This window comes from Microbispora sp. NPDC004025 (assembly GCF_053604425.1).
On the sequence record NZ_JBSGHN010000007.1, the window covers coordinates 56,342 to 112,403 of the forward strand.

50 protein-coding genes, 2 tRNA genes and 1 pseudogene (2 of these 53 cut by a window edge) are annotated in these 56,062 nt (G+C 70.7%); 25 read left to right on the plus strand and 28 right to left on the minus strand.

Going from position 1 to position 56,062, the window contains the following annotated elements:
* Positions 1–1,049, minus strand: partial view of an ATP-binding protein gene (locus tag ACWEQG_RS19430; protein ID WP_452286416.1) — the 5' end (the start) only. The gene continues 1,201 nt to the left of window position 1, outside the view; the window shows 1,049 of its 2,250 coding nt (coding positions 1–1,049); its start codon is at positions 1,047–1,049; its stop codon lies off the left edge, out of view.
* Positions 1,050–1,216: 167 nt separating this feature from the next.
* On the opposite strand from ACWEQG_RS19430, the gene ACWEQG_RS19435 reads away from it, so the two are divergent.
* Positions 1,217–1,672, plus strand: a complete 456-nt coding sequence (locus tag ACWEQG_RS19435) for a carboxymuconolactone decarboxylase family protein (protein WP_363462430.1) — start codon at positions 1,217–1,219, stop codon at positions 1,670–1,672.
* A gap of 56 nt (positions 1,673–1,728) precedes the next feature.
* A complete protein-coding gene (locus ACWEQG_RS19440; protein WP_452286418.1) occupies positions 1,729–2,172 on the plus strand; it encodes an iron chaperone in 444 nt (147 codons plus the stop codon).
* A 73-nt stretch (positions 2,173–2,245) separates the two neighbouring features.
* On the opposite strand, the gene ACWEQG_RS19445 is transcribed toward ACWEQG_RS19440, so the two are convergent.
* Positions 2,246–3,298 (minus strand): serine hydrolase domain-containing protein, encoded by a 1,053-nt coding sequence (locus ACWEQG_RS19445; RefSeq protein WP_452286420.1) that lies wholly within the window; start codon positions 3,296–3,298, stop codon positions 2,246–2,248.
* A 111-nt stretch (positions 3,299–3,409) separates the two neighbouring features.
* Between ACWEQG_RS19445 and ACWEQG_RS19450 the strand changes: the two genes are divergently transcribed.
* Positions 3,410–4,207, plus strand: a complete 798-nt coding sequence (locus tag ACWEQG_RS19450; RefSeq protein ID WP_452286422.1) for an endonuclease/exonuclease/phosphatase family protein — start codon at positions 3,410–3,412, stop codon at positions 4,205–4,207.
* Positions 4,208–4,484: 277 nt separating this feature from the next.
* Here ACWEQG_RS19450 and ACWEQG_RS19455 read toward each other — a convergent pair whose 3' ends face one another.
* Positions 4,485–5,987: an aldehyde dehydrogenase family protein gene (locus ACWEQG_RS19455; protein ID WP_452286424.1), complete on the minus strand. Its 1,503-nt coding sequence runs from the start codon at positions 5,985–5,987 to the stop codon at positions 4,485–4,487.
* Positions 5,988–6,140: 153 nt separating this feature from the next.
* Here ACWEQG_RS19455 and ACWEQG_RS19460 point away from each other — a divergent pair, with 153 nt between their 5' ends.
* Complete coding sequence (locus ACWEQG_RS19460; RefSeq protein WP_452286426.1) at positions 6,141–6,758, plus strand: TetR/AcrR family transcriptional regulator; 618 nt, start codon at positions 6,141–6,143, stop codon at positions 6,756–6,758.
* A gap of 10 nt (positions 6,759–6,768) precedes the next feature.
* On the opposite strand, the gene ACWEQG_RS19465 is transcribed toward ACWEQG_RS19460, so the two are convergent.
* Complete coding sequence (locus tag ACWEQG_RS19465; protein ID WP_452286428.1) at positions 6,769–7,332, minus strand: TetR/AcrR family transcriptional regulator; 564 nt, start codon at positions 7,330–7,332, stop codon at positions 6,769–6,771.
* A gap of 149 nt (positions 7,333–7,481) precedes the next feature.
* On the opposite strand from ACWEQG_RS19465, the gene ACWEQG_RS19470 reads away from it, so the two are divergent.
* Positions 7,482–8,393 carry an alpha/beta hydrolase gene (locus ACWEQG_RS19470; RefSeq protein ID WP_452286430.1) on the plus strand — a complete coding sequence of 304 codons (912 nt, stop codon included), beginning with the start codon at positions 7,482–7,484 and terminating at the stop codon, positions 8,391–8,393.
* A gap of 442 nt (positions 8,394–8,835) precedes the next feature.
* On the opposite strand, the gene ACWEQG_RS19475 is transcribed toward ACWEQG_RS19470, so the two are convergent.
* From ACWEQG_RS19475 to ACWEQG_RS19485, 3 genes are all read right to left on the minus strand, one after another.
* The gene (locus tag ACWEQG_RS19475) at positions 8,836–9,282 is read right to left on the minus strand and encodes an HAD family hydrolase (RefSeq protein WP_452286432.1); all 447 of its coding nucleotides are present in this window, start codon (positions 9,280–9,282) and stop codon (positions 8,836–8,838) included.
* A gap of 113 nt (positions 9,283–9,395) precedes the next feature.
* Positions 9,396–10,004 carry a hypothetical protein gene (locus ACWEQG_RS19480; RefSeq protein ID WP_452286434.1) on the minus strand — a complete coding sequence of 203 codons (609 nt, stop codon included), beginning with the start codon at positions 10,002–10,004 and terminating at the stop codon, positions 9,396–9,398.
* 209 nt (positions 10,005–10,213) lie between these two features.
* Positions 10,214–10,750 carry an RICIN domain-containing protein gene (locus ACWEQG_RS19485; protein ID WP_452286436.1) on the minus strand — a complete coding sequence of 179 codons (537 nt, stop codon included), beginning with the start codon at positions 10,748–10,750 and terminating at the stop codon, positions 10,214–10,216.
* Positions 10,751–10,988: 238 nt separating this feature from the next.
* Here ACWEQG_RS19485 and ACWEQG_RS19490 point away from each other — a divergent pair, with 238 nt between their 5' ends.
* The gene (locus ACWEQG_RS19490) at positions 10,989–11,429 is read left to right on the plus strand and encodes a site-specific integrase (RefSeq protein ID WP_452286438.1); all 441 of its coding nucleotides are present in this window, start codon (positions 10,989–10,991) and stop codon (positions 11,427–11,429) included.
* 187 nt (positions 11,430–11,616) lie between these two features.
* On the opposite strand, the gene ACWEQG_RS19495 is transcribed toward ACWEQG_RS19490, so the two are convergent.
* Positions 11,617–11,693: transfer RNA gene (locus ACWEQG_RS19495), tRNA-Thr, on the minus strand.
* Between the two features lie 424 nt (positions 11,694–12,117).
* On the opposite strand from ACWEQG_RS19495, the gene ACWEQG_RS19500 reads away from it, so the two are divergent.
* Complete coding sequence (locus ACWEQG_RS19500) at positions 12,118–13,647, plus strand: alpha/beta hydrolase (RefSeq protein WP_452286440.1); 1,530 nt, start codon at positions 12,118–12,120, stop codon at positions 13,645–13,647.
* 6 nt (positions 13,648–13,653) lie between these two features.
* Here the strand turns inward: ACWEQG_RS19500 and ACWEQG_RS19505 are convergent, their stop codons facing one another.
* A complete protein-coding gene (locus ACWEQG_RS19505; RefSeq protein WP_452286442.1) occupies positions 13,654–14,598 on the minus strand; it encodes a Gfo/Idh/MocA family protein in 945 nt (314 codons plus the stop codon).
* 244 nt (positions 14,599–14,842) lie between these two features.
* Between ACWEQG_RS19505 and ACWEQG_RS19510 the strand changes: the two genes are divergently transcribed.
* Together ACWEQG_RS19510 and ACWEQG_RS19515 are read left to right on the plus strand one after the other, a co-directional pair.
* Positions 14,843–14,998 carry a hypothetical protein gene (locus tag ACWEQG_RS19510; protein WP_452286444.1) on the plus strand — a complete coding sequence of 52 codons (156 nt, stop codon included), beginning with the start codon at positions 14,843–14,845 and terminating at the stop codon, positions 14,996–14,998.
* Between the two features lie 291 nt (positions 14,999–15,289).
* Entirely contained in the window at positions 15,290–17,080 is a 1,791-nt protein-coding gene (locus tag ACWEQG_RS19515; RefSeq protein WP_452286446.1) for a family 43 glycosylhydrolase, read from the plus strand.
* 324 nt (positions 17,081–17,404) lie between these two features.
* Here the strand turns inward: ACWEQG_RS19515 and ACWEQG_RS19520 are convergent, their stop codons facing one another.
* The 6 genes from ACWEQG_RS19520 to ACWEQG_RS19545 form a co-directional block, all read right to left on the minus strand.
* Positions 17,405–18,256, minus strand: a complete 852-nt coding sequence (locus tag ACWEQG_RS19520) for a PSP1 domain-containing protein (protein WP_452286785.1) — start codon at positions 18,254–18,256, stop codon at positions 17,405–17,407.
* Positions 18,257–18,395: 139 nt separating this feature from the next.
* Positions 18,396–19,994, minus strand: a complete 1,599-nt coding sequence (locus tag ACWEQG_RS19525; protein WP_452286447.1) for a hypothetical protein — start codon at positions 19,992–19,994, stop codon at positions 18,396–18,398.
* Positions 19,991–20,503 carry a SigE family RNA polymerase sigma factor gene (locus tag ACWEQG_RS19530; RefSeq protein WP_452286449.1) on the minus strand — a complete coding sequence of 171 codons (513 nt, stop codon included), beginning with the start codon at positions 20,501–20,503 and terminating at the stop codon, positions 19,991–19,993. The genes ACWEQG_RS19525 and ACWEQG_RS19530 overlap by 4 nt, the downstream gene beginning before the upstream one ends.
* Before the next feature lie 85 nt (positions 20,504–20,588).
* Positions 20,589–21,767: a DNA polymerase III subunit delta' gene (locus ACWEQG_RS19535; RefSeq protein WP_452286451.1), complete on the minus strand. Its 1,179-nt coding sequence runs from the start codon at positions 21,765–21,767 to the stop codon at positions 20,589–20,591.
* A gap of 4 nt (positions 21,768–21,771) precedes the next feature.
* Complete coding sequence (tmk, locus tag ACWEQG_RS19540) at positions 21,772–23,841, minus strand: dTMP kinase (RefSeq protein ID WP_452286453.1); 2,070 nt, start codon at positions 23,839–23,841, stop codon at positions 21,772–21,774.
* A gap of 150 nt (positions 23,842–23,991) precedes the next feature.
* Positions 23,992–25,293 (minus strand): metallophosphoesterase, encoded by a 1,302-nt coding sequence (locus ACWEQG_RS19545; protein ID WP_452286455.1) that lies wholly within the window; start codon positions 25,291–25,293, stop codon positions 23,992–23,994.
* 284 nt (positions 25,294–25,577) lie between these two features.
* On the opposite strand from ACWEQG_RS19545, the gene ACWEQG_RS19550 reads away from it, so the two are divergent.
* Positions 25,578–26,738 (plus strand): cellulose binding domain-containing protein, encoded by a 1,161-nt coding sequence (locus ACWEQG_RS19550; protein ID WP_452286457.1) that lies wholly within the window; start codon positions 25,578–25,580, stop codon positions 26,736–26,738.
* Between the two features lie 60 nt (positions 26,739–26,798).
* Here ACWEQG_RS19550 and topA read toward each other — a convergent pair whose 3' ends face one another.
* Positions 26,799–29,477 (minus strand): type I DNA topoisomerase, encoded by a 2,679-nt coding sequence (topA, locus tag ACWEQG_RS19555; protein WP_452286459.1) that lies wholly within the window; start codon positions 29,475–29,477, stop codon positions 26,799–26,801.
* Between the two features lie 262 nt (positions 29,478–29,739).
* Between topA and ACWEQG_RS19560 the strand changes: the two genes are divergently transcribed.
* Complete coding sequence (locus ACWEQG_RS19560) at positions 29,740–29,931, plus strand: DUF5703 family protein (protein WP_211592314.1); 192 nt, start codon at positions 29,740–29,742, stop codon at positions 29,929–29,931.
* Between the two features lie 337 nt (positions 29,932–30,268).
* Here the strand turns inward: ACWEQG_RS19560 and ACWEQG_RS19565 are convergent, their stop codons facing one another.
* The 3 genes from ACWEQG_RS19565 to ACWEQG_RS19575 all read right to left on the minus strand — a co-directional run bounded on the left by ACWEQG_RS19565 (position 30,269) and on the right by ACWEQG_RS19575 (position 34,657).
* Positions 30,269–32,419 (minus strand): chaplin family protein, encoded by a 2,151-nt coding sequence (locus ACWEQG_RS19565; RefSeq protein WP_452286461.1) that lies wholly within the window; start codon positions 32,417–32,419, stop codon positions 30,269–30,271.
* Between the two features lie 204 nt (positions 32,420–32,623).
* Positions 32,624–33,250 carry a hypothetical protein gene (locus ACWEQG_RS19570; RefSeq protein WP_363462411.1) on the minus strand — a complete coding sequence of 209 codons (627 nt, stop codon included), beginning with the start codon at positions 33,248–33,250 and terminating at the stop codon, positions 32,624–32,626.
* A 111-nt stretch (positions 33,251–33,361) separates the two neighbouring features.
* Positions 33,362–34,657, minus strand: coding sequence for a M20/M25/M40 family metallo-hydrolase (locus tag ACWEQG_RS19575; RefSeq protein WP_363462410.1), 1,296 nt, complete (start codon positions 34,655–34,657; stop codon positions 33,362–33,364).
* Between the two features lie 212 nt (positions 34,658–34,869).
* Here ACWEQG_RS19575 and ACWEQG_RS19580 point away from each other — a divergent pair.
* Positions 34,870–34,955: transfer RNA gene (locus ACWEQG_RS19580), tRNA-Leu, on the plus strand.
* A 343-nt stretch (positions 34,956–35,298) separates the two neighbouring features.
* Here ACWEQG_RS19580 and ACWEQG_RS19585 read toward each other — a convergent pair.
* Positions 35,299–36,144: an SDR family NAD(P)-dependent oxidoreductase gene (locus tag ACWEQG_RS19585; RefSeq protein ID WP_452286463.1), complete on the minus strand. Its 846-nt coding sequence runs from the start codon at positions 36,142–36,144 to the stop codon at positions 35,299–35,301.
* Between the two features lie 125 nt (positions 36,145–36,269).
* On the opposite strand from ACWEQG_RS19585, the gene ACWEQG_RS19590 reads away from it, so the two are divergent.
* Positions 36,270–37,205 carry an RNA polymerase sigma-70 factor gene (locus ACWEQG_RS19590; protein WP_363463826.1) on the plus strand — a complete coding sequence of 312 codons (936 nt, stop codon included), beginning with the start codon at positions 36,270–36,272 and terminating at the stop codon, positions 37,203–37,205.
* 106 nt (positions 37,206–37,311) lie between these two features.
* Here the strand turns inward: ACWEQG_RS19590 and ACWEQG_RS19595 are convergent.
* Positions 37,312–37,398, minus strand: a pseudogene (locus ACWEQG_RS19595) (IS5/IS1182 family transposase); the annotation flags it as partial.
* 398 nt (positions 37,399–37,796) lie between these two features.
* Here ACWEQG_RS19595 and ACWEQG_RS19600 point away from each other — a divergent pair.
* A complete protein-coding gene (locus ACWEQG_RS19600; RefSeq protein WP_452286465.1) occupies positions 37,797–39,053 on the plus strand; it encodes a hypothetical protein in 1,257 nt (418 codons plus the stop codon).
* Between the two features lie 119 nt (positions 39,054–39,172).
* On the opposite strand, the gene ACWEQG_RS19605 is transcribed toward ACWEQG_RS19600, so the two are convergent.
* Both ACWEQG_RS19605 and ACWEQG_RS19610 read right to left on the minus strand, forming a co-directional pair.
* Entirely contained in the window at positions 39,173–41,656 is a 2,484-nt protein-coding gene (locus ACWEQG_RS19605) for a SpoIIE family protein phosphatase (RefSeq protein WP_452286467.1), read from the minus strand.
* Between the two features lie 190 nt (positions 41,657–41,846).
* Complete coding sequence (locus ACWEQG_RS19610) at positions 41,847–42,539, minus strand: aspartate/glutamate racemase family protein (protein WP_452286469.1); 693 nt, start codon at positions 42,537–42,539, stop codon at positions 41,847–41,849.
* 247 nt (positions 42,540–42,786) lie between these two features.
* On the opposite strand from ACWEQG_RS19610, the gene ACWEQG_RS19615 reads away from it, so the two are divergent.
* Positions 42,787–43,794 carry an Lrp/AsnC family transcriptional regulator gene (locus ACWEQG_RS19615; RefSeq protein ID WP_452286471.1) on the plus strand — a complete coding sequence of 336 codons (1,008 nt, stop codon included), beginning with the start codon at positions 42,787–42,789 and terminating at the stop codon, positions 43,792–43,794.
* Positions 43,795–43,819: 25 nt separating this feature from the next.
* Here the strand turns inward: ACWEQG_RS19615 and ACWEQG_RS19620 are convergent, their stop codons facing one another.
* The gene (locus ACWEQG_RS19620; RefSeq protein ID WP_452286473.1) at positions 43,820–45,043 is read right to left on the minus strand and encodes an amidase; all 1,224 of its coding nucleotides are present in this window, start codon (positions 45,041–45,043) and stop codon (positions 43,820–43,822) included.
* A 178-nt stretch (positions 45,044–45,221) separates the two neighbouring features.
* Positions 45,222–46,097 carry a LysR family transcriptional regulator gene (locus tag ACWEQG_RS19625; protein WP_452286475.1) on the minus strand — a complete coding sequence of 292 codons (876 nt, stop codon included), beginning with the start codon at positions 46,095–46,097 and terminating at the stop codon, positions 45,222–45,224.
* Positions 46,098–46,208: 111 nt separating this feature from the next.
* Between ACWEQG_RS19625 and ACWEQG_RS19630 the strand changes: the two genes are divergently transcribed.
* Genes ACWEQG_RS19630 through ACWEQG_RS19645 form a run of 4 tightly spaced genes read left to right on the plus strand, consistent with a single transcriptional unit; the run spans position 46,209 to position 50,466 of the window.
* A complete protein-coding gene (locus tag ACWEQG_RS19630) occupies positions 46,209–47,777 on the plus strand; it encodes an amidohydrolase (RefSeq protein WP_452286477.1) in 1,569 nt (522 codons plus the stop codon).
* A 13-nt stretch (positions 47,778–47,790) separates the two neighbouring features.
* The gene (locus tag ACWEQG_RS19635; protein ID WP_452286479.1) at positions 47,791–48,747 is read left to right on the plus strand and encodes an ABC transporter substrate-binding protein; all 957 of its coding nucleotides are present in this window, start codon (positions 47,791–47,793) and stop codon (positions 48,745–48,747) included.
* Position 48,748: 1 nt separating this feature from the next.
* Positions 48,749–49,657, plus strand: coding sequence for an amino acid ABC transporter permease (locus ACWEQG_RS19640; protein WP_452286481.1), 909 nt, complete (start codon positions 48,749–48,751; stop codon positions 49,655–49,657).
* 53 nt (positions 49,658–49,710) lie between these two features.
* Positions 49,711–50,466: an amino acid ABC transporter ATP-binding protein gene (locus ACWEQG_RS19645; protein WP_452286787.1), complete on the plus strand. Its 756-nt coding sequence runs from the start codon at positions 49,711–49,713 to the stop codon at positions 50,464–50,466.
* A 79-nt stretch (positions 50,467–50,545) separates the two neighbouring features.
* Here ACWEQG_RS19645 and ACWEQG_RS19650 read toward each other — a convergent pair whose 3' ends face one another.
* Positions 50,546–51,040 carry a DUF1707 domain-containing protein gene (locus ACWEQG_RS19650; protein ID WP_452286483.1) on the minus strand — a complete coding sequence of 165 codons (495 nt, stop codon included), beginning with the start codon at positions 51,038–51,040 and terminating at the stop codon, positions 50,546–50,548.
* Between the two features lie 167 nt (positions 51,041–51,207).
* On the opposite strand from ACWEQG_RS19650, the gene ACWEQG_RS19655 reads away from it, so the two are divergent.
* Positions 51,208–51,900, plus strand: a complete 693-nt coding sequence (locus ACWEQG_RS19655; protein ID WP_452286485.1) for a TetR/AcrR family transcriptional regulator — start codon at positions 51,208–51,210, stop codon at positions 51,898–51,900.
* 54 nt (positions 51,901–51,954) lie between these two features.
* Entirely contained in the window at positions 51,955–52,371 is a 417-nt protein-coding gene (locus ACWEQG_RS19660; RefSeq protein ID WP_452286487.1) for a hypothetical protein, read from the plus strand.
* Between the two features lie 133 nt (positions 52,372–52,504).
* Here ACWEQG_RS19660 and ACWEQG_RS19665 read toward each other — a convergent pair whose 3' ends face one another.
* Positions 52,505–52,870, minus strand: coding sequence for a VOC family protein (locus tag ACWEQG_RS19665; protein WP_452286489.1), 366 nt, complete (start codon positions 52,868–52,870; stop codon positions 52,505–52,507).
* Between the two features lie 55 nt (positions 52,871–52,925).
* Between ACWEQG_RS19665 and ACWEQG_RS19670 the strand changes: the two genes are divergently transcribed.
* The 4 genes from ACWEQG_RS19670 to ACWEQG_RS19685 all read left to right on the plus strand — a co-directional run bounded on the left by ACWEQG_RS19670 (position 52,926) and on the right by ACWEQG_RS19685 (position 55,167).
* Complete coding sequence (locus tag ACWEQG_RS19670; protein WP_452286491.1) at positions 52,926–53,372, plus strand: MarR family winged helix-turn-helix transcriptional regulator; 447 nt, start codon at positions 52,926–52,928, stop codon at positions 53,370–53,372.
* A 232-nt stretch (positions 53,373–53,604) separates the two neighbouring features.
* Complete coding sequence (locus tag ACWEQG_RS19675) at positions 53,605–53,832, plus strand: hypothetical protein (RefSeq protein ID WP_363462405.1); 228 nt, start codon at positions 53,605–53,607, stop codon at positions 53,830–53,832.
* Positions 53,833–54,143: 311 nt separating this feature from the next.
* On the plus strand, positions 54,144–54,554 hold the full coding sequence (locus tag ACWEQG_RS19680) for a MerR family transcriptional regulator (RefSeq protein ID WP_363462404.1): 411 nt from the start codon (positions 54,144–54,146) through the stop codon (positions 54,552–54,554).
* Between the two features lie 133 nt (positions 54,555–54,687).
* Positions 54,688–55,167 (plus strand): ATP-binding protein, encoded by a 480-nt coding sequence (locus tag ACWEQG_RS19685; RefSeq protein WP_452286493.1) that lies wholly within the window; start codon positions 54,688–54,690, stop codon positions 55,165–55,167.
* Between the two features lie 15 nt (positions 55,168–55,182).
* Here the strand turns inward: ACWEQG_RS19685 and ACWEQG_RS19690 are convergent, their stop codons facing one another.
* Positions 55,183–56,062, minus strand: partial view of an AraC family transcriptional regulator gene (locus ACWEQG_RS19690; protein ID WP_452286495.1) — the 3' portion only. The gene runs 104 nt beyond the window's last position; only the last 880 of its 984 coding nucleotides appear in the window; its start codon lies off the right edge, out of view; it ends in the stop codon at positions 55,183–55,185.

Genomic DNA, 56,062 nt, shown 5'->3' on the forward strand with positions numbered 1-56,062 from the left:
ATATCGGTGAGCGCGCCCGCCACCGCCGCGTCGAAGTCGGCGCCCGGCAGCACGCCCAGCAACCGGAACATGCGGCGCTCGGCGGCGTCGAGCTGATGCAGCGACATGCCGAAGACGGAGTCGAAGCGGCCGGGGGTGGCGTGCAGCCGCTCTGCCAGCACCGCCACGGTCCAGCCCGGGCGGTGGCGGAGCCGCGCGCCCGCCATCCGCAGCGCCAGCGGGAGCCCGCCGCACTGCCGCAGCACCTGGCCGACCGCGTCCTCTTCGGTGAGCGCGAGCCCGGCCGCCCGGGCGAACAGATGCACCGCGTCGCCGTCGGCCAGCGGCTCCAGGGACACCGGCGGCACTCCGTCCAGGCTGACCAGCCGGTGGCGGCTGGTGACCAGGACCGCGGACTTCCCCGCGCCGGGCAGCAGCGGGCGCACCTGCTCCGCGTCGACCGCGTTGTCGAGCACGACCAGAACCCGTCGGCGGGACAGCTCCGACCGCCAGAGCGCCGCGCGTTCGGCGGTGCCGGCCGGGGGGTGCGTGACGTCCAGCGCGTCCAGCAGCCGGCCCAGCGCGGCGTGCGGTTCCAGTGGCTCCTGACCCGGGGTGAAGCCCTGCAGGTCGAGATAGAGCCCGCCGTCCGGATACGAAGGAGCGAGCCTGTGGGCCACGTGGACGGCCAGGCTCGTCTTGCCCACGCCCGCCATGCCGTCGACCGCGGCCGCGCCGGTGGTGCGCAGCAGCTCTTCGACCAGCGCGGACTCCGCTTGCCTGCCGGTGAAGTCGAACAGGTCGCCCGGCAGGTCGTTGCGGCGCCGGACGGGCGCCGCGCCGGCTTCGGTCGCCTCGGCCCACAGCGCGCGCAGCGGCCGGGGATCGCGTCCCACGGCCCGGCACAGCGCCACGACGGCCTCCCACGGCGGCACGAGCTGTCCGGTCAGGTATCTGGACAGAGACGAGCTGCTCAGACCCGTCTGGCGGGCGAGGGCGCGCAGGCTGAGCCCGCTCAGCTCCTTGATCCGGGCGAGCTGGGCCACCAGTCGTTCCTGGGGGCTGGACACGTGGAACACCGTACCCGTCCCGGCCCACGCAGACGGATCAGCGGTACGTCCGCGCTGCTCAGCCGGGTTCTGCCTGTCCCACGGTGTCCCACGGACCAGGCGGGCGCGGACACGCCGATGGTCACATGGTCCTCGTCGGAAGAAACACCCGCGACGAAGGAGAAGCGATGTCGACCGAGCGCATGCCGAACCCGGCGGCTCTGATCCCCGAGGCGATGGAGGCCCTGATGGCGGTCAACAGGGCCGTCGCGGGCGCCGGAGTGGACGGCAGGCTGCTGGCGTTGAGCCACCTGCGGGCCAGCCAGATCAACGGCTGTGGTCCGTGTGTCGCCGGGGGCGTCCACCAGGCCCAGCGGCACGGCGTGACCGCGGACCAGGTGCACGCCGTCGCCGCGTGGCGGGAGACGCCGTGGTTCAGCGACGAGGAGCGCGCCGTGCTGGCCCTGACCGAGGCCGTGACCCGGCTCGCCGACCGGCCGGACCCGGTGCCGGACCAGGTGTGGGACGTGGCCGCCAAGCACTTCGACCAGAAGGAGCTCGCCGCGCTGCTGCTCAACATCGCGCTCGCCAACGCCTTCAACCGGCTCAACGTGCCGACCCGCCAGCAGGCCGGCAAGTGGTGACACCGGTCCCGTCCAGCACCGCCCCCAGCCACACTCAGCAGAGAGAGGAAGTCCTCATGTCGACCACGCAGAAGACCACCACCACCAAGGGCGCTTTCACCGAGCAGGAGCGCGACGCGATGAAGGAGCGCGCCAAGGAGCTGAAGAGCGCCCGGCGGGGCACCAAGGCCGACACGGAGAGCGAGGTGCTCGCGAAGATCGCCGAGATGCCGGAGCCCGACCGGGTGATCGCCGAGCGGTTGCACGCCGTGATCAAGGCCAGCGTGCCCGCCCTCACGCCCAAGCTCTGGTACGGGATGCCGGCGTACTCCCACAACGGCAAGATGATCTGCTTCTTCCAGGCCGCGGCGAAGTTCAAGGCCCGCTACGCGACGCTCGGCTTCAGCGACGCGGCCAACCTCGACGACGGCGCCATGTGGCCGGCCTCGTACGCCCTGGCCGAGCTGACCGCCGACGTCGAGGAGAGGATCGGGGCGCTCCTGCGGCAGGCGGTGAGCTGAGGACCGGCGCCTCCTCAGCGGACCGCCGGCGGTCTCTGCCCGGCCATCGCGGTGCAGGGCCGCCGGTCCCGGCCTAGTCGGGAATCGGGCCGAGCCCGAGAACGGCACGCAGCGCGTTCTCCAGGTCGGTGGCGCGGTCGAAATCGCCCGCGTGGCCGGTGAGGAAGGCGAAGGTGTAGCCCGCGGCTCCGGCGTAGTTGCCGCCCAGGCCGCCCATGCCGTAGTCGTCGCCGTCGATGCCGAAGCCCAGCCCCCAGGTCGCCTGCGTCCCGAGGACCGCGTCCGTCCCCGAGCATTGGGCGGTGGTGGCCTCGGCGAGCAGGCCGGCCGACAGCAGCCGCGGCAACGCGGCGTAGAACCCGGCGGCCGCACGGGCGGTGCCATGGCCGTTGACGGCGGGGATCTCCGCGGCCCGCCAGGCGGCGGAGTTGACCACAGCCGGGTCCTGCGCGCCGGGCGGGTTGCCGACGGCCCGCCGGTAGAGGTCGGGCCTGCCGTCCAGCGCGGCAGCCCGGTAGGCCGGGGTCAAGCCGGTCAGCTCGACGGCCCGCGCCTGCCGCCCGGGGCCGAGGCCGATGTGGAAGTCCAGCTCGTGCGGGCCGCAAATCTCCTCGGCGAGGAAGCGGCCGAGCGTCCGCCCGTCGGTGCGCCGGACCAGCTCGCCGAGCAGGTGCCCGTAGAACAGCGCCGACTCGCCGTGCGCGGTGCCCGGCTCCCACGACGGCTCCTGCGCGGCGAGAAGCGCGCACATCCGGTCCCAGTCGTAGAAGGTCTCGGTGGGCACCGGCCGGTCCAGCGCCACCACGCCCGCCTGGTGCGACAGGACATGCCGTACGGTCGCCGGCGCGGTGAACTCCGGCCAGTAGCGCCGCATCGGGGCGTCCAGCTCCAGCACGCCCCGATCCACGAGGAGCAGCACACAGACCGCCGCGAACGGTTTGGTCACGCTGTACGGCATCACGACGCTGTCGCGGGACCAGCCGGGCCCGCCCCACAGGTCGACGATCCAGCGGCCGTCCAGTTGGGCGGCCACCGCCGCCCCCGCTCCGCCGGCCTGCCGCTCCAGCACATCGGCGAACACGTCCCGTACCTGCTCGAAACCCGGTTCGACCGTTCCGTGGATCACGGCCACCCACCCTAGGAAGGCAGGTCGGCCGGAGGCAATCGGGATTCGGCGCCGGCCGGCCTCCAGGCGCGGTTTGGGTATGGATGACGGGTCTGGTCTAGGTTCTTCAGCGTGCGGATCATCTCTCTCAACGCCTGGGGCGGCGCGATGTTCGACGAACTCGCCGCCTGGCTCGACAGCTGTGACGCCGACATCCTGTGTCTGCAGGAGGTGACACACACCCCGACCACCCATGGTTGGACCCGATTCGACGACGCCGAGCGATCACTGCCGCAGCGGGCGGACCTCCTGTCCGATGTCCGTTCACGCCTTCCCCGCCACCATGGCCTGTTCACCGCGAGCGACTCCGGGCCGGTCCAGGACCACGCAGGCGGTTCACATCGGCAGGATTTCGGGCTCGCCACCTTTGTCGGGGAGACGCTGCCCATCGTCGGCATGCGATCCGCGTTCGTCCACGGCGGCTACGTCGAACATCACGACGGATGGCCGGCCGACGGCCGCCCGCGCGCCGCTCTGGCCGTGCGCGTCTTCGACCGCACGGCACAGCGGTTCGTCACCGTCGTCAACCTTCACGGCCTGCGGGACGCACATGGGAAGACCGACACCCCCGCTCGCCGCGCGCAGGCCGAAAGGCTCGCCGGCCTCGTCACCAGCGTGCGCGAGAACGGCGACCTCACCGTGGTGTGCGGCGACTTCAACGTGCTGCCCGACAGCGAGACGTTCCGGATCCTCGCCAAGCTCGACCTCACCGACCTGGTCCGGGACGCCGACACCAGAACCTCCCGCTACCCGAAGCCCGTACGGCATGCGAGCTACATGCTCGTCTCCGAACCCACCGCCGTCCGCCGATTCGAGATCATGACCGCACCCGAAGTGTCCGATCACCGTGCCCTGATGCTCGACCTCTAGCGCTGATCAGATCCGGGCTCAGGCGCCGGCCGGGCGGCGGGCCGGAGGCCGTCCATCAGGAGGTCCAGCAGGCGACCGGCCTTGGCTTCATGCTCGCGCCGGGGGCCACGGTGAAGATGCCGATGAGGGAGGCGGCGATGTCTTCGGCGGTGACGTCGGAGCGGAGGTCGCCCGCCGCGCGACCGGCGTCGGGAATCGTGGTGATGGCCGCCAGGAGCTCGGTCCGGGTGTGTCGCGCTCGAGGATGGCCAGGCCGCTCAGGCGTGAGGTGGCATGGTCACAGCGCGATGCGGACGGTCTTGACCTGGGTGTAGGCGTCGAGTCCTTCCAGGCCGCCTTCGCGGCCCAGGCCGGACTGCTTGTAACCGCCGAAGGGGAGGTTGCCGGTGCTCATCTCGGCCCAGGTGTTGATCCAGACGGTGCCGGCCTCGATGGCTGCGGCCATGCGGTGCGCGGTGGTGAGGTTGGTGGTCCACACGGAGGCGGCCAGTCCGTAGTCGGTGTCGTTGGCCTGGGCGAGGGCGTCGTCGATGTCGGTGAAGGTGGTGATCACGCCGACGGGGCCGAAGATCTCCTCGCGGACGACGCGCATGTCGGGGCGGACGTCGTCGAGGAGGGTGGGGGCGAAGAAGTATCCGTGATCACCGAAGCGCCCGCCGCCGGTCACCACGTTCGCGCCCTCCTCGCGGGCGATGTCGAGGTAGGAGCTGACGCGGTCGAACTGCGCCTTGGTGGCCAGCGGTCCCACCAGCGTGCCCGGGGTCAGCGGGTCGCCCGGGGTGAATGCCTCCATCGTCTTCAGCAACTTCTCGACGAACTCCTCACGGATGCTCTCCTCGACGAACACCCGTGATCCGGCGACGCAGGCCTGTCCCGCGTTACCCAGGAAGCCGGCCGCCACGCCGCGGACCGCGACGTCAAGGTCGGCGTCGGCGAAGACGACCGACGGCGACTTGCCGCCCAGTTCGAGCGTTACGCGCTTGAGCGTGTCTGTGGCCTGGCGCTGGACCAGCTTGCCGGTCGCGGTCGACCCGGTGAAGGCGATCTTCGCGACACCGGGGTGCGCGACCAGCGCCTGGCCCGCCTCGGCGCCCAGGCCGGTGACGACGTTCACCACACCGGCCGGCAGGTCGGTGCCGGCCAGCAGCTCGGCCAGGCGCAGCGTGCTCAGCGAGGCGGTCTCGGCCGGCTTGAGCACGACGGTGTTACCGGCGGCCAGGGCCGGGGCGAGCTTGCCGGGCAGTTGGCCCATCGGACCATTCCAGCCCCAGATGATGCCGACGACACCGAGGGGCTCCTTGCGGGTGTAGGCCATGCGGTCCTTGCCCGCGGGAACACTCACGCCGGACAGCTTGGTAGGCCAGCCCGCGTAGTAGCGGAAGACCTCACTCGCCTCGGCCAGCATGTGTGCGGTCAGCATGCGGGGTGCGCCCATGTTGACCGAGTCGATGGTGGCCAGTTCGTCGGCGTGCTCCTCGATGACGTCGGCGATCTGGTTCAGGATCCGGCCGCGCCGGTCGGGGCTCATGTCCGCCCAGGCGGGATCGGCGAACGCCGCGCGCGCGGCGTGGACCGCGGCGTCGACGTCGGCTGCCTCGCCGCGCGGCACACTGGCCAGCGCCTCCTCGGTGGCCGGGTCGGTGTTCGGCAGCGTTCGTCCGGAGACTGCGGCGACCTGTCGGCCTCCGATCCACATCATCCGCTCCCCGGCCCGTACGAACGCGGGGATGTCACGGCGGGCGGTGTCGGCGACGGGCGGGACGCTCACAGTTGCAGTCATGGTTGTTCCTCTCCTGGTGTCCTGATCAGCGGACGTCCTAAACGGATTACCTGTCCACCTAACGTAACGGACAGGCTCTCCGTTTTGCAAGAGCAAGTGAGAAGGGTATCCGGTACGCTGAGATTCTGGACGCCGAAGGAAGGAGCATCCGCCGTGAGCGCCGAGTCCGCCCCTGCCCGACGTGCCGACGCGGAGCGCAACCGGTCGAAGATCATCGCGGTCGCCCGCGAGGCCTTCGCCGAACCCGGTGCCGCACCGTCGATGGCCGAGATCGCCCGACGTGCCGGCGTCGGCATGGCCACGCTCTACCGCAACTTCCCCGGCAGACTCGAACTGGTTGAGGAACTCTTCCGTCACACCGTCGACGACATGTGCCAAGCCGCCGAATCCGTCAGTGGCGACACGCCTGGCGAGGCCTTCTTCGCCTGGCTCATGCGCTTCCACGCCATCGGCGCCCGCAAAGGGCCCCTCGCCTCCGTCCTCCTCTCCGAATCCGCCAATGGCACCCCCATCCTCCGCGCCAGCCGCTCCCGCACAATCGCGGCCGGCGAACCCCTTTTCCGCGCCGCGCAACGCAGCGGAGAAGTACGCGACGACGTCTCTCTCGGACAGATCCTCGACGGCCTCGTCGCACTCGCCGGCATCGATAACGGCCCGGACTTCCCCGGCGCCCTGATCCGCATCCTGCTCGACGGTCTGCATCCGAATCCGCACACCACGGGCGGATCGCCGACTGCCGATAAAGGCATGGACAGCCCCACGACCTCGTGAATGCCCGAGGCTAGCGAGCCGTGGTGAGGGTGCGAAGGTCGTCGAAAGCCTGGTGGAGCAAGGCGTCCAGGCCGGGTGCCGGGTCCGAGATCCACGCGCCGAAGGCCTGGCGGAACGCGACCATGCCGGTCTGGGCCGCCAGGGCCGCGGTGCGGTCGGGGACGCCGCGGCGGCGCAGCGCCTCAGTGAGGTCGGCGGCCAGGGAGGCCACCTTCGTCAGCTCCCGTTCCCGCAGGGCGGGGGTGGTGTCGATGACCCGCTGCCGGGGCTCGGAGAACGCGCGGTTGTTCTCCAGCAGCGAGGTCGCCGAGCGGAGGGCCCACAGCAACGCCGGCAGTGGCGGCAACGTGGCCGGCGCCTCGGCGACGCCGCTGATCAGGGTCACGCGCAGGGCGTCCTCGCCGTCGAACAGCACCTCGCGCTTGTCCGGGAAGTGCCGGAAATAGGTGCGCTCGGTGACGCCTGCGCGGGCTGCGATCTCGGCCGTCGTGGTCCGATCGAAGCCGTTCTCCCGGTAGAGGTCGAGGGCCGCCTGCTGGAGGCGGCGGCGCGCCTGCTCGCTGCTTCGTGGCACCCCGCCATCATAGGGGATATGTCAGTCACTGTCGTTACGTGGTAGTGTCAGTCACTGACATTAACAAGCGCAGCAGGAAGGTGCGCACCATGACCCGTGCCCGCATATCAATGGATCCCGAGCTGGCTACCGCCCTCGCGGCCGTACCCATGACGCCCCATGGGGCCTTCGATCTGACCGACATCGCAGGGACCCGCGAAGCCGTCCGCGCCTTCGCCGAGTCGATCGCAGCGAATCTGCCCGACGACCCGATGGTCTCCGTGGCCGAGCTGAACGCCACCCGCCCCAACGGCCCGGACGTCCCGGTCCGGCTGCTGCGGCCCGCGAACGCCGGCGGCCCCCTGCCGGTCATGCTGTGGTTCCACGGCGGCGGGCAGGTCCTCGGGTACGCCGCCCAGGACGACCCGTGGCTCAAGCAGCTGTGCTCGACACTGGGTTGTGCGGTCGCCGCCGTCGACTACCGGCTCGCCCCGGAGGCACCGTCGCCCGGGGCCGCCGAGGACGGGTTCATCGCGTACCGATGGATCCTCGGTGAGGCCGGCCGCCTCGGCCTGGACCCGGCTCGCGTCGGTCTCGCCGGGCAGAGCGGCGGCGGCGGAATCGCCGCGGCGACGGCCCTGCTCATCCGCGACCGCGGGGAGGCGACGCCGCTGTTCCAGTCGCTGGCCTACCCCATGCTCGACGACCGCAACGAGACGGCGTCCAGCCGCGAGATCGTCGACATCGGCATCTGGGACCGGTCCACCAACCTGCTCGCCTGGCAGTTGATCCTCGGCGACCGCGCCGGAACCGACGACGTGTCCGCCTACTCCGCGCCGGCCCGGGCCGGCGACCTCCACGGCCTGCCGCCGACGTTCATCGCCGTCGGCGACCTGGACTGCTTCCGCGACGAGGACATCGACTACGCGCTGCGCCTGCTCGCTCACGGCGTCCCGGTCGAGCTGCACCTCTATTCGGGGGCGTACCACGCCTTCGACCTGTTCGCGCCGCAGTCGCGGCTCGCGGCGACCTACCAGCAGACCTGGCTGAACTTCCTGACGCGGCGATTCGGGAGCGCGTGACGAGATGGCAAGTACGACGGCAGCCGAGTGGTGATCACCGGCGGCAGCAGCGGGGTCGGGCCGGCCACACCTCGGTCGCCAACGTTATGGCCCTGCCGCAGCTCAGCGTGTACGCGGCCGGCAAGGCGGCCCTGCGCTCCATGACCCGCAGCATCGCCCCAGCGCCTCGATGCCGAAGCCACGGTCAGATCCAGAGCCCTGTTGGCAAGGGTGTTAGCAAAAGGCCCTCCCGGGTGGTCCGGGAGGGCCTTTAAGGTGGAGCCGCCTAAGGGAATCGAACCCTTGACCCCTTCATTACGAGGGAAAGGCAGGTCCCTGGTGGATGACTTGCCGTCCTGCTCGGGCGGTAGGTGCGGACCGGTGCAGTGTGATCGTGCACGGGGACGTTGCTGTACGGCGCTGCTGTACAGCAATCACCATGAGCTGTGGCGGAACCCGTCTGTCAGGCCTCGCTGTGCAGGATCTCCATCGCCTGGAGCACGCCGGTGACGACATGGTCTGCGTCGTGTTCCTGATCCGGCCGTTTCCCCCGGTCGACCCAGATCGTACGGAGGCCGGCGGCCCGTCCCCCGCCGATGTCCTTGACTGGATGGTCGCCGACCATCCATCCCTCACCGGCCAGGCTCATACCGCACCGTCGGGCGGCGATCTCGAACAGACCGGCATCCGGTGATCCGGCACGAGTAGCTGGCCGAGCCCGTTCTCGGTACGGCTTGCTCACCGTAGAGATCCACGAACAGTCAGCCAGGACTAGCTTGTGATCTTGCCTAGCACGTACCCAAGCGCCAAGAAGAGCAGACCTCCGATGATCTGAATTGCCCAATCGTCCCGTGTTCGCCGCCAAAAAGGACGGACGCTCACTGCTGTAGACGTTCTCCAGGAGCACCACGGGGGCCTCAGATCCATAGCGCCTCGGATCAGGGCTGACGCTGCTGTTGTTAGGACCGTGTCTTGTTTGGCGGTTGATCGTTTGATCGGGCGTGCCGACGTTCGTGGATCGGGTTAGAGTCCGCCGCGTTTGGAGGGGAAGGCGGTCAGTCGTGCCACGACGGTGTCGGGGTCCTCCGGGTTGACCAGGTCGACTGGCTTGGCCAGCTGGAAGCTGTCGCCCCTGGTTGGGTACTGGGTGAGTTTCGCGGTGAGGATCATGGGGTCCTTGGTGGTCAGCGTGACCGGCTCGCTGTCTGGCTGCGTGATGGTGGCGCAGAAGGGCAGGACGTCTCGTTCCTCATACCGTGGCGGGAATTTCTGCGTGAGCCGCAAGGTGCTGGCCGCTTCGACATCGATGTCGCACTGCTCGAAGACGACTGAGGTGTCGGAGTCGACTTCGCCAGCGACCCGGAACCCGACGGTGCGCATCCGCACGCTGTTGATCGGGTCGTCGGGGTTGGGCTCGACGCGCTGTTTGATGCCGCCTTTGAAGTCGAGGGTGTAGGTGGTGTTGTGAAACTTCAGCGTGCTGTTGATCGCGAGCATCGAAGAGGGGATCTCCGCGCCGATGGGCGGCAGCCCTGTTTGGGCCGTCGCAGGTGGTGCGGCGGCCATTGCGGTCGCTGCGGCGGACAGGGAAACGACGCCAGCGGCGAGAGCCTGGCGTAGGGGGGCGAGCATCAGATTCCTCCATGTGGTTGTGATGGGGGTGCGGTTGCTTGAGCCGGGGGTCGGTTGTCGGCACGGCTCGGGTGGCCAGAGCGACGCCGTCCCCGGCGGTGCGGGGCGGCTGGGGGGCGGCGTCGTGCCCGGAGAGCGGGTGCTAACACTCATCGACGCCGACCGAGTAACGCCGGCCGGGTGTCAGTGCGCTGTCACGCTTTCGGCGGTCAGGCGAGCCGCCATTCCATGTAGGGCTCGTTGAAGCAGGTCCACTGGTCGACCTTGGCTCCGTCGGCCGTGCCGGCGCCGTAGACCTCCAGGCACTTGCCGCTGTGACGGTTGACGATGTTGAAGTAGCCGTTGGGCTTCTGGTCCAGGCGCCATTCCATATAGGGCTGGTTGGCGTGGCAGGTCCACTGGTCGACTTTGGCTCCGTCAGCCGTGCCGGCGCCGTAGACCTCCAGGCATTTGCCGCTGTGGACGGCCCTTATGGTGTAGTAACCGCCGCTGGTCGCTATGAGCTGCCAGTCCATGTAGGTCCCGGTGTTGCAGGTCCACTGGTCGACCTTGTCTCCGTCGCCCGTCTTGGCGCCGTAGACCTCCAGGCACTTGCCGCTGTGGCGGGCGACCAGGTTGGCGATGAACTTCGCCTGGAGCCGGGTTTCCCCGTCGGCGCTGGCAGCGGTGGCCGGCGCGAGGGTGAGCGAGCTGGTGAGCAGACAGGCGGCCACCGCCAGCGTCCGACGGGTCAGCGTGAGTGCCATGGAGCCTCCTGAACTCGTGTAGTTGCAGTGAGCCCATATCTACCACTGATGATTACTTACTGTGACGACACTTTTTACTCTCAGTAGTCGTCGCTGCGTGCGAGAGGCTGCACCTCTGTCACGGGCGGAGTAAGACGTCGTTCTCATTTGGCGAATCGGCGGTAGCAAATGAGGTCGGCAGCGATGGCGACGAAGGAGGCGAAGTCGTCGGCCTGGCGTTCGTAGCGGCGGTGTAAACGTGGTGGCGTTGACCACGTTGCCCAGCGCGAGCAAGAGCAGCAAGAAGCGGAAGCACGACACGTGGAGCGTCGACGAGGCGCGCCGGTTCCTCGAACACCTTCGGACCGTGGAAGAGCCGCTCTACGCCGCATTCGTGCTGACGCTAGTGCTCGGCCTTCGACGAGGGGAGGTCCTCGGCTTGACCTGGGATTGCGTCGACCTGGCCGGCCAAGAACTGTGGGTCTCCCATCAGCTCAGTCGCGTACGCGGCGAACTACTTCACCGGGACACCCGGCACACTTGCGCCTCATTCCTGGCTGCGCTCGACGTTCACCCCCGCGTGGCGATGCGTATCCTCCGCCACTCCCAGATCTCCGTCACCATGAACGTCTACACCCAGGTTCCTTCACCCGAGACCCGCAAGGCGCTCGACCGACTCAACCGGAATCTCGACACCTGAAGGTCTCTTTCCGACGCCCAGGAAGGCTATTCGCTCGCCCTCCTGGGCGCATCACGATGGCCGCCTCCAGCGCCTGGAGAAGCGAACGCTGGAGGCTGCACGCAGATCATCACCTTGCCTGCATGCGAAGCCGTTGCTGTACGGAAACGAAAAGGCCCTCCCGAAAGATCCGGGAGGGCCTCTGAGCTGGAGCCGCCTAAGGGAATCGAACCCTTGACCCCTTCATTACGAGTGAAGTGCTCTGGCCGACTGAGCTAAGGCGGCACGCCGCGAACGGCTTCGCACAGTCTACAGGGTCATCGTGGTTCTCGTGCACCCGTCACCACCGGAGCGGCGCGCCCCTCGGCGAGCGGTCCGGAGCCGGGCAGGCTCCATGGAGACCGGTAAAACTTCCCCGGCCGTCCGGCGGCCCTCCCTTTACCGTACGGCCAGCGGAAACGGGGCGTACCAGACGCATCTGTCACAGGAAAAGCGCCCTGTCCCGCCTGACGGCGCCGACGAGCCGCCAGACAATTGACCTCATCCTTCGCCACCGTGGCCGGTACGTCACCGCCCGTCCTCCGCAGGCGGCATGCTGGTCTTCGTCACGCAGGCGACGGCAGGGGAAACGACGGGTATGCGATCGGCCGGGCAGAAAGCGAAGCTCACACCGTCTCGTACGCGGTACGGCGGCGGTCCGAGCCGGCGAATGGCGATCGCGGCGCTGGCCGCGCTGCTGCCGTTCACGGCATGCTCCACCCACACGCCGGCCACCTCCGATCAGCCCAGCACGGGCGCGCAGGCGCAGCCGCCGGTCGAGGCCCCCACGGCGGAGCTGCGGCCGTTCTACGCCCAGCGGCCCGCCTGGCGCGACTGCGGCGACGGCTTCCAGTGCGCGAAGATCCAGGTGCCCCTCGACTACGAGAAGCCCACCGGCGAGCGCATCGACCTCAGCGTGATCCGCCTGCCGGCCACCGGCAAGCGCGCCGGCTCCCTGCTCATCAACCCCGGCGGGCCCGGAGGCTCGGGCATCCAGTACGCGCGGGCGGCCCAATCCGTGGTCAGCGACAGGGTGCGCGCCCAGTACGACGTCGTGGGGTTCGACCCCCGCGGCGTGGGCGAGTCGACCCCCGTCACGTGCATGACCGCCTCCCAGCTCGACACCTACATCGGGATGGACTCGAGCCCGGACACGCCGGCCGAGGTCACGGCGCTCGACAAGGCGTCCAAGGAGTTCGCCGACAACTGCGGCGCCAAGGCGGCCCGTCTGCTCCCCCACGTCGGCACGGCCGACGCGGCCAGGGACATGGACGTCCTGCGCGGCGTCCTCGGCGACCACGGTCTCACCTATCTGGGCAAGTCGTACGGCACCTTCCTCGGCGCGATGTACGCCGACCTGTTCCCCAAGCGGGTGCGGGCGCTCGTGCTCGACGGCGCGGTCGACCCGGCGGTGCCGTCGCTGAAGTCCAACGAGGTGCAGGCCAAGGGCTTCGAGGTGGCGCTGCGGGCCTTCGTCGAAGACTGCCTTGCCAGCCGTTCCTGCCCGTTCAAGAGCCGTACGGTGGACGGCGCGTTGCAGGAGATCAGCGACCTGCTGGTGAAGGCCGACCGGCAGCCGCTGAAGAACGACCTCGGCGACGGCCGGAAGGTCAACGAGGCGTGGACGGTGATCGGCATCGCCACCCCGCTGTACGAGCGGGCGGCCTGGCCCCGGCTGCGGGAGGCCCTCGGCAAGGCGATCAACCAGGGCGACGGGACGGACCTGCTCCAGATGGCCGACCTGCTGGTCGACCGGCGGCCCAACGGCTCGTACTCGAACCAGACCGAGGCCAACATGGCCGTCAACTGCGTGGACCACCCCTACCCGAAGGCGCTGAACGCGTACCGGCGGGCCGCGGGTGAGGCCGCCAAGGCGGCGCCGCACTTCGGGCAGTTCGTGATGTGGGGTTCGCTGCCCTGCGCCTACTGGCCCGCGAAGTCCGTCGGCGCCGACAAGCCGCTCAAGGCCGAAGGCGCGCCGCCGATCCTCGTGGTCGGCACCCTGCGCGACCCCGCCACGCCGTACGAGTGGGCGCAGGGGCTCGCCAAGGAGCTGACCTCGGGCGTGCTCCTGGGGTACGACGGCGACGGGCACACGGCCTACCGCAGCGGCTCCGCCTGTGTGGACAGCGCGGTCGACGACTACCTGCTCGCTCTGCGCTCGCCCAAGAACGGCACGGTCTGCCCGAAGACGGGCTGAGCCCTCTCAGGGCCTCGAATGGTGCAGCTCGGTGATCTTCGCGGTCGTGTCGAAGCCGAGCACGGGGTCGGGGGCGCCGGACAGCAGGCTCTCGTACAGCGGCCGGTGCCGCGCCGTCTTCCTGGGCGTGCGGCCGTCGTGGCCGTACGCCGCGAGCAGGGTGCCCGCCCGCGCGGCGAAGCCGGTGTTCGCGGTGTGGTCGATGACCACCTCGACGTCGGTCTCGCCGAGGGTGAGCGTCGTCCCCTTGCTGCTCTCGCCGGTGAGCCAGCTCGATCGGAGCGAGGCGAGACCGGTCCTGCCGCGGGAGCGGAACTCGCACGTGGCCCAGGCGCTCGCGCCGCCGTCCATCTCGCGGAGTGAGGTCAGCGCGGTCGGCTCGGCGAAGCGGGCCAGCATGCTGAGCTGGTTCACCCCCGAGTCCGTCCAGCTCGACACGTAGGACGCGAAGGCCTGCTCGCCCCGCAGGACGTACGGGTCGTAGAAGGCCGAGGTGATCCGGGTGATCGGGCCCCACTCGGGATGCCCGGCGATCTGCTCCGCCGCCCAGCGGACCTCGGGCGCGAACGCGAAGTGGTGCGCGGTGAACACCCGGCCGCGTACGTCGGTCTCCTCGTCCAGTTCGCGGAGCCGGGCGAGCGCGGCGAGGTCGTGCACGAGCGGCTTCTCCACCAGCACCGTCGCCGACGACAGCGTCAGCGCCCGCACCGTCAGGTCCACATGGGTCGGCGTCGGCGTGGCGATCACGAGCAGGTCCGGCTGGTGGGCGTCCAGCGCCTCGGCGAGATCGCGGTAGTGCGCCGCGGTGGTCTCGCGGAACGCGGGCGGCTCGGTGACCCCGGGGTCGACGGTGAACTCCAGGACGACCTCGGGCCGCTGCTCGAGCACCGCGAAGTGGCTGCGAGAGGTGATCCCGAGCCCGACGAACCCGACCCTGACCTGATCACCCATGAAGGCCGTCCTCCTCGCTCGACGCGCTCAACCGTACAGGTGAGTACAGAACCATCCTCAACTCCTTTTTCGGGCGGGCCGCCTGTCCGTGTCCCTACAATGCGGGCGGCATGGAAGATCCTTACCGTCGCCGCTCACGCGGGCCGACCCTTTCTGTGATCATGGTCACGGCCCTGCGTTGTCCGGATGCGGCGTGCTGGGCGGCCCTACGGCGGCCGACTCCGCCGACCCTTCGGCAACCTCGGTGAACGTATCGCCGGCGTCCTGGGCGACGTTCAACGTCAAGCCGGGCACGGCCAACCGCGGCTTCTTCTACGTGCCCGCGCCGCCGCCTGGCGTCCACAGCGCGACCTTCGACGCCGGCCTCTTCGGCGAAATCGACGACGTGGCCGTACGTTAACTCCCTCAAGAGGTGAAAGTTTCACATCCCTGCGGGGCTCGGCGGCTCGCTCGGCGAAGCTCCGGAGCCAGCTCAGCGCCGTTGCGCGGATCGGAGCCCGCCAGGCCCGCAGGGCCCGCTCCAGGTCCGCGACCTTGACCGTCCCTCATGCCTGAGGTTGGCTCCGCCGCATGACCACGGTCGCCTACCGTGAATTGTTAGCGCTCACATTCACAGGTTGCGTTAACGCTCACATGAGGGTCTCGACGGCCCGGCGCGCACGGTGAGCGACCACCACCTCAGGAGGCGCATGTGAGATACGCGTTTTCACTGTCCAGGCGCACCGCGACCTGGATCGTGGGCCTGCTGTGCATGCTGGCGTTACTCCCGGCCACCGCGGCCAGGGCGGACAACCCGATAATCCAGACCATCTACACCGCCGACCCGGCGCCTCTCGTCCACAACGGCCGGGTCTACCTCTACACCGGCCACGACGAGGACGGCTCGACGTGGTTCACGATGAACGAATGGCGGGTCTGGTCGTCGGCCGACATGGTGAACTGGACCGACCACGGCTCGCCGCTGAGCGTCGCCAGCTTCAGCTGGGCGAAATCCGACGCGTGGGCGGGCCAGACCATCTACCGGAACGGCAAGTTCTACTGGTACGTCCCCACGACCAGCCGGGCGTCCGGCAGGATGGCCATCGGCGTGGCCGTCTCCGACAGCCCCACCGGCCCCTTCAAGGACGCCCTCGGACGCCCGCTGGTGGAGAACGGCGAGATCGACCCCACCGTCTTCATCGACGACAACGGGCAGGCCTACCTCTACTGGGGCAACCCGAACCTGTGGTACGTCAAGCTGAACGCCGACATGATCTCCTACTCCGGCAGCCCTACGAAGATCAACCTCACCACCGCCGGGTTCGGCACCCGCACCGGTGACGCCAGCCGCCCGACCCTGTACGAAGAGGGACCCTGGGTCTACAAGCGGGGCAACCTGTACTACAACGTGTTCGCCGCGAAGTGCTGCTCGGAATTCATCGCCTACTCCACGGCCACCAGCCCCACCGGGCCGTGGACCTACCGGGGCACGGTCATGCCCACGCAGGGCGGCAGCTTCACCAACCACCCGGGGATCGTCGACTTCAACGGCGGTTCGTACTTCTTCTACCACAACGGCGCGCTGCCGGGCGGCGGCGGTTTCACCCGCTCGGTGGCGGTGGAGAAGTTCAGCTACAACGCCGACGGCACGATCCCGACGATCACCATGACCACGACCGGGGCGCCCCAGGTCGGCACGCTGAACCCGTACGTCCGGCAGGAGGCCGAGACCATCGCCTGGGAGTCCGGCGTCGAGACCGAGCCGTCCAACGAGGGCGGCATGAACGTCGGGTTCATCGACAACGGCGACTACATCAAGGTCAAGGGCGTCGCCTTCGGCACCGGCGCCAGGTCCTTCAGCGCGCGGGTCGCCTCGGGCTCCGCCGGCGGCAAGATCGAGGTGCGGCGGGACGGCGTCAGCGGCACGCTGATGGGGACGTGCGACGTCCCGGGCACCGGCGGCTGGCAGACCTGGACGACCGTCTCCTGCCCGGTCACCGGCGCGACCGGCACCCACGACCTGTATCTCAGGTTCACCGGCGGGAGCGGCTACCTGATGAACGTGAACTGGTGGCAGTTCAGCGGCAGCGGGCCGACGTCCTCGCCTTCGCCGACACCCCCGGTCTCGCCCTCCCCCACGCCGCCGACTTCGCCGTCGCCGACACCCCCGGCTTCACCGTCGCCCAGCCCGGCCCAGTCGCCGGCCGGCGGCGCCTGCAGCGCGACCTACCGCACCACCAACTCGTGGGGCGGCGGCTTCCAGGGCGAGGTCACGGTCACGGCCGGCGGTTCGCCGATCAACGGCTGGACCGTCAAGTGGAACCTCAGCAACGGCCAGAGCATCAGCCAGGTCTGGAACGGCACGCTGAGCACCAGCGGCTCGGCCGTGTCGGTGAAGAACGTCTCGTACAACGGCTCGCTGGGGGCCTCCGCCTCGACGACCTTCGGTTTCACCGCAGGTGGCACGCCGTCGACGCCGTCCCTCACCTGCACGAGCCCGTGAGCACGACGGACGAGTCCGTGAGCACGACAGCGGGAGGCCGCTGAAGGACGGACGAGGTGGCGAACCCACGGCACCCGGGCGCGCGCCGGGCGCGCACGGGGCTGTGGGTTCGCCGCCGCCAGACACCGCCGCTTCGCCGCGCCGTCAGACACCGTGGGCTCGCCGCCGTCAGACACCGTGGGCTCGCCGCCGTCAGACACCGTGGGCTCGCCGCCGTCAGACACCGTGGGCTCGCCGCCGTCAGGCACCGTGGGCTCGGCCGTCAGACACTGTGGGCTCGCCGCCGGCGGCCGGGCCGCCCCGGCCATGCCGCGACGGCGCTCGTCAGCTCTCGGATGTGCCCTCGGCCACCGGCTGCGCTTCGCCGTACATGGAGTCGTGGGCCTTGCGGGGCGCGCAGACGCTGGCCTTGGAACACGCGCAGCGGCGGCCGCCCTCGTTGAGGCGGACGATGACGGAGTCGGACGGCACGTTGTGACCCACAACCGTGCCCGGGCCTTGTGGGGTGTCCACTGCGAGGCCCGCGCGCGGCGCCGACGCCCGGAACTCCTGATAGAGCGGGTGCTCGTACTTCAGGCAGCACATGAGTCGGCCGCAGGCGCCCGCGATCCTGAGCGGGTTGACCGGAAGGTCCTGGTCCTTGGCCATCCGCACGGAGACCGGCTCGAAGTCCTTGAGGAACGTCGCGCAGCACAGGTCGCGGCCGCAGGGGCCGATGCCGCCCTGGAGCCTGGCCTCGTCGCGCGGGCCGATCTGCCGCAGCTCGACCCGGGCCCGCAGGTTGCGGGCCAGGTCACGCACGAGCGCGCGGAAGTCGACCCGGTGGGGCGCGGAGAAGTACACGGTGTAGACGTTGTCGGCGTCCAGGTAGTCGACGCCGACGACCTTCATCGGCAGCTCGTGGCGCTTGATCAGGCGCTTGGACACGCTCCTGGCCTCCGCCCTGCGGCGACGGTTGGCCTCGTCCCTGGTCAGGTGCTCCTCGCCCGCGATGCCCTGGCAGACGGGCAGGCCCTCGACGTCCTCGCTCACGTACTGCGGCGCCCACACGCACTCGGCGACCTCCGGGCCCGAGTCGGTGGGCACGAGGACCTTGTCGCCCACCTTGGGCGAGTGACCACCGGGATCGAGGTAGTAGAGCCGTCCATAGCGGGTGAAGCTCACCGCCATCATCATGCCCAAGCGCCGGCCCTCCTCGATCCTGTACGGCTAACGCGTCCGAACCCACCATACGTGTCGTACGGCGCGGGCAATCATGGCCTGTGGACAAACCTCCGGCGGGGCCGGGAGACCCGGCCCCGCCGAAGTGGTGTGCCTACCAGGCCGCTTTGCCGACGGGCGCGCCCTTCGGGGGAATGCCGTAGGAGTGCAGCGTCCGGTAGCCGGACGGGGTGATCTCGCCCAGCTCACCGGGTCTGGAGACCAGGAAGTTCCGGCCGGTGCCGTCCACGTCGAGCATCCCGGTCGGAATCACCCCTCTGCCGACGCGGGCATGGAGAACCTCGATCTGACGCCCTTCGAGGTCGTACGCCACGATGTCGTCGACGTCGTCCTTTATCGCGTCCTCCCCGGCCGTGCTCAGCTTGAGGGTCGTCTGCGCGGCGATCACTCGCGACCCGTCGGGTGTGATCGTGACCCCGAGAATCAGGGCCGGGGGCGTCCCTGTCGTAGGAGTCAGCCTGATCACACGGGCGTCGTCGAGAGTGCCGGCGACGCCGGTGTCGAGCAGCATCGGATCCTGCGGACCCGAGCAGGCCCAAACGACCTTCGCATCCGGAGTGGCCTCCGGAGAGCCACTGGGCTCCGCGCCCGTCGACCGCGCCCTGCATCCCCATCCGTCCGGCGGGGACCCGGGGAGATCGGACGCCGGGACGGCGACATCGGCCCCGGGGTCGTCCGGCGCGGAGGGCGCCGCCGACGCACCGGCCTCGCCGGGCACTCCCGAGTCCGGCGCGGGGGGCGCACCGGTTTCGGTCCAGGCCGGCTCTCCCGCCTCGCGGCCCGCGGTCACACCCGCCTCGGTCCCGGCGGGCGTCGCCGCGGGGCCGGCGGATGCCGGCTCGGAAGTCACACTCGTCTCCGCACCCTGCGCGGACGTTGTCGTGTCGACCGGTGAAGGCTCCGCGCCCGAGCCCGGGGGCTCCGACTTGGCGGGCCGGGGTACTTCCGAGACCCCGAAAACCGTTCCCATGGCCCTGGTGAGGAGCACGCGGCGTCCGTCCTCGGTCAGGGAGAGATCCCGGATGCTCGCCGGACGCGTCGACGTCCACGTACGGCTGCCGCCGGTCGCGGTGTCGGTGACGACGAGGGACACGCGCGGCTGCCCCGGCTCGCAGGAGAACAGCCCGTACGCGAGCGTCGCGCCGTCGCCGCTCACCGCGAGCGCGGTGATCTCGGTGCCTGCCGGCGGCGCGTACGGAAGCTCGCCTCGTGAGGCGACCCTCCCCTCCCCGTCCAGGGTGAACTGGTACAGCCGCGAGCGGCAGCCGTCCGAGACGGTGGCCGCGTAGAAGACCCGGTTGTCGCGCGTCGCCTGGACCACGGAGAATCCCTCGTCCGTCGCGGGCCGCGGCACGACGTCGGTGCTGTGCCCGTCGGCGACGCTCCTGATCGTGATGTCGCCGGGGTCGCCGATGTGGGCGAGGAAGGCGGGGTCGGCGGCCGGGCCGACGGCGATGCCGGCGGCCGTGTCGCCGGTCCCGCCACCGTGGCGCGCGAGGGCCGCGCCGCCCGCGACCGCGAGCGTCACGGCGGCCGCCGCCGCGACCGGCATCAGCCACGTCCTGCCCCGTCCAGTGCCCACGCGCGTACGGCGGCGGACCGGGGCGGTCTCCGGGACGAACGGCGGGACGGCGTCGACCGTCTCCCCCACCGCGTGGGCGGCGTCCTGCAACCGGCGGATGACGTCGTTCATCGGGTCTCTCCCAGGAGGCGGCCGAGCGCGTCGAGCGCCCGGGAGGTGGTGGACTTGACGGTGCCCCGGCTGATCTTCATGACGCGCGCCGTCTCCTCTTCGGACAGCTCGGCGTAGTAGCGCAGGACCAGGGCCTCCCGCTGGCGCCGGGGCAGGCGGTGGAGGGCCTCCATGACCTCCCGCCGCTCCGCGCCGAGGATCGCGGCCGACTCGGCCGACCAGACGGGCGGGTCGTACGTGCCGGCGAACCAGGACGGCAGCCTCCGCCTGCGCAGCACGCTGCGGGCGTTGTTGAGCACACAGGCGCGCAGATAGACGAGCGCCTTGTCCCGGTCACGCAGGCCGCCGAAGCGCCGGTGCAGACCGAGGAACGCCTCCTGCACCACGTCTTCGGCGCTCTCCCGGTCGCCGACCATGATCAGGGCGAGCCGGGTGAGGCCGAGGGCGTGCTCGGCGTAGAGACCACTGATCGTGTCGTCGGCGCCCGCCGACAGAGGCGGGACGCTCACGGGCCCCCCGGGTTGCTGATCGAGATCGAGCGTTTCGGCCTTCATGTACCAGAGACGCCGTACGCCCGCCGGGGTTGCCTGCGTCCTACGCGGGAGAGCGGAGGGCGAGGGTCATGGCCTCGACCGCGATCTGCGGGTTCACGTTGGCCGCCAGCCGCTCCCGGCACTTCATGATCGCGTCCGTACGGCGGAGCGTCTGCTCGGGAGTGGACGCGCGGGCGAGGGTCTCCACCTCGTGCCTGCGGTCCTCGTTCGCCAGCTCGACCGGGGCCCCGAACTGCACGGCCAGCACGTCGCGGTAGAACGCCACGAGTTCGAGCAGCGCGAGGTCGAGGGAGTCGCGCTTGATGCGGGTGGCCCGGGACTTCTGCATGGTCTCGAGCTCCTTGAGCGCTCCCGCGCCGCCCCGTACGAGGCCCTTGTTGAGCCCCTTGCCCGAGGAGCCCTCACCGTAGACCTTGCGCAGCTCGGCGGTCTCGGTCTCGTTCAGCGCGGTCGTGGCCGCGTCGGCGTCCTCGGTGGAGGTCTTCACCAGCCGCTCGGCGGCGGTGATGCACTCCGCCACGCCGGTCAGCGACCGAGGGATCGACAGCACGTCGTCGCGGCGGCGCCGCACCTCCTCGTCCAGTGCGAGCCGCCGCGCCCTGCCGATGTCCCCCTGGGCCGCCCGCGCGGCGTCGAGCGCCACGTCGTGGGGCACTCCGTCGCGGGTCACCAGCACGTTCGCGACCGCCTCGGTGGAGGGCGTGCGCAGCGTCACGACCCGGCAGCGCGAGCGGATCGTGATGATCATGTCGTCCGGGGAGGGCGCGCACAGCAGCCACACGGTCCGCGGCGGCGGCTCCTCGATGGCCTTCAGCAACGCGTTCGCCGCCGCCTCCGTCACCCGGTCGGCGTCCTCGAACAGCACGATCCGCCACCGGCCGAGCGTGGGCGCCCCCGCCGCCTTGAGCACGAGTTCGCGCGTCTGCCGCACGCTGTACGACAGCCCCTCGGGCCGCACGAACGTGACGTCCGGGTGCGAGCCGACCTCGACCTGGTGGCAGGCGTCGCAGTGGCCGCAGCCCCGCTGACCGCAGAGCAGCGACGCCGCGAACGCCTTGGCGGCCGTGGACCGCCCCGACCCCGGCGGCCCGGTGAACAGCCAGGCGTGGGTCATGCCCGCGCCGCGCCCCCCGGCGACGACCTCCGCGGCGGCCGAGGCCGCCTGCCCCAGGACGTCGATCGCCCGGTCCTGCCCGATCAGATCCCCGAAAACACTCATGCCGCTATCCGAAGTCCCGGATGGCGGGCATCGTGCCGGTGGCCTCCTCGGCCTCCTGCGGCACCGGGTCGGGCAGGATCTCCCGCACCCGATCCTGGATCAGGCGCGTCACCTCGCGCTGGTCGAGCGTGCCGTCCACCACGAGATACCGGTCGGGATCGGCCGCCGCCAGCGCCCGGAACTCCCGCCGCACCCGCTCGTGGAACTCCAGCGGCTCGGCCTCGATGCGGTCGGCCGGCGAGGCCATGCGCCGCAGCCCGACCGCGGGCGGCACGTCGATGAGCACGGTGAGGTCGGGGACGAGCCCGCCCGTCGCCCACCTGTTGATCCTCGCGACGTCCTCCTTGTCGAGCGACCGTCCGGCGCCCTGGTAGGCCAGCGACGAGTCCACGTACCTGTCGCAGACCACCGTCGAGCCCCGCTGCAGCGCCGGCCTGATGACCTTCTCCACGTGCTCGGCCCGGTCCGCCGCGTACAGCATCGCCTCGGCCCGCGGGGACAGGCCCTGGTGCGCGGCGTCGAGCAGGATCGCCCGTAACCGCATGCCGACCTTGGTCGAGCCCGGCTCGCGGGTCTGCACGACGTCGAAGCCCTGGTCGCGCAGCCAGATCGCGAGCAGCCGCGACTGGGTGGTCTTGCCCGAGCCCTCGCCGCCCTCGAAGGCGATGAACAGCCCGCGCTCGGGGTTCGTCTCCTCCTCCTGGACGAACCGCCGCCCGCGCAGGGCGTTCAGCAGGTCGACCCCGATGGGGACCTCGGGACGGTCGTCCATGTGCCGCAGCGCGACCACCCCGACGGCGATCGCGAGCAGCGCGCCGAGGAGCAGCACGAGGTTGGTGCCGTCGAAGCGGTAGCTGAGCCCGGCTATCCGGACGACGTGCGCGCCGAACAGCGCAGCGAGGGTGGAGGCCAGCGCCACGACCAGCAGCAGCACCACCCGGGCCAGTGACTGCAGGAAGGAGAACGTACGGCCGCGCAGCCCGTCCTCCACCTCCAGGCCGATCACCGTGTAGCCGATGATCCAGGCGATGCCGGCGCAGGCGCCCAGCACCACGGTCAGCACGACGACGACCACGAGGTTCTGGATGAGCGAGACGGCGGCCAGCGTCAGCCCCGCGAGCACGATCGACAGCCCGAACAGCCGCCGCCTGGACAGCCCCTTCAGCAGCCGCAGGCCGAAGAACATGCCGAACGCCATGCCGAGGAAGACGGCGCAGAACACCGCGCCGTACCCCGCGTCGCCGCCGCCCATGGCCTGCACGTACGCCTTGGCCACACCGACGACCGCGCCGCCGGCGGCGAAGGCGCCGAGCATGCCGATGATCAGGCCGCGCACGATCCGGTCGCCGCCGGCGAACCGCCAGCCCTCGGTGATCTGCCGGAACACCGACGGCGCGGCCACGTGCCTGACGTGGTTCTTCGGGATGGCCCGCAGCGTGAAGACCATCGCGGCGGAGGCCAGGTAGGCCAGCGCGTTGGCGTACAGCGCCACGCTGGTGGCCGCGACGGTGAACGACGGGACGGCCGCCGAGATCGTCGTCACCACAGCGGACACGATCGCGAACAGCGCCGCGGCCACGGGGGCCGTGCCGTACGTGACGAGAAGGTTGAGCTGGTTGGCCTCCTCGAGCCGCTCCTTGGGCACGAGGTTGGGCACGGTGGCGTCCTTGGCGGGCACCCAGAAGAGGTTCACGCACTCGACCAGGAACGTCGCGACGATCACCCACTGGTAGACGCCGACCAGCGGGATCGACAGCACCACCGCGAACCTCGCGAGGTCGGCGACGACCATCGTCAGCCTGCGGTCGAACCGGTCGGCCACCGCTCCCGCGAGCGGGCCGAGCAGGATCGCGGGCAGCATCTTGGCGACGAAGACGCCGCCGATGGCGAGGCTCTGCGCCTGGAAGCCGGATCCGGCGGTGAGGTTACCGGCCAGGGCGGTCAGCGCGATGATGTTGAGCCAGTCACCGAGGCTGCACGTCGCCATCGCCGTCCACAGCCTGCGGAACGGCGCGTTCGCCAGCACGTGCGGCTGCTTGCGTCGCGCGGCGGCGGCACGGCCAGGGATGCTCATGATGTCAGCGTATCCAGGTGCTCGCTGGGCTTGGGAGACGGACGAACGGGCCACGGAGGCCTGCTCGTCGCCTGAGGGTATTACGTCCGCCTCGTCCTCGCTGTCGAGATGGCGCCAATGTTCTGCCGATTCCCGTGTTCCGGGGAGCGGTCAGGCCCGCAACTCGACGAGGGTGATCTCGGGTGGCGCGCCGACCCGTACCGGCGGCCCCCAGAAGCCCGCGCCCCGCGTGACGTAGACCTGGGTGTCGCCGCCGCCCGCGCGCGGCACGCTCGCCAGCCCCGCCACCACGGGCTGCTGCAGCGTCACCAGCAGGTTGAACGGCGCCATCTGACCGCCGTGGGTGTGCCCGGACAGCTGGAGGTCGACGCCGTGGGCGGCGGCCTGCGTCACCTGGACGGGCTGGTGGGCCAGGAGCACGACGGGCCGGTTCGCGTCGCGGCCCCCGAGAGCCCTGTCGAAGTCCGGGCCGTCGCCCGACGGCGCGCCGTTCAGGTCGTTGACCCCCGCCAGGTCGAGCACGGCTCCCGCGTGCCGGATCTCGACTCGCTCGTTGCGCAGCGGCCGGACGCCCAGCGAGCGCAGCTCCTCGATCCATTCCAGGGGGCCGCCCGCGGTGTAGTACTCGTGGTTGCCGGTCACGAAATACGCGCCATAACGGGATTCGAGGGATCGCAGGGGCGTGGCGAGACGGCCCAGTTCGGCGACCGTGCCGTCCACCAGGTCACCCACGATCGTCACGGCGTCGGCCTCCAGGCCGTTGATCATCCGGACGATCCGCTCGGTGTGGCCCCGGCCGGTCAGCGGGCCGAGGTGGATGTCGCTGACGACCGCGATGCGCAGGCCGCTCATCCGGGGGTCGAGCCGGGGCAGGCGGACCGGCACCCGCTCGATCACCGGGTCGCCGAGAGCGCGGGTCACGCCGTAGCCCACGGTCGCGAGCGCACCCGCGGCCACGACCGCGGAGGCCGTGCGGGAGATGAACAGCCGGCGGTCGATCGCCGGCGCACCCGTGCCGGCCCCTTCCGCCGCCTGCCCGCCGGTCGCGGCCGTGCCGGGCGCGGGGGTGCCTCCCCCGGCCGCCGCACCCGCGAGGACCACCTCGTCCACCGGCGCCGCCTCCCCCTCGGCCCGCTCGCCCGCAGCCACGGCCGTCGTACGGCGGCGCCTGGACACGAGGAACGTCGCGACCGCCCGGGGCACCTCCATGACCAGCCCGAACACGAACAGGTAGAACATCATGGCGAGCCACAGGTAGCCGGGCCAGGCCACGACGCGCTCGACGTCCATGCCGAAGGACCGGCTGCCGACGAAGGTCACCACCATCAGGGCCGCCAAGGCCACGAGCACCCACGTCAGCACCCGGCGCGAGCGCGATCCCGGCGTCGTCGACGCCCTGACCAGCCGCCGCCACAGGTAGAGGTGCACGACGACCACGGCTGTCAGGATCATGCCCACGAACCCCACGAGAACTCCCCTCGACCGGCTGGCGATCACGGCCCGGCCGACGACGATGCTACGAGCTCACACCGGCAGCCGCGTTCCCCGGGTGTGACGGCCGGGTGCGACGGCGAGAATCAGCGCCCGCTGAAATTTTCACCGTCGAGTCGGCCTCATGCCGTGCCACCACCGGTGATCTTTGCCCACCCCGGAGAACGGGCGGACGATCGCGACGCAAGCGTTCTGGAGACGATGCCTCCGGCAGATCTCCGGGGGCGGACGACACGAGGTGACACATGAGAAGTCCCCGGCATTTGGCGTGGATGGCCGCGGGAGGGGTGGCCGTCGCGGCGATCGCGCTCCACGGCACGCCCGCTGCGGCGGCGGACGCCACGCCCTCCCCCACCCCGCGAACCAGCGTGAGCCCGTCGCCGAACAGCGATCCGGCCGTGCCGACCACGCCGAACGTGCGGCTGTGCCCGCCGCCGGTGCCGGCCGGCACCACTGTGGGATACGTCGGCCTGTGCTGGAGCGCGTCCACCGACGACGTCGGCGTCACCGGTTACGAGGTCTACCGGCTCACGGCCGACGGCTTCGTCAAGGCGACGTCGACCACCGGCACCACCGTCGTCATGGGCGGCCTGGCGTACGGCCGGACCTATACCTTCTACGTCGTGGCCAAGGACGCCGACGGCCACACCAGCCCGCCGACGGCGCTGATCAACGCGCAGGCGGTGACCGGCATGGTGGTCAGCCCGAGCCCGGTCACCGGGGACACCACCTCGCCCAGCAAACCCACCGGGCTGCACGACGGCTGCGTGTACGACTTCCCCGGCACGGGGTTCTGCTGGTCGGCGTCGACCGACAACGTCGGCGTCACCGGTTACGTCGTCTTCCGCCTGACCGCGACCGGCTGGGTGCGGGCCGGCGCCACGTCCTCCCCCTACTTCCTGGAGGGCAACCTGGTGACGGGCCACAAGTACACCTACGTGGTGGTCGCCAGGGACGCAGCCGGCAACCTCAGCCTGCCGTCCGACCCGATCACCACTGTGGCCCAGCAGGGGTTCCCCACGTACAGCCCGTCGCCGAGCCCCCCAGTGAGCCCCTCGCCGAGCCCTTCGGTGACTCCCGCCGCCACCTGCGAGGTCGGCTACACCCAGTCGACGTGGAGCACGGGTCTCACGGCCGACCTGGTGATCACGAACACGGGCACCACGCCGATTTCGGGCTGGACGCTGCGGTTCGCCTTCCCGTCCGCGGGCGAGCGCGTCGTCCAGGGCTGGTCGGCCGACTGGAGCCAGGCGGCGGGGAACACGGTCACGGCCGCCAACCTGCCCTGGAACGCCACCCTCGCACCCGGCGCGTCCGCGCGCATCGGCTTCAACGCCTCCCACACCGGCGTCTCCGCCCCGCCGAGCGCTTTCACGCTGAACGGCACGACCTGCACCACAGCCTGATCTGCGCGAGCGCGGACGGCGCCCGGGTGGCGGCGGTCGGCCGCCACCCGGGGCCGTGGATCACGACTTCGTGGCGGGCTTCTTCGCGGCGGTCGTCCTGGCGCGGGTCGTGCGCTTGGGAGCGGGCGCCCGCTCTCGCCGCTCGGCCAGCAGCTCCGCAGCCCGCTCCAGCGTGATGTCCTCGACCGTGTCGCCCTTGCGCAGGGACGCGTTGGTCTCGCCGTCCGTGACGTACGGGCCGAAGCGGCCCTCCTTCACCACGATCGGCTTCTTGGAGTTCGGGTCCTCGCCCAGCTCGCGCAGGGGCGGCGCGGCGGCGGCCCGGCCGCGTCCGCGCGCCTTCGGCTGCGCGAACAGCTCCTTGGCCTGCTCGATCGTGACCGTGAGCAGGTCCTCCTCGGAGCCGAGCGAGCGCGAGTCGGTCCCCTTCTTGATGTAGGGCCCGAATCGGCCGTTCTGCGCGGTGACCTCCTCGCCGTCGATCTCGCCGACGACCCTGGGCAGCTGGAGCAGCTTGAGCGCCTGGTCCAGCGTGATCGTGTCCAGCGACATCGTCTTGAACAGCGAGCTGGTCCGCGGCTTGGGAACGTCCGCCTTCTTCGTCCGCTTCTTGCCCTCCGCGGGCGCGGGCTCCTCGGGCAGGACCTCGGTGACGTACGGGCCGAAACGGCCGTCCTTGGCCACGATCGTCCGGCCGGTCGCCGGGTCGACGCCCAGCTCGCGGTCGCCGCTCGGGCGCGAGAACAGCTCCTCGGCCTTCTCCGCGGTCAGCTCGTCGGGCGCCATGTCCTCGGGGATGTTCACCCGGGCGCCGTCGCGGTCGAGGTACGGCCCGTAACGGCCGACCCTGATCACGATGTCCGTGCCCTTGATCGGGAACGAGCTGATCTCCTTGGCGTCGATCTCCCCGAGGTCGGTGACCATCTCCTTCAGGCCCTCGTCGCCGTCCCCGCCGCCGAAGTAGAACCTGCGCAGCTCGGGCACCCGTTCGGCGCGGTCGTTGGCGATGTCGTCGAGGACCTTCTCCATGTCGGCGGTGAAGTCGTAGTCGACCAGGTTGCCGAAGTGCTGTTCGAGCAGGTTGACCACGGCGAACGCGAGGAACGACGGCACCAGGGCGGTGCCCTTCTTGAACACGTAGCCCCGGTCGAGGATCGTTCCGATGATGGACGCGTACGTCGAAGGCCGCCCGATCTCGCGGTCCTCCAGCTCCTTGACCAGCGACGCCTCGGTGTAACGCGCGGGCGGCTTGGTCGAGTGTCCCAGCGCGGTCAGCTCGGCCGCCGTGAGCCGGTCGCCCTCGGTCAGCGTGGGCAGGCGCTTCTCCGAGTCGTCCCGGTCGGTCGAGGGGTCGTCCGCGCCCTCGACGTACGCCTTCAGGAAGCCGTGGAAGGTGATCGTCCGTCCGGTGGCGCTGAACTCTACGTTCTCTCCGGCGCTGGAGGTGCCGCCGACCTTGACCGACACCGACTCGCCGACGGCGTCCTTCATCTGGGAGGCGACCGTACGCTGCCAGATCAGCTCGTACAGCCGGAACATGTCCCCGGACAGGCCGGTCTCGCCCGGTGTGCGGAACTCCTCGCCGGACGGCCGGATCGCCTCGTGCGCCTCCTGGGCGTTCTTCACCTTGCTGGTGTAGACGCGCGGCTTGTCCGGCACGTACGCCGAGCCGTACAGCTTGATCGCCTGGCTGCGGGCGGCGGCGACGGCGGTCTCCGACAGCGTGATGCTGTCGGTACGCATGTAGGTGATGTAGCCGTTCTCGTACAGCCGCTGGGCCACCTGCATCGTGTACTTGGCGGAGAAGCCCAGCTTGCGGCTCGCCTCCTGCTGCAGTGTGGTCGTCCGGAACGGCGCGTACGGCTTGCGCGTGTACGGCTTGCGCTCCACCGAGCGCACGGCGTAGGACACGCCCTCGAGACGGGCGGCGAGGGCCCTCGCGGCGGCCTCGTCGAGGTGGAGGACGTCGGCGCCCTTCAGCCTGCCGGTGGAGGCGAAGTCGCGGCCCTGGGCCACGCGCCTGCCGTCCACACCCGTGAGGCTGGCGGAGAACGTCCGGGGGTCGTCGCCGGCGCGGCCGGTGTCGAACAGCGCCTGCAGGTCCCAGTAGTTGGCGGCGGTGAACGCCAGCCGCTCCCGCTCGCGCTCCACGACCAGCCGGGTCGCGACCGACTGGACACGGCCGGCGGACAGCCGCGGCTTGACCTTCTTCCACAGGACCGGGCTGACCTCGTAGCCGTAGAGGCGGTCGAGGATGCGCCGGGTCTCCTGCGCGTCCACCAAGCGGAGGTTGAGGTCGCGGGGGTTGGAGACCGCGTCCCTGATCGCGTGCGGGGTGATCTCGTGGAACACCATGCGGTGCACGGGGATCTTGGGCTTGAGCACCTCGCGCAGGTGCCAGGCGATGGCCTCGCCCTCCCGGTCCTCGTCGGTGGCGAGGTAGAGCTCGTCGGCTTCCTTGAGAAGCTGCTTGAGCTTGGACACCTGTGACTTCTTGTCCGGGTTCACGACATAGAGCGGCTCGAACTCGTGGTCGACGTTCACCCCGAGGCGGGCCCAGGCCTCGCTCTTGTACTTCTCCGGGATGTCATCGGCCTTCTCCGGAAGATCACGGATGTGGCCGATGCTCGATTCGACGATGTAGCCGCGCCCGAGGTACCCGGCGATCGTCTTCGCCTTCGCGGGCGATTCCACGATCACCAGGCGGGTTCCGCCGGCGTTGCCGTTGTTGGCTGGCACGCTGCTTCCTACCTCGCTGTCCGCTGTCATTCCCCGTGCTGCCGGGCTTCGTGCTCCCGGCTCATGACACCCTCGTCGTCCGGGCCGGGGGCTCTTACCCCCTTGGGGCGCCGAGGAGGCGCCGCTTTGAAGGTACCTGCCGCCGCACGTTCCTCCCCCTCGGGCTACCCGGTTATGTCCGGGAATGTAACCCGCCTGGCGCTGTTATCCACGGAGACGCAGAATAGAGCCCAACGAGTTCCCTAGCACGCCCCGGAGACCAATGGCTGTGCTCGACTACTCCTACCTGGACCTGTATCTCCCTCGGGACACCCCTCGTGAGGTGGCGAGGCAGATGCTCACCGAGCATGCCGAGCACGGGGACTGGGAACTGGAGCGGCTACGCCTTTATCCCGACGGCAGCAGGCGCGTCCGGCTGCGTCGGAAGATCATACGGGCCGCCAGGACCATGTGAGCCGCCGGGACGCGGACGCGCACGGTCAAAAGGGCTTTGCCCGTTCCCGGTCCGTCGGCGCGCGCGTCAAACGTGCGCCGACCCGTCTTGCGAAGATTACTCGGCAAATGAGCTTTGCCCGTCCCGGGCCGCGCCCCCGGAACGGGCAAAGCGTTCGTGCCTCCACCCACTGGCGGTGGGAAGGCGTCCTGGTCGCCCGCGCCGGGAGCATCTGTCGAACGCTCCCTGGCACGGGCGAGTGATATCCCTCGCCTCCGTCAGCCGCGCGCCGCCGGATCACATCCGTGCGGCCGTCGCCGCCGGAGGTGTTCCCGCGCCGACACGCGCGGCCGTACGGCTACTTGCGGCCGAACCGGAAGCGGCGGGTGACGGCGAACAGGCTCGCCGAAGCGGCGAACATGGCGCCGAGGGCCAGAGCGAGGAACGAGGCCGGGTTCATCCCGGTCAGGCCGACCGGCTGCTCGGCGCTCATCAGCTTGAGGCCGCTGAGCTTGCCCAGCGGCAGCACGTCGGTGCTCTTGCTCAGGTCGCCGGTCGGGAGGCTGCGCGCCGTGTCGGCGACAGGCAGCGAGGCGGTCGCGTCCTCCAGCGTCTGCTGGGCGGGCAGCGTACGGGTCGCGTCGCCGAGCGCGCCGCCGGCCTTGGAGACGGCCGCCGGGGTGCTGCCGCCCTTGTTCCCCTTCTTGACGGGGGCGCCGGGCAGGCTCGGCGTCTCCGGCAGGCCGAGCATGTTCGGCAGATCGCCGATGACCGGAGCGGACGGAGTCGCGGCGGCGCTCATCGGCTGCACCGTGTGCTTGCCGGACAGCAACGACGCACCCGGCATGGCCGGCATGACCGCGCCACGGGCGGCCTTGTGCTGCGGGTAGCCGTGGTGCTTCCAGCCGCCGCCCACCTGAGCACCGCCCAGGCACCCCGCGGCGGCGTCGCCGAGCACGGCGACCGCGTTGCCGCAGAGGTTGATCGGCGCGGCGATCGGGGCGACGATCTGGTTGCCCGCGAGGATCCCGTGCCTGCCCGAGGTGATGTTGCCGCCCGCGCCGACCCCGCCGCCGAGGACCGAGGCGCCGCCACGGCAGCCAGCCTGGGACCGGCCGATGACCGACACCGCGTTGCCGCAGACGTTGACGGGGGCCGTGATCGGGGCGACGACCTGGTTGCCCCCGAGGATCGAGCCACGACCGGACGTGACGTTGCCGCCGGCACCCCGGCCGCCGTGCTTGGTCCAGCCGCCGACCACGGTCGCGCCGCCGCGGCAGCCCGCGAAGGCGTCACCGATGATCGCGACGGCGTTGCCGCAGACGTTGATCGGCACGGTGATCGGCGCGACCACCTGGTTGCCGCCGCCGACGCTGTGCACGCCACTGGTGACGTTGCCGCCCGCGCCGCCGCCGGACCAGCCGCCGTGACCGCCGTGACCGCCATGCCCGCCATGCCCGTGGCCACCGTGCCCGTGCCCGCCGTGCCCGTGGCCACCGTGACCGCCGTAGCCGCCCTTGCCGCCGTGGCCGGGCTTGGAACCGCCCTGGCAGTTGCCCGAGCCGTTGCCGCAGACGTCGGCCGGCGTGACGATCGGCGCGACCACCTGCGTGCCGCTGCCCACCGAGAAGCGGCCGTCGTTGTCGTGTCCCGTCGAGCCGGGGCGGTGCGTGTGACCGCCCCCGTGGTGACCGCCGTACCCGCCGTGGCCACCGTGACCGCCGTGACCGCCATGGCCTCCGTGACCGCCGTGACCGTGACCGCCGTGGCCGCCGGAGCCGCCCACGGACGAGCCGCCGTGGCAGCCCGAGAACGCCTCGCCGATGACCGCGACGGAGTTGCCGCAGACGTTGATCGGGGCGTTGATCGGCACGACCACCTGGTTGCCGCCCAGGACCGAGCCGCGGCCGCTGGTGCGGTTGCCGCCGGCGCGGACGCCGTCACGGCCGCCGCCGACGAAGGCGCCGCCACGGCACCCGGCGGTGGCGTCGCCGAACACGGCGATCGAGTTGCCGCACAGGTTGATCGGCGCGGTGACCGGCGCGACCACCTGGTTGCCGCCCCCGATGCTGTGCACGCCGCTGGTGCGGTTGCCGCCCGCGCTCGCGCGCTGTCCCGAGCCCTTGACCGCCGCGCCGCCACGGCAGCTCGCGTCGGACCGCCCGATGACCGACACCGCGTTGCCGCAGGCGTTGACCGGGGCGTTGATCGGCGCGACCACCTGGTTGCCGCCGAGGATGCTGCCCGCTCCGGAGGTCTTGTTCCGCCCGGCGCCCACGCCCGCGCCCTGCACGGCCGCGCCGCCCAGGGAGGAGGCCCGGGACTCGCCGACGACCGCCACCGCGTTGCCGCTGATGTCGATCGGCAGGATCACCGGGATGTCGACCTGGTTGCCGCCGAGCACGGAATGGCTGCCATCGGTGTCGGCGAAAGCCGTACCGTTGCCAAGGGCCATGACGCCGGCGGCCAGAAACGCCGCGGAAGCCGAGCCCTTCGCCCACGTTCGCATGATGAATGCTCCTAGTGGTTCTTCTAGGGGGTTACCTGACAGCTCGCGACGCATGTCCAGGCTGTATGAGCACAGCGGAGCCGTGGACGGTCACGAGGATGGGAGATTCCGCGTCACCCGCGGGAGCCTGCCGCCCGGGCACCACGAGCGAGGGCAGGCGATGGCACCGGTCGCCGTACGACGGGGACCGGCACGAAGGCGGGATCAGTCAGGAGAGAAAGACGGGTCGTCCGCCGCTGTGCGGACCACCGGGGGAACAACCGCCGCCAGTGGGGCGGGCAGCTTGGTGAAGCGCGGTTCGAACACATCCCGCGCGACATCCCCGAACAGGATGCTTCCACCGCTCGACTGCGGGACCAGACCCTGGTCTGCGGGCGCGTGGTCCGCGGTGGAGGGCGGCGGGAGCAGAGGCTTCGACTGGCTCGTGAGCCCGTCGACCGTGCGCCCCGCCATCGCCTCGGCGTTCACCGAGACGTCGTTCGTCGCCGTGGGGAAACCGTCGGTGCTCTCCCCATGGGACCCGGCCGCGCCCGGTGAGGACGTCAGGCCGAGGTCCGGACCTGTGAGACGGTCGGGGAGAACCGACCCGGCGACATCATGTGAGGGTGCGGCCCCGGCCACGGACGTCGCCGTGCCGAAGACGCCGAAGACCACGCCGAGCAGCCATCCGGCGGCGATCAGCCCGCCGATGACCAACAGGCGGCCCAGACGGGAACCGGCCGCGAACCGCGCCATCCGGCCCCGCTCGACGGAGCCGGGAGACGTGACGCGCACGCCGGGAGCGGTGACGGGCCTGTCGGCCCCCCACTGCTCCTGCGACGTGCGCGTCACGCGACCTCCCCAAACCGCTGAGTCGAACAGTCCGCCGGGTCAACCCGGAGCGGATCCAACCCCCAACGGAGAGTTACTGTAGCGGCACGGCATGTGATCGCAAGAGCTTTCTCAGCAGTATTCGAGGAAACGGTCAAGGACCCGGACGCCAAAGCGGAGCGAATCGACCGGAACCCGCTCGTCGACGCCATGGAACATCCCGGAGAAGTCCAAGTCTTCGGGAAGCCGCAGGGGCGCGAAGCCGTACCCGCTGATGCCGAGACGGCTGAACGCCTTGAGGTCGGTGCCGCCGCTCAGCGTGTACGGAACGGCCCGCGAGCCCGGGTCCTCCTCGTGCAGCGCGTCCGCCATCGCCTTGACCAGCGGGCCCTTGAAGGGGGTCTCGACCGCCACGTCGTGATAGACGAACTCCCGGGTCACGTTCGGCCCGAGCAGCTCGTCCACGGTCTGGAAGAACTCGTCCTCGTAGCCCGGCAGGAACCTGCCGTCCACGTGCGCGCTCGCGATCTGGGGGATGACGTTCGCCTTGTACCCGGCCTGGAGCATGGTCGGGTTGGTCGTGTTGCGGAGGGTCGCGCCGATCATCCGGGCCAGCGGCCCCAGGGTGGCCACCGCCGCCTCCGCGTCCTCCGCCTTGACCTCCGTGCCGAAGACCTCCTCGAAGAACGCCTGCACGGTGGGCGTGAGCCTCACCGGCCACTTGTGCCGGCCGATCCTGCCGACAGCCTCGGCGAGCTCGGTCACGGCGTTGTCGTCGTTGAGCATCGAGCCGTGCCCGGCCCTGCCCTTGGCGGTCAGGCGCATCCAGGCGATGCCCTTCTCCGCCGCCTCGATCAGGTACAGCCTGCCCTGCTCGGTGGTCACGCTGAAGCCACCGACCTCGCCGACGGCCTCGGTGCAGCCCTCGAAGACGTCCGGGTGCCGCTCGGCCAGCCACTGGGCGCCGTAGTGCCCCCCGGCCTCCTCGTCCGCGGTGAAGACGAGCACGACGTCCCTGGGAGGCCTGCGCCCCTCGCTCAGCCGCCGCCGCACCACGGCGAGGATCATCGCGTCCATGTCCTTCATGTCGACCGCACCGCGGCCCCAGACGCACCCGTCGGCGATCTCGCCGCTCAGCGGGTGATGGGTCCAGTCGGCGGCGTCGAACGGCACGACGTCCAGATGGCCGTGGAGGACCAGGGCGTCCCTGCTCGGGTCGGCGCCCTCGACACGGGCGACCACGTTCGCCCGCCCGGGGTCGGACTCGAGGATCCGCGGCTCCAGGCCGACCTCCGACAGCTTTCCCGCCACGTATTCCGCGGCCTCACGTTCCCCTGGCCCCGCGTTGTCCCCCGCGTTGACCGAGTCGATGCGGATCAGGTCGCGGCACAGCTCGGCGACCTCGTCCTCCCCGTAGCGTGGGGTCATTGCGCCTCCTCCTGCCGGCGGATCCGTCCGAGGTCCGGCCCGCCCTTTTCACGTCGTACGGCTCGCGTCTCCATCCTGCCGCCGTACGGGCGTGACGTTCACCCCCGGGCTGCCGCGAGCCGCGCCGGGCGCATTCCCGGTATGAAGCAGGGCGGAGAGAGTGCTAACCTGTATCCGCCGACGCGGGATGACGATCCTGCGTAAGGCACCACGTCCGGGTGGCGGAATAGGCAGACGCGCTAGCTTGAGGTGCTAGTGCCCAGTGATGGGCATGGGGGTTCAAGTCCCCCCTCGGACACAAATTCTTGTGAGGGCTGAGATTCGTCTTGGCCCTCACTTTTGTTTGCCCGGGCGGTAGGTCAGCCGCGTGCCGACGCTGGATCGCCCACAAGACGTGGGCGACCCCACCACACTCGGGCGGGCCCGGTGGCCACGGCGCGTTCCCCGCAGGCGCGGATGGGAGTTTGCGCGCGTTCGACCGAGCGCCGATGGCGCGACAGCGGCAGTCGTAGCCGATGGCCTTTGAACGGCGTGCGGATGCTGCAGCCCGCGCCGCTCACCGGCCGAGCGGATCGCCCGGACGCCCAGGTGGCCTGGGCGATCTGGGCGCCGCTCGCCGGTCGCGCGGCCTCTCACCTGAGTCAGCGGGCTTCGAGGTTGCCGTGTGCCTCGATTGAGAGGTCCTGCCAGTCGGCCCAGGTCTTGAGCCGGTCGGCGTAGGCCCGCTCGATCAGTGGGTGGAAGCCCTTGCCGAACAGCACCCGAACCGGCGGGTTGGCGGAGTCCACGAGCTTCAGCAGTGCCTGCGCCGCGGCGGCCGGATCGCCTGCGGGCATCTTCCCTGTCATCGCCCCGAGGCGCTGACGGAGACCGTCGTAGGCCGGGTCGGGCTTGGCCATGTGGCCGTTGGCGAGCGGGTCGGGGTTGTTGCCGTCCCGGGTGGCGAAGCCGCCGGGCTCGATGATGGTCACCTTGACGCCGAACTCGGCGACCTCGCCGGCGAGCGCCTCGTTCAGGCCCTCCAGGGCCCACTTAGAGGCGTGGTACGCGCCGCCGAGCGGCATCGCGATGACCCCGGCGGCCGAGGAAAGCTGGATGATGTGCCCCGAGCGCTGCTCGCGCAGGTACGGCAGCGCGGCCTGGACCACCCACACCGCGCCGAACAGATTGGTCTCGAGCTGGTCGCGCAGTTCCTGTTCTGTAAGTTCTTCGACCGCGCCGATCTGGGCGTAGCCGGCGTTGTTCACGATGACGTCGAGCCGGCCGAAGTGCTCCTTGGCGCGCTTCACGCTCTCGAAGACGGTGGCCCTGTCGATCACGTCCATCTCCAGTGGAAGCACCGCGTCTCCGTAGGTGTCGGCCAGCGCCCGCAGGCTCGCGGTGTTCCGGGCGGTGGCAGCGACCTTGTCGCCGCGCGCCAGGGCGGCCTCCACGAAGTTGCGGCCCAGGCCGCGGGACGAGCCGGTGACGAACCAGACCTTCTGCATGGTGTGCTCCTTGCTGCCGCTTTCAGCCGTTACAACCCCCTGGACGAGATAGCCCGGCAGAGATGTGAGATCGCCCGAGTGTGACCTGCGACACCATGTCACCTTTGTCCTGAGTGGTGATATCAATGGTCGGCGTGACTCGCGTCGAGGACTTCCAGGAACTGAGGCCGCTGCTTTTCGCGATCGCCTACCGCATCCTGGGCAGCGTGAGCGAGGCCGAGGACGCCGTCCAGGAGGCCTGGCTGCGCTACGAAGGCTCCCCGGCCCAGCCCGAGTCGCCCAAGGCCTTCCTGTCGGCCACGGTGACGCGGATCTCGATCGACGTGCTGCGCTCGGCCCGCGTCCGGCGCGAGGCTTACGTCGGGCCATGGTTCCCCGAACCGCTGCTGACCGACCCCTACCAGGACCCGGAGCGGTCGGCGGAGCTGTCCGACTCGTTGTCGATGGCGGCGCTGATCCTGCTGGAGCGACTCAGCCCGCTCGAGCGTGCGGTCTTCGTGCTCCGCGAGGTGTTCGCTTTCAGCTACCGGGAGATCGCCGCCGCGGTGGAGCGGTCGGAGGCGGCCTGCCGCCAGCTCGCGGTGCAGGCACGCCGTCACATGGACGCGGGCCGGCCCCGCTTCGAGGCGGATCGCCGGGCCCGCGAGCAGCTCGCCGGGCGGTTCTTCCAAGCGATGAGGGAGGGGGACGTCACAGGGCTGCAGGAACTGCTGGCCGCCGACGTCCAGCTAGTCAATGACGGCGCCGGCAAGATCGGGAGTACGATCCCCCTCTTCGGCGTCGCGAAGGTCGCCCGGGTGCTGTCCGTCGCCATCCCGCCGTTCGCCCAGATCGGCGCGGTGCTGGAGGCGCACGAGGTGAACGGCCAGCCGGGTGCGATCATCCGCGACCGAGACGGTCACATCTGCAACGTCTGGACGCTCGACATCCTGGACGGACGCATCCAGACCATCCGCTCGATCGTCAATCCCGACAAGCTCGCTCACCTAGGCCCCGTCGCCGACGCCCACGCGGTCATCCGCGAGAAGAAGCAGACCCGCCGCGACCAGCAGACGCCATGATGGGCGGCACACTGGTCGGCCGGGCGGAGTCCCGCAAGGCGCTCAATGACGACTGGCAGGTCGACTCGGATATCGCGATCTCAGCTGGTCCATCGAGCCCTTTCAGTCCTGAGTAGGGGCCGGCTTCGACGGCGTGCGGGACGAGGATGGCCTGCACGATCGCGGTGGCCCGGCGAGGACAGCAGTGGAGCTTGGCGGACGGCATCCGGGCGGCCCGTAGCGTCACGACCGCTGGGCGCACGTCCTTCCTCTCGTCACGACTGGACGATGATTACGGCGCCAGCGCGGCGTTACCGTGCATCTCCACGACCCGTTGGAGAACATCCATCTTCCAAATTCGTTCCACCGGAGCTTGAGGCAAGCCGCCGCCCACGTAAACGCCTCGGGCGGATCGACACGCCGCACGAATGAATGAACAGGATGATCAGGAAAAAATTTCCGGCGAGCGGAGAGCTCAACGGCGCTCGGTCATTCGTTGACTCATCCAGGCCTACGGCTGAAGGCTATGGTGGACGTCAGTTGGGGAGGGGACACGACGTGACCACTGGTGATATGGCGCCCGTGCCAGTATGGACACTCGCTACGCAAACCATGAGCGTGCCGGACGTGATAGGCGATGAGGGGATGACCCCGGCCCGGCTGGCAGAACTGAGAACAGTCCTGGCCGCACTCGCGGATTCCCCCATCGCCACGTTGGAAGCGCATCCGATGTCGGCCAGGCGCGATCGGAACGGTGGTATCCCGCTCCACGCAGCCAGCCCGCTCGCTCAGCAGTTATCACACCTCGTGGCTCAGACAGCGAAATCAGCGTCTCCGACGCTGAACGTCCCCGCTAACGGTGACGTGCTCTACCGGATGGTGGTGCCGGCGAAGGTCGCCGCACAGCTCGGTAAGGGACTCGTCCAGCCCATGAAGGCATCCGCAGGGGGTGTGCGCAGCGCGCTGGTCAACTCCACCGGCCGCATCACGAACCACGCGAGATTCGTTCCCGTTGCCGGCAAGTCCGCTGTCGCAGGTGCCGCGACCGGCTCGGCCGGCACAGCGGGTGTGGCCGCGGCCGGCGCCGGGGCGCTGACCGTGGCCGCGCCACTCGTGCTGATGGCCGTCGCGGTCGGCGTCAGCGCCTACGCCGATCACCAATGCCAGGAAGCGATCGAGCGGATCACCGACCTCTTGGAGCAGTTGCACGAAGACAACCTCGAGGACGAACGCAGCGAGTTGGACGGTTGTCGTGACGCGATCGACAAGGCGACGTCGATCCTCCTCGACAAGGGCAGAATCGGCCTGTCGCTAGGGCTGGACACCTCGTCGTACGCGATCAGCACGGCGATCGAACGGGCCAAGCGTCGGCTCGCGAAATGGCAGGATGCGCTGGCCAAGCTGCCTGACGGTCCTGTCGAGCTTGATGTACTGACGAAATCATTCCCCGGCGTCAACGAGGAAGGTGGAGCATTCCGAGCGCACGTGGAGCTGGCACGACTGGCCATCGCTCTCAAACGCCGGGTGCTTGTGCTTCAGGCGGTTGAACACGCGCAACTGGCGGGCACGGACAATCCGTTCAAGACCTTTGTCGGATCGCTGCACGACGACGAACGTCGCGTCGACGAGTTGGAATCAGGCGTCAACTCCGTCCTCCTTCGACTGTCGACTCTCGAATTGAAACGCAATGGCGGTTTCCTGAGCATCATGTTCACGCAGGGCGAGGTCGACGACCTACTCAAAGCCGTATATCGCCTTCGCGCCTTGGGCGATGGCCTCGACGTGGGAACTCACCCGGCTGATGTCGCGATCGAGATCGAACGAAGCAGCGACGGATCGCTCGTGGTGTTCCCCGCGATCGCCGCCTGACCGGACGCCGCGCAACCCGACCATGCACCCATAGCCCTGGAAGGCCGGACCGGCTCGCCGCGGGGTCAGGCCGCCGGTCCCGCAGTGGTACGTGCGCCACGGTGTGAGGGTGTCGTGTCTCATGCCGCCCTGGAGACTTCGTCGCCAGGTGCCCCGTCCGTGCCCGGCATGGGGGGAGGCAGGGCCTGTTCGCACCAGATGGTCTTGCCACTGATCGTCTGCCTCGTGCCCCAGCCCTGCGTGAGCTGTGCGACCAGCAGCAGCCCGCGGCCTCCCTCGTCGAAGACGCGGGCCCGGCGCAGGTGCGGTGCGGTGTTGCTGCCGTCCGAGACCTCGCAGATCAGTGTGCGGTCGCGGATCAGTCGTAGCTGGATCGGGCCGGTCCCGTGGCGCATGGCGTTGGTGACCAGCTCGCTCACCACGAGGCCGGTGACGAACTCCATCTCGTCCAGTCCCCACACGAAGAGCTGCTCGATGGCGAGCTTCCGGGTGGGCGCGACCAGGGCCGGGTCGGCGGGGACGTCCCACGTGGCGATCTGGTCCGGGGAGAGGGCTTCGGTGCACGCGAGGAGAAGGGCTGCGTCGTCAGCCGCGCGGCCGCTCAGCAGGGCGCCGGTCACGGCGTCACAGGTGTCTTCGAGTGATGCCGCCGGCAGCGCCAGGGCGCGCCGCAGCTCGGCGAGGCCCTGGTCGATGTCCCGGTTGCGGGCTTCGATCAGGCCGTCGGTGAACAGGGCGATGACGGTGCCCTCGGCCAAGCGCAGCTCGGTGCTCTCGAAGGGCAGGCCGCCGACACCGAGAGGAGGGCCGACCGGCCCGCTCACCAGTTCCGTGGTGCCGTCGGGAGTGAGCAGGACAGGCAGCGGGTGACCGGCGGTGGCCGCGGTGCACAGGCGTGAGACGGGGTCGTAGACGGCGTACAGGCACGTGGCGCCCAGCTCGGCGAACGCCGCCGTGTCGCCTTCCGCCACGCCGGGCTGTTCGTCGCTGGTGAGGTGGATGACCAGGTCGTCCAGGTGGGTGAGGAGCTCGTCAGGTGGCAGGTCGACGTCGGCCAGGGTGCGTACGGCGGTGCGCAGCCGGCCCATGGTGGCGGCGGCGTGGATGCCGTGACCGACGACGTCCCCGACGACGAGGGCGACCCGGCAGCCGGACAGCGGGATCACGTCGAACCAGTCGCCGCCCACCCCGGTCTGCGCGCTCGCCGGCAGATAACGGGAGGCGATCTCCACCGCCGGCTGCACGGGCAGCCGCTGGGGCAGCAGACTGCGCTGCAGGGTCAGCGCGGTGTTGCGTTCACAGGTGTATCGGCGGGCGTTGTCGATGAGGACGCCCGCCTTGGCGGCCAGTTCCACCGCGTAGGACAGGTCCTCCTCGTCGAATCGCCCGGGCAGACGCGAGCGCCAGAAACTGACCACGCCCATCCGCATCCCCCGGGCACGTAGCGGAGTCGTGATCAGGGAGTGGATGCCGTCGCCCAGGATCCGATCGGTCTCTTCCGGGTCCCGCGACCGCCACGCGGCGGAAGCCCGCAGATCGGGCTCGATCACGGCGAGGCCACCGTCAAAACTGCGGGCCTGAGGCGTGGACGGGGCCCACGTGATCGGCACGCCGGGCGGGTGGAACGACGCGGTGTCTTCGATGCCTCCGACGGCCACCCGGCACAGCGTCTCGCCCTCGTCCGGCGGCTGGTGGTCATCGCCTCGCAAGACACCCGCTACCAGGTCGACCGTGACGAAGTCGGCGAACTCGGGGACCACTACCTTCACCAGCTCTTCCGCGGTCCGCCTCACATCGAGGGTGGTGCCCATCGCCGTGCTGGCGTCGTACAGCAGTTTGAGGCGCCTGTGCGCCCTCTCTGTCAGCTCGCGGCTCTCCTCCAGCGAGCGTCCCATGCTGTTGAACGCGACTTCGAGCTCGCCGATCTCGCCGGCACCGGTTTCCGGCATGCGCGCCGTGAGGTCTCCGCCGGCCAACCGGGAAGCGACTGCGGCCGCTTTGCGGACCGGCCGGACGATCGACCGGATCAGGTAGGTGTCGAAGAGAAGGATGAGCAGGATCGATCCCGCCACACCGGCCGCCGCCGCCACGGTGGCCCGGACAGCGGCATCGGCGGCACGCTCTTGCCGCGACGCGAGAAGTTGATTCTCAAAATTCACGAAGCGCTCGAATTGGCCCCTTATCGCGTCGACACGGCGTTTTCCCTCTGCCGTCACCGCCACGGTTCGGACGGATGCCGGATCTCGCCGCGCGGCCTCCACGGTCGGCATCGAATAGTCACGGATGTAGGCCTCGATGGACTGCTTGATCTGGCGCGCTCGGTCTGCCTGCGCGGCGCTCTGGACGCTCGCGAGCCGCTCCAGGGTGGCCGCCTGCTCGGGGATGGAGGCACGGGCCTGTCTCCACGGTTGCAGGAAGCTCTCGTCTCCGGCGATGACGAACCCCCGCTGACCGGTCTCAAGGTCGATGACGAGCCTGTGGAGGTGGTTCGCGGTCGTCAGCACATGCCTGGAGTGGTTTGTGAGATGCACCGCCTCACGAAGACCCGAAATCGCCGGCAGGAGGAACGCGAAGGCGCCGCAGATGAGGCCCAAGATCAGCATGCTCACCACGATCGTGCGCCGGGTCAGTCCGCCTTTTCCCTCGGCCCATCGTGTGCGACGCGAACCGCTCACCCGCATGGCATGCCTCGTGACCAGCAGGAATAACGCCTACTTCGTCATCCTACGACTATGACTCCTGCGCCGGCGGAAGGCAGCGGCCGCCGGCCCCACGACGGTCGCAGCGGCGGGGTCAGCGGAGGGCCAGTTCGGCGACCCGGCGGGCGAGCAGGCGGGCGGGGTCGACGACGGGGACGGGGACGCGGGAGGCGTCCAAGGCCAGGACGATCTCGGTGCACGCCGCGACGACCCGCTCGGCGCCGCGGTCCACGAGGGAGCGCGAGACATCCTCGAGACTCAGCCGGTGGGCCGGGCCGGCGGCGCCGCTCTTGACCGCGCCGATGGCCGCCATGACCCGTGACTGATCGGGCTCGGCCGGCTCGATCACCGCGACGCCGCGCCGCCGTAGCGCCTCCGCGTACAGGCCCGCGCGCAGGGTGCCCGTCGTGGCGAGCACGCCCGCCGCGCGTACGCCGTCGGCGGCGAGGGCGTCGGCGGTGACCTCGATGATGCTGGCCAGCTCCAGCCCGGCCTCGGCCGCGAGGCGGGGGACGAACGCGTGGGCGGTGTTGCACGGCACCGCGAGCACCTGGCACCCGGCCCGTTTCAGGCCCTCGATGCCGCGTCGCAGGTGCGGAATCGGGTCCTCGCCGTCGCCGATCAGATTCAGCGATCGGTCGGGGACGCGGGGGTCGCCCCAGATGACGACGGGCACGTGACCCTGGTCGCAGGTCGCCGGCGTCTCCTCCACGAGCTTGCCGTAGAAGTCGACCGTGGCCGCCGGTCCCATGCCGCCCAGGACGCCGACCAGACGGGGCTCGCTCACCGGCCGCCTCCGGCCAGGTTGCGGACCCGCCGGGTGCCCCAGAACCGAGTCATCGACGTTCGTCCTCTCCCCGGATGCGACGGGATCCCGCCGCACGGTCGCGGAAGCCTCCGGCGGCCGTTCGGGGTGCGCCGGGACGGCCGCGCGCACAAGGATCGGTCTATAGGGTGTTCCGAGCGCAAAAATGCAGCAAACAGTCATTGAAGGGGCATGAGTGCAGGATTCCGACACAGAGCAGCCTCGGTTGTTGTCGGAGGCCGACCTCGAACTGATCGACGCGCTGCAGATCAACCCCCGCGCGAGCTGGGTGGACATCGGGGCGGCGATCGGCGCCGATCCGGCGACGGCCGCGCGGCGCTGGCAGCGGCTGAACGACGACGGCGAGGCCTGGACCACCGTCGCCCTCGGTCAGCGCCAGATGCACGAGATGAGCATGGTGTTCCTGGAGATCGACTGCGTGTCCGGAGCCGCGGTCGAGGTCGCGGGCCGGCTCGCCACGGCCGGGCATCTCATCACCGTGCAGCACGTCGCCGCGGGCCACGACCTCTTCGTGATCGCCGTGGCCGCGTCGATGCCGGCGCTCGCGGACTACCTGCTCACGGACCTGCCGCGGATGCCGGGGGTGGCGAAGGTGCGCACCCATGTCGCGACGCGCGTCTTCGAGGCCTCGCGCCACTGGCGGCTGCGCGTGCTGTCCCCCCGTACGGCGGCCGCCCTGGCGCGGCGGCCCGGCCCGCCGGAGTCGACGAGGCGGATGGACGCACTCGACCGCCTGCTGTTCAAGGCCCTGCTGCCGGACGGCCGGGCCGGTTACTCCGAACTGGCCCGGACCGTCGGCGTGTCCGAGCGCACGGTGCAGCGCAGGCTGTCCCGGCTGGTCGCGACGGGCGACATCGACTTCCGCTGCGACCTCGCGCGCTCGCACGCGGGCTGGCACTCCTCGGCGGTCCTGTGGCTGCGGATGCCGGACGGCCTGCTGGAGGAGACGGGCCGGGCACTGCTCGGCTGGCCGGAGACCCGCACCTGCGCGGCGCTCGCGGGCCCCCGCAACATGCTCCTCACCGTGGGCCTGCACGAGGTCTCGGACCTGCATCCCCTGGTGGTCCGCCTGGAGGAGCGATTTCCCCACGTGACCGTGGCCGACCGGCAGATCGTGCTGCGGCAGGCCAAGTTGTACGGCCGGGTCCTCGACCGGCTCGGCCGCTGCACGGCCGTCGTGCCGGTGGATCCGTGGGCCCTGCCGCGGCCCGCCTGAAGGGTCAGCAGGGCTCGGGGAGAGGTCAGCGGGGCTCGGGGACGCCGCCGCCCAGCGCCTCCCGGCAGAGCCCGGCACGCAGGACGTCGGCCTCGCGGCGTCCCACCATCTGCAGGTCCCCCACCGCCAGCGCGGGCAGGCCGAGCGCGGACACGACGGCGGTGACGCGGCCGATCTCGCCGCGTACGGCGGCCTCGTCGCACCCGAGCCGGGGCGCGGGCCCACCGAGCGTCGGCGTGATCAGGAGATCGATCCCGGACATCTCCCTGGTGAAACGGGCCCTGACCGCGTCGAGCTCCTCGACCGCCCGGCGGTACTCCCGATGGCCGATCCCGCCGGCGCCGTCCAGCTTCCGCCGCACTCCCTCGCTGTAGCTCCCGGCCGCCCTCGGATAGGTGGCCTCGTGCGTGCGGCGGGCCTGCGCGCCCACGATCGTCCAGTACGGCGGGAGGATGTCGTACGGCAGGGCGATCTCGCGGATCTCGGCGCCGAGGTCCGCGAACTCCCCGGCCTGCGCGCACCCCTCGGCGACGCCGACGACCAGCCCGCGTAGCGCGTCCGGCGGCTCGACCGCCTCGCCGGAGAGCACCCGCCACACGCGGGCGCAGTCGGCGACCGAGGTGGTCATGGGCCCGACGACGTCGAACATGGGGGCGAGCGGCGCGACCCCCTCGGCCGGGACGGCGCCGGCGCTGGGCCGCAGGCCGACCACGCCGCAACAGGCCGCCGGGATCCGTACGGAGCCGCCGGTGTCGGTGCCGAGGCCGAACCTGGCGATGCCCGCGGCGAGGGCGGCCGCCGTGCCGCCGCTCGATCCGCCGGGAGACAGGTGCGGGTGACGCGGGTTGCGCACGTCGCCCCAGTGCGGGTTCTCGCTGGTGACGCCCCAGGCGAACTCGTGCTGGTTCGCCTTGCCCACCAGCAGCGCCCCCGCGCGTTCCAGCGCCTCGACGCAGGGGGCGGTGGCCAGCGCCTCCTCGCTTCCGTACAGGGCGGAACCGCGGGTCGTGGGGAGCCCGGCGACGTCGATCATGTCCTTGACGACGAAGGTCCAGGCCCACAGCTCCGGCGAGGCGCCGGGCACGGGACGCTCCTGAGCGGAGAGCCGTTCGATGACCGGCTCGGCGCCGGCCTCGATGAGGATCGCGTGATCGCCGTACAGGCGGATCGCCTCGGCGGACCGGGCGATCGCCGCGTCGCGTTCCGCGACCGCCTCGGCGGACCCGATGGTCTCCGGCTCGCGTTCCATGGTCGGGGGCCTCCTCGAACGCCTCCTCGGGCGGCGGGGAACCGTCCGGCGGGGACGGCGCGGCGGGGTCGTCACCAGCCACACCGAGATCCGGCAAATGGTGACATATCTCCCGGTTCGCGTCGACCCTCGGAGGACCTTCGCCGCCCCGGTGCGCACTTCACCGGGCCGCGTACGGTCAGACCGCCAGCGCGTCCAGCAGGGACAGCAGCCGGGCGCTCTCCCGCTCCGGGCGGGCGAGGGCGAAGATGCTGCGACTGGTGTTCAGCCACGGCACGTCGGCGACCACGACGCCCGAGCCGTGCCCGCGCAGCGCGAGGTCGGTGACGAACGCGGCGCCCATCCCCGCCTCGACCATCGCCAGCATGATCTTGAAGTCGTCGGAGTACCCCGCCACCCGGGGGTGCAGGCCCCAGCGGGCGAACACGCCCTCGAAGAACGAGGCGTCGCTGCTGCCCGGGTGGTGCGTGATCCACGGCAGGTCGACGAGCTGCTCGGCCCGGTACGGCGCCAGGTCGCACCACTGGGCGGGTAGGACGATCTTGTAGCGGTCCTCGGCGATCCAGCGGCGGCCCAGCGCCGACGGCCACGAGAGGCCGGAGTTCCCCACCTGGTAGACGATCGCCGCGTCCAGCTCGCCTCCGGCGCCGAGACGCGGGATGAGCTGGGAGGACTCGGCGACGGTGACCTTGACGCCGGCCCGGTCCCTGTCCTCCATCCGCGCGAGCACGCCGGTCAGCTTGTCGGCGAAGCTGGGGAAGATGCCCAGGCGGATGCGCCGCTCACTGTTGCGGTGCACGGCCTGGACGGTGGCGATCATTCGTTCCATGTCGCCGAGCACGGCCGCCGCGTGCCTGGCCAGCACCTCCGCGGCGCTGGTGGGCAGCACGCTGTGCGCGGAACGCTCGAACAGCCGGACGCCGATCTGCCGCTCCAGCGCGGCCATCTGCTGGGAGACGGCCGACGAGGTGTACCCCAGCCGGTTCGCCGCGGCCGCGAAGGAGCCGAACTGAACCACTTCGCGCAGAGTGCGGAGATGTTCCGGCTTGAGCATTAGCGTTCCTTGCTCTCAGGGCTGCCAAATGTCGTGTTTATAGCGCTTCCTACTTCTTTTCGCCACTTCTACAGTGATGGCCCATCGTTCCCGAATCCTTCTGAAGGTCACATGAGCATCCGCGTGTACCGCAACGCCGCCATCCACACGGGGACCGGCGGCGCCCCACCCGCCCAGGCCATGGCCGTGGACGGCGAGACGCTGCTCGCCGTCGGCACGGAGGCGGAGGTGCGCGAGGCCGCGGGCCCGGGCGCGGAGCTGATCGACCTGGACGGCGCCGCCGTCCTCCCCGGCCTCTACGACGCGCACATCCACACGGCGCAGTACGCCCAGAGCCTCGGCGCGGTGGACCTGCGCGACGTGCGGTCCCTGGACGAGGCCCTCGCCGCGGTGGCCGCGCACGCGGCGCGGCTGCGACCGGGCGCCTGGCTGTTCGGCGGCCGGTGGAACAGCAACACCTGGAACCCGCCCGCCCAGCCGGACCGGTACGCGCTCGACTCCGTGTGCCCGGACCTGCCGGTCGCGCTGCCCAGCGTGGACGGTCACACCGTGTGGGCCAACTCGGCGGCGCTGCGGCTGGCCGGCATCGACGCGAGCACGCCCGACCCCGTGGGGGGCGAGATCGTCAGGGACGCGAACGGGGAGCCCACGGGCATCCTGCGCGAGGCGGCCTCGTACCCGCTCCGCGACCTCATGGTCTCCCCCGACCTGCGCGACCTGCTCCGCGCGGCGCAGGAGGAGCTGCTCGCGCTCGGCCTGACCAGCGTCCACGACATCGACGGCGAGGACTGCCGGGCCGCCTACCTGCGGCTGCGCGACGCGGGCGAGCTCAAGCTGCGCGTCCACAAGGCGATCCCGATGGTCCACCTGGAGGCGGCGATCGCCGAGGGCCGCCGCACCGGGCAGGGCGACGACTGGGTCCGCACCGGCCCCGTGAAGATCTTCAGCGACGGCGCCCTGGGCTCGCACACCTGCCACATGAGCGAGTCCTTCGCCGGCGAGCACGGAAACAACGGCATCGCCGTCACGCCGTACGAGGAACTGGTCGCGTTGTTCTCCCGGGCGGCGGGAGCCGGCATCGCCGTGGCGACGCACGCGATCGGCGACCTGGCCAACCACCTGGTCATCAACGCGTACGAGGCGGTCGGCCAGACGCCGGGCCTGCGGCACCGCATCGAGCACGCCCAGCACCTGCGGCCCGGCGACCTGGCGCGGATGGCGCGGCTGGGCATCGTCGCCTCGATGCAGCCCGTGCACTGCACCAGCGACATCGACCTGGTGGACCACCTGCTGGCCGGCCACGACCTGGCCTCCTACGCCTGGCGGGGAATGCTCAACGTCGGCGTGGCGCTGGCCTTCGGCTCCGACGCCCCCGTCGAGCACCCCAACCCGTTCGCCGCGCTGTACGCCGCGGTGACCCGCACCCGGACCGACGGCACCCCCGTCGGCGGGTGGCAGCCGGAGCAGCGGCTGAGCATGGCCGAGGCCGTCACCGCCCACACCCTGGGCGCGGCCTACGCCGCGGGCGAGGAGGAGCGCAAGGGCGTCCTCACGCCCGGCAGACTCGCCGACTTCATCGCGGTGGACACCGACCCCTACCTGGAGTCGCCCGAGGCGGTGCTGCGCACCAAGGTTCTGACCACCGTCGTCGGCGGCGAGGTCCGCTGGCGGCGCATCTGAAGGAGCACCCCCTGTGAACACCCGGATCCTCACCACGCTCGCCGTCGGCGGGCTGCTCGCCGCGACCGCCGCCTGCGGCGCCCAGTCCCTGGACGCCGAGGACTCCGGCGCGGCGGCCTCGACGCCGCCGGCCGTCGTCCTCGACCAGGCCCCCGCCGAGGAGAAGGCGGCCGACGTCATCAACGCCATCACCCCTGACCAGGAGCTCGCGGCCAAGGCGCCGGCGAGCCTCAAGTCGAACGGCCTCAAGGTCGTCTCCTCGATCGGCTACCCGCCCATGGAGCTGTTCGCGAGCGACGGCAAGACCGCGATCGGCTTCGACCCCGCCCTGGCTCGCGCCATCGCGAGGAAGCTCGGCGTCAAGGTGACCATCACCGACGAGGAGTTCAACTCGCAGATCCCCGGCGTGCTCACCGGCCGCTACGACTTCGTCATCTCCTCGATGAGCGACACGCCGGAACGGCAGGAGCAGGTCACGTTCGTCGACTACGTGCAGGCCGGCGCCGCGCTGCTGGTCAAGAAGGGCAACCCGGCAGGCATCGCCGGGCCTGCGGACCTGTGCGGCAAGACCGTCTCCGTCGTCGACAACGGCTCCTCGATGGAGCTGGCCGAGAGCTACGACGAGACCTGCGAGAAGGACGGCAAGCCCGCCGTGGACATCCTCAAGTTCCCCGGCGACACGGAGGCCATGATGCAGGTGAGCAACGGCCGTGCGCAGGCGAGCGTCACCGACTACGTGGTCGCCGCGTACAAGGCGGCCGACCCGAAGCTCGAGATGGAGGCGATCACCCTCGACGGCACCGCGAGCCCCTGGGGCATCGGGATGAGGCCGGACAACAAGGAGCTCATCGACTCCGTCAAGGGCGCACTGGACTCACTCATCAAGAGCGGGGAGTACGGCAACATCCTCAAGGCCTGGAACCTGGACGCACTGGCCGTCGAGTCGGCCGTGGTCAACGGCGGTAAGTGACGTGCGCACCGAACCCATCGTCGACGGGGCCGGCACGCCGGTCCCCGTCGCCCGCACCCGGCACTGGGGCCGCTGGCTCGCCGCGGCCGTCGCGCTCGCGGTCGCCGGCTGGCTGGCCTACCTGGTGGTGGTCAACCCGCGCCTGGACTGGGGCAAGGTCGCCGAGTATCTGTTCCACGAGCGCATCCTGTCCGGGGCCTTGGTCACCATCGAGATCTCCGTGCTGGCGACGGCCCTCGGACTGGTGCTCGGCGTCCTGGTCGCGGTCATGCGCCTGGCGCAGAACCCGGTGCTGAGCGGGCTGGCGACGTTCTACATCTGGTTCTTCCGCGGCACGCCGGTGCTGGTGCAGCTCATCTTCTGGTACAACCTGGCGTTCCTCTTCCCCGAACTGGTGCTCAAGATCCCCTTCACGGCGATCGGTCTCAAGTGGGACACCAACCAGGTGATGACCGGCTTCACCGCGGCCATGCTGGGGCTCGGGCTGAACCTGGCGGCGTACTTCGCCGAGACCGTGCGCGCCGGGATCCAGGCGGTGGACCGGGGCCAGACCGAGGCGGCGTACTCACTGGGCATGACGCCGGCCAAGCGGATGCGGGTCATCGTGCTGCCGCAGGCACTGCGCATCATCATCCCGCCGACCGGCAACGAGTTCATCTCCATGCTGAAGACCACCTCGCTGGTGTACGTCGTCGCCGGGCACGACCTGATGACCAACGCCAGCCAGATCTACAAGGCGAACAACCGGATCATGGAGCTGCTGATCGTGGCGAGCGTCTGGTACATGCTCATGACCGCCGTGGCGACGTACCTGCAGGGGCGGCTGGAGCGCCGGTTCGGCTCCGAGGCCGTACGCCTGGTGCGCGGTGGCGGGGTCGCGACCCGGGTCCTGCCGAAGGTGGCCGCGTGAGCGCGGGAGCGGACCGCGGCGTGGCCCCGGTCGTGGTCGCGTCGGACGTCCGGATGGGCTACAACGGCGTGCAGGTGCTCAACGGGGTGAACCTCACGGTGACCCCGGGCGAGGTGAGCTGCATCATCGGCCCGTCGGGCTCGGGCAAGTCCACGTTCCTGCGGTGCGTCAACGGCCTGGAGCCCGTGCTGGGCGGCAGCCTGCGCGTGCTCGGGGAGGAGGTCGGCCACGCGCTGCGCGACGGCAGGTACCACCCCTGGACCGCCAAGGAGTTCGCCGTCTTCCGCAGGAACATCGGCATGGTGTTCCAGCGATTCAACCTGTTCGCCCACCAGAGCGCGCTGGAGAACGTCGCGTGCGGGCCCGTCCACGTGCTGGGCATGTCCCAGGACCGGGCACGGACGCTGGCGATGGAGCACCTGGACCGCGTGGGCCTGGCCGACCACGCGCACAAGCGGCCCCACCAGCTCTCCGGCGGCCAGCAGCAGCGGGTGGCCATCGCGAGGGCGCTCGCGATGAAGCCCACGCTGATGCTGTTCGACGAGCCGACCTCCGCCCTCGATCCCGAGCTGGTGGACGAGGTGCTCGAGGTCATGAAGGGCCTGGCGGCCGATGGGATGACGATGGTCGTGGTGACCCACGAGATCGCCTTCGCCCGGGAGGTCGGCGACCGGCTGACCTTCTTCGCCGACGGCGTGGTCGTCGAACAAGGCCGTCCCCGCGACCTTCTCGCCGCGCCGGAGCACGAGCGCACCCGCGCGTTCCTGTCCAGCGTCCTGGGCGGCAAGGAGGGCTCCTCCACGAAGTGAGCGCCGGTCGCAGGGGCCGCGGTTCACCGACCGGCGAAGCCCCTCGGCCCGGTGCGAGTCCGCCCACCCTGGCGAGTGGTCAAGCGAGCGACTTGGACGTCTCCCGGCGCTCGCGGGCGCGGATCGCCAGGGTCACGGGTACGGCGTGGCCCAGCACTCCGGCGCCCCAGCCCAGGACGGGCCAGATCGGCCACGGATACCAGAAGTCCGTCGCCCGGCCGACGGCGAGCCAGACGACCACCATGAGGAGCGACACGCCGGCGTAGACGCCGGCGTGGATTCGCACCCCGAGCCTGGCCGCCCTGGCCTTCCGGGCCCGGCGCAGCGCCCGGTCCCTCGACGTGCGCAGCTTGGCCGGCAGGTCGGCGAGAAGAGCGTCGAGCTCGCCGCGGTGCCGCGCCCGCGTGGCGATGTCGAGGCGCTCGTCGAACTCCTCCTTGGTCAGGTAGCCGGTGCCGAACGCGTCGCCGAGCACCTCGATGGTGCGGTCACGCTCGGCGGCGCCGGCCCGGGGAGCGGTGGCCGGGGCGGCGGCGGGCCTGGAGCCCAGCGCTGTGCCGGAGTCGGTGGTCAAGGGGGCCTCCAGGAGTCGGGCAGACGATCTCCGCGATTATGGATAACGCAAGCGTCGCATGAACGCATTAGCTAATGCAAGACGCTATAGTTAACATGCGTAAACACAAGAGGGGAGACAGACCGATGGAAGGGTCCTCGACGCCCGGTCCTTCACGACGCCAGAGGGTGCGTGACGCCACACTGCGCGAGCTGATCTCGGTGAGCCGCGGGATCCTGACGGCCCAGGGCGTCGAAGCGCTGACGATCCGGGCGGTCGCCCGGGAGATGGGGATGACCCCGCCCGGTGTCTACCGCTACTTCGACAGCCACCGCGCCCTCCTCGACGCGGTCATCGTGGCGATCCTGGACGAGCTCACCGCGTTCGTCGCCGGCAGGGTCGGCGAGGTGGACGAGGCGGACACGGCGGGCCGGCTCGTGGCCGCCAGCAGGGCGTTGCGGCGCTGGGGGGTCGAGCACCCCCGGGAGTTCCACCTCTCCCTGGTCGCGTCCCCTCCGGAGGAGGAGCAGAACCAGGCGGTCGGCCGGGCGCGAGGCCAGGTGGGCAGGCTGTTCGGAGTGATCTTCGTCGAGGCGTGGCGGGACTACGGCGGCGCCTCCCCCGCTCCCTGGCCCCGCGAGCCCCGGATCGAGCCGCTCGCCGAGCGGTTCGTCCGGATGCTGGAGATCACGATGCCCTCCACGGCCGCCGCGGCCGCCTTCACCCGCTGCTGGACGCGGCTCTACGCAATGGTCTGCCTGGAATCGCTCGGCCTTCCGCGGATCATCGGCGACGAGGAGGGCGATCTGTTCGAGGCGGAGCTGACCGACCTCGCGCGGACACTCGGTCTTCCCGAGGCCGCCCTGGACGCCGGCCGCTGACGTTCACCCACCACCGTCCCCGTACGGCCTCATCATGTCCGAACAGGAGAGCCCATGACCCCCCTGCAGCTCAGTCAGCCGACCCAGCTGATCGCCGGCGCCGTCCTGCTGACCGTCGTGACCATCGAGTTCGGCGGGTGGTTCCTCACCCGGATCGTCCGCGGCGCGGTGCCGATGACGCCCTTCCAGCAGACGTTCGCCCGCGCCGGCCACGCGCACGCGGGGGTGCTGGTCACCCTCGGGCTGGTGTGCCTCCTCTTCGTCGACGCCACCGGCCTCGGCGGCGTCGCCCTGTGGACCGCCCGGCTCGGCGTACCGGCCGCCGCCGCGCTGATGTCCGCCGGCTTCTTCCTGTCGTCCCTCGGACGGGACGTGACCCGGCCGAACCGTCTGATCATCCTGCTCTGGCTCGGCGCGCTCTGCCTGGCGGCGGGCGTGCTGACACTCGGCATCGGCCTGCTGACGAGCTGATCGGGGCGATCGGCGCGCGAGAGCTGTGCATACCACCCGCTTCCCTGGGTACGCGAGAGCGGGAGAGTGCGCTACGGGGCCCGCGCGGGACGGCGGCGGACAGGTCATCCGTCACGTCCCGCGCGGGCCTCGCTCACCTGTCGTGGACGGTGACCACGTACCTGTCGGGATCACTGAAGGAGAACGTCCGGCCGAACGGCCCGTCCACCGGCGCGGACACGATCGGCACCCCGGCCGCGGCGAGCTCGTCGTGGAGCCGCTGGGCGTCGTCGGCTTTGAACCACAGCGCCACCCCCGAGCCGGGACGCGGAGCCGCCTCCAGGTCGACGCCGGGCAGCGGCTCGCGCACCGCGAACGGGATGGGCGTGGTGGCGAACACCACGGCGTGCGGCGGTCCGGCGGGGTCACGCCGCAGCCCGAGGCGCTTCTCGTAGAACGCGGCCGCGGCCTCCAGGTCACGCACCTGCACTGCCACGAAGTCCACTCCGGTGACGGTCATCATTGCCTCCAATGTCAGAGCTTTGACATAGAGGACTGTATGTCAGAATGCTGACATGAAGCAAGAGAGCGATGGCACGGACCCCGGGCGCCTGGTGGGCTACCAGCTGAAGAGAGTCCAGGCGGCGCTGCGCTCGACCATGGACGCCGCGCTGCGCCGCCACGACCTGACCACTCCGCAGTACGTCTGCCTGGAACTGCTCGACCAGCGGCCGGGGCTGTCCAACGCCGAGCTGGCCAGGGACGCCTTCGTCACCCGGCAGTCGATGAACGTGTTGCTCCGCAACCTGGAGGACGCCGGGCTGGTCGAGCGGCCGGCGTCCGCGCCGCAGGGCAGAGCCCTGCCCACCACGCTCACGGCCGAAGGCAGAGCCCGGCTCGTCGCCGCGCGCGGCGACGTGCTCGAGATCGAACGGCGGATGACCGCCCACCTCGACGCGGAGCAGGCCGAGCTCCTGCTGGGCCACCTGGAGCGGATGACCCGCGCTCTGGGGAGCCGGTGACCGCCCACAGCCGGAAGCGCTCGGGCAGCCGTGTTCGGGGAGCATCTACTCTGACGTCAGAGTAGGGTGATGCTGGTCACGTGGTTCTCCCGGCCGGCGCGCCGCCGTCCCGCGGCACCCCGCACCCCCGCGTCACGGCCACCGGGAGGCCGGGGATCCAGGGCGGCCCGCACGGGAGCTTCCTCCGCGGCGGTCCGCCGGCACCGGAGACCGCACGTGCAGAGGGAGGACGATGTCCGTCTACCGCGTCAGGATGTACAGCGGCTTTCAGCGCACCCTCACGGCCGACCGCGTCGTCGTCAACGGCGACAACGTCTGTTTCGAGCGGAGCAGGAACGGGTCCTGGGTGGCGGCGCTCCAGGTGCCGGCCCAGCTGGTCACCCGGGTCCGCCGACGGTGCGTCCATGCGGACGGCACGGTGACCTGGAACGTCGAGAGACCGGGGCCCAGCACCTACTGACCGGGACGCTCATTCCCGATCACAGCCGTCATTGCTCTCCAACCTTCCGTGAGAGTAGAGTCTGCCCCGCTTGCGGTGGGACTCCGCTTCGCCGCGTGCCGCCCATCGCAGGCGTCAACGCCACCGCACGGCCCGCCCGGCCCTTCCCCCTCGCCGGGCGCGCCGTCGCGGTGGATCCCGGCACGCGAAATCCCCGCGAGAGGTATGGTCACCGAGGCGTTCAGCGGACTGTGCCGCGGAACGGATCCCTCACGCGAGGGGAGCCGGCGGCACCGCGCACGCGCGGGGGGGCAGGAAGGGTGAGCGGAGCGATGCCTGAGGGTCTGGTGCAGATCGGCGAGGTCGCCGAACGGCTCGGGCTGTCCCTGCGCACCATCCGCCACTACGAGGAGGTCGGCCTGATCGTGCCCGCCCGCACGCAGGGGGGCTTCCGCCTCTACAGCGAGGAGGACGTGCAGCGCCTGGCGCTGATCAAGCGGATGAAGCCGCTGGGGTTCACGCTGGAGGAGATGCGCGACCTGCTGGAGATCACCGACCGGCTGGCCCGCGGCGACGACGACGCCGGCCTGCTCGCCCGGTTGCGGCTGTTCGAGAAGGCGGTGGCCGAACGCGCCGACAGGCTGCGCGAGCAGCTCGCGATGGCCAGGGAGTTCGCCGAGCAGCTCCGCCGCCAGCGGGTCGACGCCCCGAAGCCCGCGGCCGTCCGGACCGCGTCCGGGTAATGGTTCGTTATACGGATACCCGCCTTCGCCTTGGGGATAGCAAGCCCCAGGCCAACCCGCATAGCCTGCGGTAAGTGACGCTCTTTCCGACCGTATGGCGTGCCACGTGCGGAGCGTAGGGGCGCTTCTCCACGTGAGTCCCGCCGCGATGGTGACCAAGGAGCACGACACGATGAACTCGCAGACCATGGACCGCATGGACGTCTCCGCGGCCGAGGCGGTCACTTCCGTGTACACGTTCCCGGTGCCGCACTCTCCTGAGGCGGTCAGCGGCGTGCGGCGACGCGCGCTCCGTGTGCTGGCGGCCTGGGGAACGCCCGGGGCCGCCGCCGAGGAGGCCATGCTGGTGATCTCCGAGATGGTGACCAACGCCGTCCTCCACGCCATGCCGCCGGCCGAGCTGCGGCTCTTCGTCTACGCCGACGGCGACCGCCCGGTCATCCGGGTCGAGGTCACCGACGCCGGGGCGGCGCCGGTGTGGCCGGGGACCGAGCCGTCTCCGGACGAGAGCGGGCGCGGCGGCGTCGTCGTCGACGCCCTCGCCATCCGGCACGGCTCCCTGACCCGCCCCTCCGGCACCACCACGTGGTGGGCGGACCTGCCGGCCCGCTGAGCCGTACGCCCGCCCTCAGCAGTGACGCAGGGTCTCCGAGGGAGACTCCCCGAAACGCCGGCGATAGGCGAGGGCGAACCGCCCCAGGTGGACGAACCCCCAGCGATAGGCGACGTCGGTGACCGAGGTGGTGCCCGGGTCCCGGACCGCGAGTTCGGCGTGGACCCGCTCGAGGCGCACCTCCCGCAGGTAGCTCATGGGCGTCGTCTCCAGCTGACGCCGGAACCCCTCCTGAAGCGCCCGCGCGCCGACGCCCACCGACTCGGCGATCTCCTCCACGCTGAGCGGTTCCGCCGCCCGCGCTTCGATGAGGTCCACGGCCCGTTCCACCGCCGTCGGCGCGACACGGGGCTGGCCGCCCGACAGCGCCTCGCTGTAGTTGCTGGGCTGGGCCAGCAGCAACTGCGTCATCAGCAGCCCTTCGAGCTGCCTGAGCGCGACGGGCTGCTCCAGCATGGCGCCGCCGGTCTCCGCCTCCCGCCTCAGCAGGTCGACGACCGAGAGCCATGATCGGACAGGGGGCCGGGTCAGGTCCATGCCGAGGGAGAAGGTGAGCGGCCTGCGCGGCGTGCGCCCCAAGAGCTTGCAGAGATGGGCTTCGAGCGCCGCTCGATCGAAACGGGCGATCAGCGACACGTGCCCGGCGGCCCAGCGCATGGTCATGGGCCGCGTCAGCGACAGTACGGCGGCGAGCTCGGGCGTCGACACGATCCGCTCGCGGCCGTGGGACACCTCGGCGGCGCCGATCAGGGGGATCTCGACGAGCAGGTAGGTGTCCAGCGGCTGCGGCGTGATCAGCACCTCCGTGCCGTAGCCGAGCGAGTACAGCCCCATCCCGTCGAACGTCATCCCGTTCATGCGAACGTCGAGGCGGATCTCCGGATCCACCGGGCGC

Excerpts from the sequence above, each read along its gene's own strand:
- ACWEQG_RS19575 (WP_363462410.1), bottom strand. The coding sequence starts at position 34,657 with ATGACCCCACGCTACGGGGAGGACGAGGTCGCCGAGCTGTGCCGCGAC.
- ACWEQG_RS19535 (WP_452286451.1), bottom strand. The coding sequence starts at position 21,767 with ATGAGTGTTTTCGGGGATCTGATCGGGCAGGACCGGGCGATCGACGTC.
- ACWEQG_RS19525 (WP_452286447.1), bottom strand. The coding sequence starts at position 19,994 with ATGAACGACGTCATCCGCCGGTTGCAGGACGCCGCCCACGCGGTGGGG.
- ACWEQG_RS19600 (WP_452286465.1), top strand. The coding sequence starts at position 37,797 with ATGAGCGTGCCGGACGTGATAGGCGATGAGGGGATGACCCCGGCCCGG.
- ACWEQG_RS19605 (WP_452286467.1), bottom strand. The coding sequence starts at position 41,656 with ATGCTGATCTTGGGCCTCATCTGCGGCGCCTTCGCGTTCCTCCTGCCG.
- ACWEQG_RS19440 (WP_452286418.1), top strand. The coding sequence starts at position 1,729 with ATGTCGACCACGCAGAAGACCACCACCACCAAGGGCGCTTTCACCGAG.
- ACWEQG_RS19455 (WP_452286424.1), bottom strand. The coding sequence starts at position 5,987 with ATGACTGCAACTGTGAGCGTCCCGCCCGTCGCCGACACCGCCCGCCGT.
- ACWEQG_RS19485 (WP_452286436.1), bottom strand. The coding sequence starts at position 10,750 with ATGGCACTCACGCTGACCCGTCGGACGCTGGCGGTGGCCGCCTGTCTG.
- ACWEQG_RS19660 (WP_452286487.1), top strand. The coding sequence starts at position 51,955 with ATGACCCCCCTGCAGCTCAGTCAGCCGACCCAGCTGATCGCCGGCGCC.
- ACWEQG_RS19520 (WP_452286785.1), bottom strand. The coding sequence starts at position 18,256 with ATGATGATGGCGGTGAGCTTCACCCGCTATGGACGGCTCTACTACCTC.
- ACWEQG_RS19585 (WP_452286463.1), bottom strand. The coding sequence starts at position 36,144 with ATGCAGAAGGTCTGGTTCGTCACCGGCTCGTCCCGCGGCCTGGGCCGC.
- ACWEQG_RS19665 (WP_452286489.1), bottom strand. The coding sequence starts at position 52,870 with ATGACCGTCACCGGAGTGGACTTCGTGGCAGTGCAGGTGCGTGACCTG.
- ACWEQG_RS19680 (WP_363462404.1), top strand. The coding sequence starts at position 54,144 with ATGCCTGAGGGTCTGGTGCAGATCGGCGAGGTCGCCGAACGGCTCGGG.
- ACWEQG_RS19670 (WP_452286491.1), top strand. The coding sequence starts at position 52,926 with ATGAAGCAAGAGAGCGATGGCACGGACCCCGGGCGCCTGGTGGGCTAC.
- ACWEQG_RS19560 (WP_211592314.1), top strand. The coding sequence starts at position 29,740 with ATGGCTGTGCTCGACTACTCCTACCTGGACCTGTATCTCCCTCGGGAC.
- ACWEQG_RS19550 (WP_452286457.1), top strand. The coding sequence starts at position 25,578 with ATGAGAAGTCCCCGGCATTTGGCGTGGATGGCCGCGGGAGGGGTGGCC.
- ACWEQG_RS19620 (WP_452286473.1), bottom strand. The coding sequence starts at position 45,043 with ATGGAACGCGAGCCGGAGACCATCGGGTCCGCCGAGGCGGTCGCGGAA.
- ACWEQG_RS19435 (WP_363462430.1), top strand. The coding sequence starts at position 1,217 with ATGTCGACCGAGCGCATGCCGAACCCGGCGGCTCTGATCCCCGAGGCG.
- ACWEQG_RS19625 (WP_452286475.1), bottom strand. The coding sequence starts at position 46,097 with ATGCTCAAGCCGGAACATCTCCGCACTCTGCGCGAAGTGGTTCAGTTC.
- ACWEQG_RS19500 (WP_452286440.1), top strand. The coding sequence starts at position 12,118 with ATGGCGATCGCGGCGCTGGCCGCGCTGCTGCCGTTCACGGCATGCTCC.
- tmk (WP_452286453.1), bottom strand. The coding sequence starts at position 23,841 with ATGAGCATCCCTGGCCGTGCCGCCGCCGCGCGACGCAAGCAGCCGCAC.
- ACWEQG_RS19645 (WP_452286787.1), top strand. The coding sequence starts at position 49,711 with ATGGGCTACAACGGCGTGCAGGTGCTCAACGGGGTGAACCTCACGGTG.
- ACWEQG_RS19675 (WP_363462405.1), top strand. The coding sequence starts at position 53,605 with ATGTCCGTCTACCGCGTCAGGATGTACAGCGGCTTTCAGCGCACCCTC.
- ACWEQG_RS19630 (WP_452286477.1), top strand. The coding sequence starts at position 46,209 with ATGAGCATCCGCGTGTACCGCAACGCCGCCATCCACACGGGGACCGGC.
- ACWEQG_RS19545 (WP_452286455.1), bottom strand. The coding sequence starts at position 25,293 with ATGATCCTGACAGCCGTGGTCGTCGTGCACCTCTACCTGTGGCGGCGG.
- ACWEQG_RS19590 (WP_363463826.1), top strand. The coding sequence starts at position 36,270 with ATGGTCGGCGTGACTCGCGTCGAGGACTTCCAGGAACTGAGGCCGCTG.
- ACWEQG_RS19565 (WP_452286461.1), bottom strand. The coding sequence starts at position 32,419 with ATGCGAACGTGGGCGAAGGGCTCGGCTTCCGCGGCGTTTCTGGCCGCC.
- ACWEQG_RS19505 (WP_452286442.1), bottom strand. The coding sequence starts at position 14,598 with ATGGGTGATCAGGTCAGGGTCGGGTTCGTCGGGCTCGGGATCACCTCT.
- ACWEQG_RS19480 (WP_452286434.1), bottom strand. The coding sequence starts at position 10,004 with ATGCTCGCCCCCCTACGCCAGGCTCTCGCCGCTGGCGTCGTTTCCCTG.
- ACWEQG_RS19470 (WP_452286430.1), top strand. The coding sequence starts at position 7,482 with ATGACGCCCCATGGGGCCTTCGATCTGACCGACATCGCAGGGACCCGC.